Origin of the sequence: Halogeometricum pallidum JCM 14848, from assembly GCF_000337095.1 — an archaeon.
In the GTDB taxonomy this organism is placed as follows: domain Archaea; phylum Halobacteriota; class Halobacteria; order Halobacteriales; family Haloferacaceae; genus Halogeometricum; species Halogeometricum pallidum.
Genome location: NZ_AOIV01000010.1, coordinates 1 through 54724, shown reverse-complemented (window position 1 = coordinate 54724; position 54724 = coordinate 1). Strand labels below are relative to the sequence as shown.

Sequence of the window (54724 nt, the reverse complement as noted above, 5' to 3'; positions counted from 1 at the left end):
TACGTCACCGAGATAAGCGAGTACCTCGGGGTGAGTCCGAAAGCGGTCATCGACCACCTGCGGAAACTGGAGGAAGCCGGTCTCATCGAGAGCCGAACCGACGACCAGCGCCGCAAGTACTTCCACATCACACGCAACCTGCGTTTGGAGGTGAACGTCTCCCCGTACGGATTCGGGGCGAAGAGCGCCTACCCCGCGAGTCCGAATCTCGATATGAGCGGCCGCTGTCCGCATCTCTCCTTCGACATCCCGCGCGAGGAGGCCCAAGACCTCGACGAACTCGCGCAGGAACTCGGGCATCTCGGGGACTTAGAGAACGAACTCTCCCTCGCGCAGCGCTGGGTGCACGGCCGCATCACGAGCGTCCTGGACCGCCTGACCGACCGCATCGGCGCCGACGCCGACAGCCGCTTTCACGCGGAGACGCTCGCGGCCGTCGCCCGCGGCGAGCAGACCATCGAGGGCGTCGCCCGCGAACTCAACGCCTCCTACGAAGCCGTCGACGAGGCGGTGCACCGACTCGCCGAACGCGGACTCCTCGTCCGCGAGGAGGGCGAGGGCTGGGTCGTCGCCGGCAGCACCGTGGCGTAGCGGCGGGACCGAAAGCGTCGGGTCGCGTTCCGGTCAGATTTCTCGCGTCAGACCGTCGCGCAGGTCGCGGCCGAAGTAGTGGCCGACGACGGAGGCCAGGAGGCCCGCGCCCGCCCCGACGCCCGCGATTGCCAGTCCGTACCGCGCCACGAGGTCGATGGCGAACGGCGCGAAGAGGGAGAACATCGTACTCAGAACCAGCAGAAGCGCCGACACGACTGCGCCGGCTACTCCGACTTCGAGGTACCGACGGCGTCCGGAGAGGAGACCGACCGCGAAGCCGACGGCGAGCAGACCGAGGAACCGGCCGAAGAGGCCGACCACCGGGATGCCGCCGCCGAGGACCGCGCCGGCGAACGACGCGACGAGGATACCGAGGAAGGCCTTCGGGGCGAACAGGGCGGAATCGGAACCGCCGGCCGACCCGGCGGCGTTCGGCGAACGCTCGGCGCCGGGTCGCCCCTGGACGCCGGCGTCGGCGTCCGACTGGACGTCGACGGTGGAGGGGTCTCGCTCGTCGGTCCGTTGCATGTGCGTCGGTGGGCGCGCCGAGGGCATGGCTCTTGCGCCGCCCGCGGCCGGGCGCTCGAGCGACCCGGGTCGACCGGGCCGAAAGGGAGATTTCAAGTCCGGGCCGGCGGTACCTCGCGGTATGAACCCAGGGGACCGCGTCCGCGTCGACCGCGCGGGCGTCACGAACGAGGGCGTCCTGATGCCGTCGTCGACGTCGGAGCATCTCGTCGTCAAACTCGACGGCGGCTACAACGTCGGCGTCGACCGCGCGGACGCCGAGGTGGACGTACTGGAGACCGACGTGTACGACGTGGAGGACGCCCAGTCGGAGTCGAGCACCTCCGAGATAGCGTTCGACGACGACCTGCCAACCGTCTCGCTCATCTCGACGGGCGGGACCATCGCCTCCACCGTCGACTACCGTACGGGCGCGGTGACCGCGCAGTTCGACGCCGAGGACGTGCTTCGGGCCGTCCCGGACCTCGCGGGTCGGGCGAACTACCGCGGGCGCGTCGTCGCCAACATTCTCTCCGAGAACATGACGCCCGAGGTGTGGCGCGACCTCGCGTCCGCCATCGAGGACGAGATAGCGGCCGGCACGGACGGAATCGTCGTCATGCACGGCACCGACACGATGCAGTTCACCGCGGCGGCGATGTCGTTCGTGCTCGACACGCCCGTCCCCGTCGTGTTCACGGGCAGTCAGCGCTCGGCGGACCGCCCCTCCTCGGACAACGTGATGAACGCCGTCTGCGCCGTCGAGGCCGCGACGGCCGACTGCGCGGAGGTGATGGTGTGCATGCACGCCTCCGAGTCCGACGATGTCTGCGCGCTCCACCGGGGCACGCGCGTGCGGAAGAACCACACCTCCCGCCGGGACGCCTTCGAGACGGTCGGCGCGAAACCGCTGGGCGAGGTGGACTACGAGTCCGAGACGGTGACGTTCCGCCGCGACCACGCCGACCGCGGCGAGACCGACTTCTCCGCCGCCCCGGACCTGAACGAGAACGTCGACCTCCTGAAGTTCACGCCCGGCATGGACGTCGACGCCTACGCCGAGTTCCTCCGCGGGCGGGACCTCGACGGCCTCGTCGTCGAGGGGACCGGTCTCGGCCACGTCCACACGGAGTTCATCCCGGTCCTCGAAGAACTGGTCGAGTCGGGTACCGTCGTGGCGATGACGACGCAGTGCATCGAGGGCCGCGTCTGCGACCGGGTGTACGACACCGGCCGTGACCTCCTCGAAGCGGGCGTCGTCGAGGCGGGCGACACCCTGCCCGGCACCGCGAAGGTGAAACTCATGTGGGCGCTGGCGAATCTCGAGGACCCGGCCGGCGCGATGGGTCGAGACCTCGCGGGCGAACTGCAGGAGCGGTCGGTCCCCTGGGAGTAGGGTTTCGATTTCTTCGACTCTCTTCGCTTCCCGTCGACTCTTTTCCGGTCCGTTCTCCCCTTGCCACTGCGGCACAACGTTTAGCCGCCGCCGGCCCGAACGGCGGCCGTGAACGCCGAAGCAAGCGAACCGAAGCCGACGACGGGGTTCGACGGGTGACCGACGGGGTCCGGATCAGGGAGGCCCGACTCGACGACGCCGCGGCGGTCGCCGACTTCACCAGCGACACCTGGAGCGATCACGGCCGCGAGGACTACCTCCCGCGAGTGTTCGAGGAGTGGGTTCGGGCGAACGACGAGCGGCGACGGACGTTCGTCGCGTGCGACGGGAGCGACGCCGCCGTCGGCCTCAGCCAGGTCGTCATGCTCACCGACGACGAGGCGTGGGGACAGGGACTGCGCGTCGCTCCGCGGGTTCGCGACCGGAACGTCGGGTCGAAACTGAGCCGGGCGGGGTTCGAGTGGGCCCGCGAGCGCGGCGCGACCGTCGTCCGGGGGATGGTGTTCAGTTGGAACGTGATGGGGCTGGGTCACGCCCGCGCCAACGGCTTCGACCCCGCGGCCGAGTTCCGGTTCGTCCACCCCGAACCGGACGCCGGCGCCGCCCCCGACCTCCCGGTCCACGACGACCCGGCGGCCGCGTGGCGCTACTGGACCGACAGCGACGCCCGGTCGCGCCTCCGCGGCCTGGCGATGTCGCCGGTCGAGTCGTGGGCGCTCTCGGAACTCACCCGCGGGACGCTCCGGGAGGCGGCGAGCGCGGACGGCCTGTTCGTCGTCGACGACGGCGGGACCGGCGGGATAGCGTTCAGGGCGCGGGAGTACGAGACGGACGGGGAGTCGGCCGGGCGGGTGGCGATCTACGGCGTCGGCGAGTGGGACGACCGCGCCGCCTGTCGGTCGCTCCTCGACGCCGTCGCCCGCGACGCGGGGGCGCGGGGCGTCGACACGACCCGCCTGCTAGTCCCCGAGACGCCCCGCCACGTCAGCGACGTCGCGGAGGCGCGCACCGAAATCGCCGACGGTCCGGACTTCGTGATGGCGGCGGACCTGACCGACGAGTCGCTGGTGAACCCCGAGTAGCGGGCGGGGCGTCGGGACGGCTGTCGGTAGTTCGCCGACGGCGGAAGACCGACCGTCGACGCGGGAGGGCGGACCGTCCGGCTTCAGAACTCCGCCGTCTCCTCGATAGCGGCCGCGATCCGCGGCGGCTGGGGGGGGTAGTAATCCTCCATCGAGAGCAGTGGGACGGGGACGTCGAAGCCGGTCACCCGCCGAATCGGCGCTTCGAGGTAGAGGAGGGCGTCCTCCGCCACGGTCGCGGCGACCTCGGCGCCGAACCCGCCCGACTTCGCCGCCTCGTGGACCACCACGCAGCGGCCGGTCTTCCTCACCGACGCGAGCAGCGTCTCGCGGTCGAGCGGCGAGATCGACCGGAGGTCGACTACCTCGGCGTCGACGCCCAGTTCGTCGACGGCTTCCAGCGTCGGGTGCATCATCGCTCCCCACGAGACGACGGTCACGTCGGCGCCCTCCCGTCGAACGGCGGCCTCGCCCAGCGGAACGGCGTGTTCGCCGTCGGGGACCTCCTCGCGGAACGACCGGTACACCCGCTTCGGTTCCATGAAGAGGACGGGGTCGGGGTCGCGGATGGCCGATGTGAGCAACCCCTTGGCGTCGGCGGGCGTCGAGGGGATCGCGACCTTCAGTCCCGGGACGTGGGCGTACGCCGCTTCGAGGCTCTCGGAGTGGTGTTCGAGCGCCCGGACGCCCGCCCCGTACGGCGTCCGCACGACCATCGGCGCGGTGAGCCGTCCGCGGGTTCGCCAGCGGATGCGGCTCGCGTTCGAGACGAGCTGGTCGAACGCCGGCGGGAGGAAACCGGAGAACTGGATCTCCACGACCGGGCGGTAGCCGTGGGTCGCGAGGCCGACGGCCGCCCCGACGATGGCGATCTCCGACAGCGGCGTGTCGCGCACCCGTTCCTCGCCGAACGCCTCCAGCAGACCGTCGGTCGCCCGGAAGACGCCGCCCGAACGGGCGACGTCCTCGCCGAAGACGAGCGTCCGGTCGTCCGCCGCCATCTCGGTGTGGAGCGCGTCGTTGACCGCCTGAACGATGGTTTCGCGGGGCATCGTCATCCGCGCTCCCGCTGGTGGACGTACTCGTCCATCTCCGGATGGTCGTCAAGGAAGTCGCGGTACCACTCCATCTGTCGGGCCAGTTCGGGCGTCAGTTCCTCGTAGAGGTGGACGAAAATCTCGTCGACGTCGCGGAGGGGGTAGTCGTCTGCGGCCGCGACCGCCTCGTCGAACATCGCGTCGACCTCCTCGCGGACGGCCACTTCGTCGACGCCGTCGAGCAGGTCGCGGTGTCCGAGGAAGGTGCGGTAGCGGTCGAGCGGGTCACGCGCCGCCCACGACTCGACTTCCTCCTCCTCTCGGTACCGCGTGGGGTCGTCGCTGGTCGTGTGCGCCCCGCGGCGGTAGGTGACGCTCTCGACGAGGACGGGGCGCCCCTCGCGGGCGCGCGCCCGAGCCGTCGACACCGCGTTGTAGACGGCGAGAACGTCGTTGCCGTCGACCCGAATGCCGTCGACGCCGTACGCGAGCGCCTTCTGGGCCACCGTGTCTGCGCCGGTCTGCTCCGCGAACGGGAGGGAGATGGCGTACTGGTTGTTCTGGCAGTAGAAGACGGCCGGCACCTCGAGGACGCCCGCGAAGTTGACCCCCTCGTGGAACGCCCCGGTCGACGTCGCCCCGTCGCCGAAGTAGCCGACGGCGACCGCGTCGTCCCCGGCCAGTTGCATACCCCACGCCTTCCCGGTGACCATCGGCATCTGCGACCCGATGGCGATGGCGACGCCGAAGACGTTCGCCCCCTCCATCCGCGAGGCGTCCTCGACGCCGCGCCAGTACAGCAGGAGGTCGCGCATCGACACGCCGTGCATGAGCAGCGCCGCGGCCTCCCGCCCAGCGGGGAAGATCCAGTCGTCGTCCGCGAGGGCGAAGGCGCTCCCGACGATGCTCGCCTCCTGTCCCCGGCCGGAGGCGTACGTTCCCAACTGTCCCCGGCGCTGGAGCTTCGTCGCCCGTTCGTCGAACGTCCGCTGGAGCACCAGCCACCGATAGAGGTCGCGGAACTGCGCGTCCGCCAGGTCGGGGACGCGCGCCTCGTCGACCGTTCCCTCCGCGGTCACGACCTGGTGGGTCTCGACCCGCAGGTCGGCCTGCGAGAGGTGCTCGACGCCCGCCGCGGCGTTCGTCCGCGGCGACGGCCGCGACGTTGGCTTACCGTCCATCTACGACCACTCTGGCTCTCGGTCCTCCGCGTACGCGCTGGTCGCTTCCTCGAAGTCCTCGCCCGTCATCGCCTCCGTCTGGAGGTCGAGGTAGCGCTCGAGGAAGGCGTCGAAGTCCTGATCGAAACAGGTCAGCATCGCCTGCTTCGAGAGGCGCGCCCCCTGCGAGTTGACCCGCGTGTAGCGGTCGACCAGTTCCTCGAACTCCTCGTGCATTCCGTCCTCCGAGACGAGGTGGTCGACGAGGCCGATCCGTTCGGCCTCCTCGCCGTCGACGTTCTCGCCGAGGATGACCATCCGCTTCGCCCGCCCGAGGCCGATGTACCGGGGGAGGCGGAACGTCCCGAGTCCGGGGATGATACTCTCGTTGATGGCCGGGAGGCCCAGATTCGCGTCGGGCGTGCAGGCGCGGATGTCACACGACAGCGCGAGCTGCAAGCCGCCGCCCAGCGCGTAGCCGTGAATCAGACAGAGGACGAGGGGCTCCATCGTCTCGAAGCGACGCAGCGCTCGCTCCCACGGGGGGTGGTAGCTCATGTCAATCTCGTCGGCCGAGAGGTCTTTCAGGTCGATGCCGGTACAGAACGCCCGGCCGGCACCCTCGATGGTGACCAATCGGAGGTTCTGGTCGCTGGCCAGCAACTGGGAGACGGCGTCCAGGTCGCGCACGGCGTCGTAGTGGAAGGCGTTCAGCCGTTCGGTCCGGTCGAGGGTGATTCGGGCGATTCTCCCCTCCTTCTCAACGGACAGGTGGTCGAATTCGACGTGCATGGCTGTGGTTCGACTGTTCCAAACGACACGTTTTACCATGAATGTGTTGGATGGTGGCACGAACCAAAACCGACGTCTCGTGTACGAGTCTGCACGCTGGTGTGAGAGACTGTCCGTGAGGAGAGGCGAAGACGTCCTCGAAAATGGAAACGCGGGGCCGCCTGGTAGACGGCGTCTCAGATGGGGGAGACGACGCGCCTACTCAGTCCGAGACGACGGCTTTCGTCTCGTTCTCGGTCATCGCGAGGACGTCGTCGAAGAAGTCCAGCGAGTCGTTGGGGCCGGGGTGGGCCTCCGGGTGGTACTGGCGGGTGATGACGTTCAGGTCGTCGTTCTCCAGTCCCTCGGCGGTGTCGTCGTTGACGTTGACCTGCGTGACGTTCAGGTCGCCGGGTTTGCCGACGGTGTAGCCGTGGTTCTGGGTGGTCATGACGACCTTGCCCGTGTTCAGGTCGCGGACGGGTTGGTTGACGCCGCGGTGGCCGAAGGCCATCTTCTCGGTGGTGCCGCCGAGGGCGCGCGCGATGACCTGCTGGCCGAGACAGATACCCGCGAGCGGAATCTCGCCGACGAACTCCTCGACGAGCGACTGGGCCTGCGTGAAGTTCGCGGGGTCGCCCGGGCCGTTCGAGATGAACAGCACGTCGGAGTCGAGCGCTTCTATCGTCTCGGCGTCGATGTCGTGCGGCAGGACGTGCACGTCTGCGCCGCGTTCGTTCAGCGAGTCGACGATGGACATCTTCGCGCCGCAGTCGACGAGAGCGACGTCCGTCTCGCCGCCTCCCTCGTACGTCTCGTGGTCGACGGTGCTGACCTGCGCGCCGATTTCGGTGTGCTCGCTCATGCCCTTGCAGTTTGCGAGTTCCTCCTTCGCGTCCTCGGGCGTCACGTCGTCGCCGACCGCGATGCCGCACTTCATCGCCCCCTCCTCGCGCACGGCGGTCACGAGGTCGCGGGTGTCGATGTGGTCGATGGCGGGCACGTCCTCCGAGTCGAACCACTCGACGACGTCGTCGGTGAACTCGCGGGCGATGGCGGCGCGCGGGTGGATGCGGTCGGATTCGAACCGCTCCTCTCGGACGCCGTAGTTTCCGATGAGGGGGTACGAGAAGGTGAGAACCTGCTCCTCGTAGGAGGGGTCCGTGAGACTCTCTTCGTATCCCGTGTACGCGGTCGTGAACACCAGTTCGCCACGTGTACGTCCCGAAGCACGTCCGCGCGCTTCGATGACGCGGCCGTCCTCCAGAGCCAGGTAGGCGTCCGACATTACGAGAAACACACGGAATCCGGGTCTATAAATGTTGCTTTCGAAGCTGAGTTACGAATTTCGTAATCGGTAAGTCCGTGCGGACGGCAGGGGAGACATGGACGAGTTGGACCGGCAGATTCTCGACATCCTCCGGCGGGACGCGCGGACCCCCTACACCGAGATAGCCGAACAGGTCGAAACGTCCGAAGGGACGGTCCGGAACCGGGTCGAACGCCTGACGAGCGACGGCGTCATCGAACGGTTCACCATCTCCACCCGCACGGGCAACATCAAGGCGATGATAGAGGTGTCGGTCAAAGTGGAAGTCGACACGACGAGGATATCGGAACTGATGGCCGAGTGGGAGGAGGTGGACTTCGTCTGGCAGGTGTCGGGCGAGGAGGACGTGGTGCTCGTCGTCGACGCCGCGGACACGCGCGCGGTGAACGAACTCATCACGAAGGCGCGCGAACTCGACGAGGTCAAGAGCACGAAGACGCGGCTGATTCTGGACGAACGCCTCGGTCGGAGTCCGTAGCGGTCCCCCCGGCGGTCGAGCGCTCGGGCGAAAAACGTCGAGTTCGACGCCGACGCCCCGCGACCGGCGGCCCGCACCAGTAGTGATTTGCGACTGCCCCCGTCACGGGGAGACATGACGGACGAACTGACGAACGGTGCCGACGGGGGCGTGCGCGTGGGCGTCCGGACCCGAAGCCTCTCGACCGACCGCCTGCGGTTCATCCGCCAACTGGGCGCGACCGACGTCTTCGTCGACCACGCCGACACCGAGGAGGAACCCGACGAGTTCAACGACCGGGAGGGGACCGACACCATCGCCGTCGGGCGCGATTCGATTCCGACGGCGGCGGAACTCGAAGCGGTCAAGGCGAGAATCGAGGGCGAGGGACTCCGGTTCACCGGCGTCCAGTCGCTCCCGTACTCGCTGTACGGAGACGTCATGTTCGACCGCGAGGGGGCCGACGACGCGCTCGACCGGATTACGACGCTCGTCCGGAACCTCGGGTCGGCCGGCGTCCCGATTCTCGGCTACCAGTGGAACCCCCGCGGGGTCGTCCCGATGCGGACCGCACCGGTCGAACTCCGCGGCGGGGCGGTCGGGACGGCGTTCGACCTCGACGAGATAGAGAATCCGGACGAACTCGCTCCCGGCCTCGACCGTGCCTACACGGAGGCGGAGTTCTGGGAGAACTACGAGCGGTTCCTCGAAACTGTCCTCCCGGTGGCCGAGGAGGCGGGCGTCCGCCTCGCCCTCCACCCGGTCGACCCGCCCGTGCTGGAGTCGCTCGGGGGTATTCCGCGACTGTTCAGGAACGTGGAGAACTTCGAGCGGGCGATGGAACTCGTCCCGAGCGACAACCACGGGCTGAAGCTCTGTCTCGGCTGCTTCTCGCAGATGGGCGAGGACGTGGAGGCGGTGCTCCGGCGGTTCGGCGAACGCGACCAGATCGTGTTCGTCCACTTCCGCGACGTCGCGGGAACCGTCCCGGCGTTCCACGAGACGTTCGTCGACGAGGGGAACTTCCACACACCCGACGTGGTCCGGACGCTCCGCGAGGTGGGCTACGAGGGCGTCGTCATCCCCGACCACGTCCCCGAGATGGTCGGCGACGACGACTGGCGCCATCGAGCGCGCGGGTTCACCGTCGGCTACCTACGGGGCGTCGTCGACAGCGTCCGGTCCGAGCGATAGGCGCTCGCTCGCGTTCGCACTTGTGCTCGCGCCCGCGTCGCCTGCCGCTCCCACCGCCTGGATTCGTCGCCTACTGCGGGCTGAACCCGCCGCCGTCCATCGCCCCCTTCGCGTGGTGGATGCGGGTGTACGCCCGGTCGAGTTCCTCCTCGAATCGGTTGAGATTCACTACGGCCTCCGTCTCCCCGCCCCGAATCGCGTCGGCGACGGCGGCGGGCGTGAGTTCGTCGGCGTCGACGAGCGTGTACGCCCGCCCGACCTCGAACGGGTAGTGCGCGTCGCTGCCGCCGGTCAGCGGTAGACCGAGTCGTTCCGCGAGTTCGCGCGTCTGCACCACGTGCTCGGGGTTCTTACCGTTCAGTTCGACGGCGTCGAAGTCGGCGTCGGTGTCCCGGAGGCTGCTGTTGCGGTAGGGGTGGGCGACGACGGCCGCACAGCCGCGGTCGTGCGCCTCCTCGACCACCTCGCTCGGCGTCAACTCGCCCGCCCGCGTCCGACTCGGCGGGTCGGGACCGACGACGAGGAGGTGACCCATCGTCGTCGACACCTCGATGCCCGGAATCGTCGGGAACCGCCGCTGGGAGGTGTAGGCGTAGTCGTGGTTCGTCACCGCGACGGCGTCCAGTCCGCGCAGGCGGGCCGCGAGGGTGGACAGCGAGAGGCCGACCGGGTCGAAACGCGTCGGCCGGCCGGGCGACCAGTGGAAGAAACGAGAGTGGGTGTGAAGGTCGACGGCGAACACATCCGTTCGAGGGGTCGGTACGACTTTGTTCTTCTGCCCCGGACCACCGGCCGTGACCGACCGAATCCTCGTGCTCAATCCGCGGAGCGGCGACGGCAGACGGAGCGACCGCGCGCGGACGATAGCCGAGGAGCGCGGCTACGACGTGCGGGAGAGCCACGGAAAGGACGAGGCGCTCGAACTCGCGCGCGAGGCGGCCCGCGAGGGAGCGTCCGTCGTCGCGGCCGCCGGCGGGGACGGGACGCTGAACGAAGTCGTCCGCGGCGTCGACAGGGAGGGACGACTCGGGGAGACGACGCTCGGCGTCGTCCCCTGCGGGACGGGCAACGACTTCGCCGACAACGTGGCCGTCCGCGGCGTCGAACACGCCTTCGACGTGCTGGAAAACGGACGCCGACGGCGGTTGGACCTCGGGAGCGTCCGCTGGACCGCCGAGGAGTCGGCCGACGCGCTGGGCGAGACGCCGGCGCGTCCGTTCTTGAACTCCTGCGCCTGCGGACTCACCGCCGAGGCGAGCGCGCGGACCTCCCCCGAGGCGAAGCGTCGACTCGGCGTCCTCGCCTACGTGCTCTCGACGCTCCAGCGGACGCGGACGTTCGAGGGGTTGCAGTTGGACGTCCGCGCCGGTCCGCGGAACGACCCCGTCTGGACCGGCGAGGCGCTGATGCTGCTGGTCGGCAACGGTCGGTGTTTCCCCGGCGAGGGGATGCGACAGGCGAACATGGAGGACGGTCTGCTGAACGTCGTCGTCGTCAGGAACCGCCCGGGGCTGAACTACCTCACCGATGGAGCGGTGGACAGATTCCTGCGCCGGGGGGCCTCGCACCTCACGCGTCAGAAGGTGGACCACCTCGAAATCGACGCCAGTGTCCCGCGGCAGTTCAGCCTCGACGGCGAGTTCGTCGAGGGGCGGCACCTGCGGGCCGACGCGCGCCCCGGCGCGATGCGGTTCGCGGTCGGCGAGGCGTACGACCCCTCTCCGGTCGACTCCACCCGACCCGGTCGGCCCGACGACGCCTGAGCCGCCGTCCGGGTCACCGCGCATCGAAGAGTCCTTGACCCACCTCGCCGTTGCCCACGGTATGAGCACGGACGAGGGGGCGAATCCCGCTGCGGACGCCGCTGAGGAGGCCGAACTCCACAAGAACGCCGCACAGGACGTCATCGCCGTCGACGCGGACGACAACGAGCAGGAACTGGTCAACCGACTCGACGCCCACACCGGGGACGGGACGAGACACCGCGCGTTCACCTGCCTCGTCTTCGACGGGGAGGGGCGCCTGCTCCTCGCACAGCGCGCGCCGAACAAGCGCCTGTGGGACACCTGCTGGGACGGCACCGTCGCCTCCCACCCGGTGCAGGGGCAGAGTCAGGTCGACGCGACGAAGCAGCGCCTCGAAGAGGAACTGGGCATCGCTCCCGACCAGTACGGCGACCTGCGCGTGACGGACAAATTCGAGTACAAGCGCTACTACGAGAACGCCGGGTTGGAGTGGGAAGTCTGCGCCGTCCTCAAGGTGACCTTGGAGGACGCGACGCTGGACCCCGACGAGGAGGAGATAGCCGGCCTGCTGTGGGTGGACTACGAACACCTCCACGAGCACCCGCAGTGGTACCGGCAACTCCGCCTGTGCCCGTGGTTCGAGATAGCCATGCGCCGTGACTTCGAAGACGAGTAGGGAGGAACTCCGCGTCGCCGCCGACGCCGAGGCGGCGGTTCTGCGGCACGCCCGCCGGGGCGCCGCCGCCGACCCGCCTCGAGAGGTGTGCGGCGTCCTCGCCGGCCGGCGTCGGTCCGACGAGTCCGGCCCGTCCGACTCCGACTCCGTCTCGAGGGCCGACCCCGTCCCCAACGTCGCCCCCGACCCGCGGACCGAGTATGAACTCGACCCGGCGGCGGCCGTCGAGACCATCGACGCCCTCGAAGCCGAGGGGTTGGACGTCGTCGGCTTCTACCACAGTCACCCCGAGAGCGACCCGCATCCGAGTCCAACCGACGAGGCGCGGGCGAGTTGGACCGGCTACGTCTACCTGCTCTGTCACCCCGACGGCCGCCTGAACGCCTACCGCTGGACCGGCGCGGCGTTCGAGGAACTCCGCGTCGTTCAGCGCGGGTGAGCCTGTGACGCGAGCCGAGAACGCAACCCCCTTGCGGCGCCGGTTCCTCTCCCGACCCGATGAGTGAGGACGTTCCGGACCCCGACGTGTACGACTCCCTAGAGGGACAGGTCGCCCTCGTGACGGGCGCGAACCGCGGTCTCGGCCGCGAGATAGCCGAGCGGTTGCACGACTTGGGAGCGACGGTGTTCGCCGCGACGCGGAGCATCACCCACGACGTGCCGGAGGAGTGGACCCACCTCCTCGTGGACGTAACGCAGGAGGGCGACGTCTCGCAGGCCGCGGACGACGTGTTCTCCGCCGCGGGCCGCCTCGATATCGTCGTCAACAACGCCGCCGTCTCCGGCGGCGAGGGAGACATCGTCGCGGAGTCGATGGACGATGTCGACCGCACGCTGTCGACGAACCTCCGCGGACCGATGCTCGTCTGCAAGCACGCCGTCCCCCTCCTGCTCCAAGACGAGGGCGGCCGCATCGTCAACGTCTCCTCCGGGATGGGGGCGTTGAACGAAGAGCAGTCGGGCGGGTCGCCCGCCTATCGCGTCTCGAAGTCGGGGCTGAACGGTCTCACGAAGTATCTCGACGGCGAGTACGGCGACGAGGGCCTCATCGCCAACTCCGTCTGTCCGGGATGGGTCCGCACCGACATGGGCGGCGAGGAGGCCGACCGCTCGGTCGAACGCGGCGCGGAGACGCCCGTGTGGCTCTCGCGCTTCGAGGCCGGGGCGCCGTCGGGCTACTTCTGGCGCGACAAAGAAGTCATCGACTGGTAGTCAGGTCACCCCGGCGCCGCGCGTCTCGTAGCGTTCGTACGCTCGGTCCGCGAGAATCCCCGCGAGGCGGTCGACCACCTCGTACACGTCCTCGAAGCCGACGTAGTACGGCGACGGGCAGATTCGGACGACGTTCGGCGGCCGGAAATCGACGACGACGCTGCGGTCTTTCAGCGCCTCGGAGATCCGGTAGGCCTCGGGGTGTTCGACGGCGACGTGGCCGCCGCGGCGCGACGCCTCCCGCGGCGTCCCCACCTCGCAGTCGGGGAGTCGGTCGTCGACGAGGCCGATGAGAAAGTCGGTGAGCGCCAGCGATTTCTCGCGGAGGGCGTCGATGCCGGCGTCCTCGGTCACGTCGAGGGCGCCGTCGAGGGGCGCGGCCGAGAGAATCGGCGGCGTCCCTATCTGGAACGCGCCGGCCGAGTCGGCAGGGGTGTACGTCCGCCGCATCTCGAACTGCGTCTCCTTCTCGTGGCCCCACCACCCGGCGAGGTCCGGCGTGACGCCGAAGTGCCGTTCGTTCACGTACAGGCCCGCGAGCGCGCCGGGTCCGGCGTTGAGATACTTGTAGTGACACCAGACGGCGAAGTCGACGCCGGCGGCCGAGAGGTCGTGCGGGACGACGCCGACGGAGTGCGCGAGGTCGAACCCGGCCAGCGCACCCGCGTCGTGGGCCGCCTCGGTGATGCGTTCGATATCGATCAGTTGGCCGCTCCGGTACAGCACCGAGGGGAGAAAGACCGTCCCCACGTCGTCGTCGAGTGCGGCGACGACGTCGGCCTCCTCGATAGTGCGACCGTCTCGGCTCTCGACCACGCGGAGGGCGTCGTCGGGGTCCCGACCCGCCGCCCGGAGTCGCGCGCGGATGGCGTAGTGGTCCGTCGGGAAATCGAGGTCGTTCACGACGATTTTCTCCCCGCGGTCGGGGTCGTGGAACGTCCCGATCAGCGTGTGGATGTTGACCGTCGTGGAGTTGCCGACGACCACCTCCTCGCCCGAGGCGCCGACGAGGGAGGCGAGTCGGTCGCCCAGTCGCTCGCCGTAGGTGAACCACTCGGGGTCGGCGTCCGTCCACCCGCGGACGGCGAGCGTCTTCCACTGCTCGACCGCCCGGTCGAGGGCCGCCACCGCGTCCGCGGAGCAGAGTCCCAGCGAGTTGCCGTCCATGTACGCCTCGCCCTCGGGCAGGAAAAACCGGTCCCGCAGGTCCGCCAAGGGGTCGGTCCGGTCGAGTTCGCGGGCGTCGGCGCGCGTCGGCGGGTCGTCGGCCGAGGCGGTCCGCCGGTCCGCGTCGGCGGAGTCGCGTGAGTCGTCCATGGCCCCCCGTTCGCCGCGCGGCGCAAAGACCTTCCCTCCCCTCTCGCCGCCGTCCGGCCGTTTTTTCTTCGCGCCCCGCGGCCCTCCGGTATGGAGCGCCACGCGCCCGAGCTAGACCCGCAGGTCCGAGACGCCGTGGAGACGTTCGAGCGAGCGGGGTTGCCGCCGTGGTACTCGCTGTCGGTCGAGAGCGCCCGGACCGTCGAGGACGAGGCGTTCGCGGCGACGGATCCGCCGGCCGTCGAACGGGTTCGGGAGTTCGCAGTACCGGGGCCGCGCGGGCCGATTCCGGTGCGGACGTACCATCCGGAACCGTCGGAGACGCGCGGCGTTCTCGTGTTCTACCACGGCGGCGGGTGGACCCTCGGCACCCTCGGTTCGGCGGACGGTATCTGCCGGCGCCTCGCCGACCGATCGGGCCGCCTCGTCGTCAGCGTGGACTACCGACTCGCCCCCGAACATCCGTTCCCGGAACCGCTGGATGACGCCGTCGCCGCCTACGAGTGGGCGCGCGAGCACGCCGGGTCGCTCGGGGGCGACGAGGGGGACGGCGAGGAGATGGATCCGGTGCCGACGCCGACGGGTCAACTCCTCCTCTACCCCATCCTCGCGCAGACGTTCGACACCGATTCCTACGAGGAGAACGCCGACGGGCCGTTGCTCTCGCGCGCCGACATGGCGTGGTTCCGCGACCACTACCTCCGGAGTCAGGTCGACCGGTACAGCCCGTTCGCCGCGCCGGCCCTGGCAGACGACGAACTCCTCGCGGCGACGCCGCCCGCGTGCGTCGTGACGGGGGGGTTCGACCCGCTCCGCGACGAGGGGACGCGGTACGCCGCGCGACTCCGTGACCTCGGCGTTGGCGTCGTCCACCAGCACTACCCCGCGATGGTCCACGGCTTCCTCAGCCTCGCCGCCGAGGTGGACGCCGCAGACGAGGCGTTCGACCGGGTCGCCGAGCGGTTGGGGGAGTTCTGAACGGACGGCTGCGCCCGCTCACGTTCGCTCGATGCGCCAGACGCTAAGCCACGCGAGCACCGCGCGGACGAACAGGTAGGCGACGAGCACCGCGGCGAGGGCCGTCGTCGGGGCCGACAGCAGCCGCGCGGTGCGGTACGGGAGGACGATGCGCGAGAAGCCAAGAATCACGAAGCTCAGGAGGATGAGTCCGAACGCGAGGCCGGAGAGCTTCACGAAGTCGGTCCGGTTCACTCACTCCTCCGCGCGCCGCGTTAACTCCTCGTACGCCGCCCACGACGGGTCGACGTCCGGGTGCGGCACCGTCTCGCCGTCGACGACGACGCCCGACCCCTCCCGCACCGTCCCCGCGACGCCGACGGGCGTCCCCTCGGATTCGAGCGCCGAGACGACGCGGTCGGTCGCGTCGGGATCGACGGCGAGCACGAGCGTCCCGCCCGTCGTCGCCGCCCAGGGGTCGATGCCGAGGTACTCGCACGTCTCGCGGACGCCCGGGCGGAGCGGAATCCCCTCTGTGGAGAGGTCGAGACGGACGCCCGCGCCGTCGGCGACTTCGTTGAACGCGCCGAACAGGCCGCACTCGGTGGCGTCGTGCATCGCGCGGACGCCGCCGACGGCCGCGGCGGTCATCGCGTCCCGGACGCAGGCGGCCTCGTCCAGTCGGGACTGCGCCTCCGAGAGCGCTTCGGGCGGGAGGTCGAACTGCTCGGGGAACAGCGTCGTGAGCAGGCCCGTCGCCTCGACGGCCGGCCCCTTCGTGACGAGGACGTCGTCGCCGACGCGAGCGCCGTCGGGGCGAATCACGTCAGCGGGGTCGCCGACGGCGAGGGCGGTTGCGCCGCCGACCCACGGGAACGAACACCCGGCGTAGCGGGCGGTGTGGCCGGTGACGACGCTGACGCCCAACTCCTCGGCCTCCTCGTGTATCGCGGTCCACAGTTCCGCGAACGCCTCGTCGGAGAACTCGGGCGGGAGCGTGAACGAGATGGCGAGATGCGACGGCGGGAGTCCGGAGACGGCAACGTCCGCGAGGACGAAATCGAGGGCGAATCGACCGGCGCGGGCGAGGCCGAGGTCCGGGAGAACGGAGACGGGGTCCGTGGCCATCGCGACGGCCGTGCCGTCGAGGTTCAGGAGGCCGAAGTCGACGCCGTGGGCCGGGCCGAGGGCGACGTCGTCGCGGTCGGCGCCGAGGTTCGAGAAGACGTGACGGTCGAAGAACGCTCGGTCCACCTTTCCGAGGTCGGTCATATCGGAGAGACAAGGTCGTGGGGTTTCAACGTGCCGTTAGAGGGCAGGAGCAGCCGTAAAATATACGGTACGATGTTTCCTCGGTTTGGACGATTCGATGCCCTTCGGACGCGGACCGGGCGCGTCGGACCCCCACGCTTCGGCGAACGGTCGGAGACGATGGCCCCGCACAGCGCTCATCGACGGCAACGCCCGACGACCCCCGCTCGCGAGAGGAGTGCCGTGAGCGACGAGCGGACCCTCCCGACGTTCGGGAGCGCCACCGGGGAGAGCAGCGACGAGGACTACCGAAAACTCATCGAACGCGCCGTCGACGCCGCGGTCGTCCTCCTCGAGGCCGACGGCGACGTGACCACTTGGAACGCGAGCGCTCGCCGACTCACCGGCTACGACCGGACGAGCGCTCGCGGAACCGACCTGGACGTGGTCCTCGACGCCGACGTCCGGGCGAGCACGCTCCTCGAAGAGGCCGACGCGTCGGGCCGAATCGAAGTCGAGTGCGTCGCCCGCGACGCCGGCGGCGAGGCGTACGACGCCCACGTCGCGGTCACGTCGCTGGAACCGGACGAGAGCGCCCCCGAGATTTCGATGTCGCCGAACGTCCCCGACGACGAGGGCTACGCCGTCGTCGTCCGCGACGTGACGGACTACCGGTCGGAGACGCGGTCGCTCGAACGGCGGAACGAGCGGCTGACGGCCTTCGCGAGCAGCGTCTCCCACGACCTCCGGAACCCGCTCAGCGCCGCCCTCGCGCAACTGGACATCGCCCGCGCGCGCTACCCGGGCGACCTGCACCCCCACCTCGACACCGCCTACCAGTCGCTCCTGCGCATGAACGACCGCATCGACGAGACGCTGACGCTCGCACGCGAGGGCGCCCGCGGCATCGAGCGGACGTCGGTTCCGCTCCGGGAGACGGCCGAACGGGCGTGGGAGATAGCCGGTCCCGAGGGCAGAGCGCTGACGTTCGACGACCCGCCGGAGACGGTGTCCGCCGACGAGGAGGGGCTCTGTCGGCTCTTCGAGAACCTCTTCGAGAACGCCAAGGCGTACGCCGGCGACGACGCGACGGTCGAAATCGGCGGCACCGACGAGGGGTTCTACGTCGCGGACGACGGCCCCGGCATCGCGCCGGACCGCCGCGACTCGGTGTTCGAGTACGGCGTCACCGGCAGCGCCGACGGGACCGGGTTCGGTCTGGCCATCGTCACCGCCGTCGTCGACGCGCACGATTGGCGGGTCGGCGTCGGCGAAAGCCGCTGGGGCGGCGCGCGTTTCGACGTCGTCTTCGACCGCGCGGCGCGTCGATAGCGCGGCCGCTCGGAGCGGAGAAAAGCGCCGGTCGCACGGGGCGCGACCGGTCGGCTCATGAAGGAGACGCGAACGAGGTAGTATCGCGTGTGGGGTCATCCAGTCCCGGAAGCGCGACCTCGGTTCCGCCTCGACAGAACGTATTCTTTCCGGGGTTAAGTAAGTCGCTAAGTCGCCTCGGTGGTGGTATATAGACTCACACACGCCTCCTGAGGACCAATCGGACCGCCGAATCCGTCCCGAGGACCTTAGCGCCGGTCGCCGGCCCGTCACTCGGGGTGCGACTCGAAGTGGTTGGTGAGTTCCCGTCGGACGCGAACGGGCTCTTCGTGTTGAATCCAGTGCGTCGCGTCGTCGAGGACGACGAGGTGGCTCCGGTCGCAGTACTCGACGCTCTCCAAGGCGAGCGAGCGGGTGAGGAAGGCGTCCTTCGCCCCCCACAGTACGAGCGTCGGCACCTCGACGCGTTCAGTCCGCGGGCGGGGGTTCGTTCGGGCGATGGCGCGGTACCAGTTGAGCATCGACCGGTACGCGTCGGGTCGGGACCAGGCCGCGCGATAGCAGTCGAAGTCGGCGGCGCTGAACGTCCCCGGTTGGCTGGTCCGGCGCATCATGTCGCAGACGCCGCGGTAGTCGCCGACGCTCGCCAACGCTTCGGGAATCCTCGGAAGCTGGAAGAACAGGACGTACCAGCTCTTGAGCCGCTGTTCCCAGTCGTTTCCGAGCGCCCGCCTGAACGCCGTCGGGTGGGGGACGTTCGCCGCCGAGAGCGTTCGAACGCGCTCGGGGTGATGGAGGCTCACCCACCACGCGACGAACGCGCCCCAGTCGTGGCCGACGAGGTGCGCCGCCGAGAGGTCGAGGGCGTCGAGGAGTCCGAGCACGTCGCCCGCGAGTTCGTCCGGGCGGTAGGCGGCGACGGCCTCGGGTTTCTCGCTCAGGTGGTAGCCGCGCTGGTCGGGGACGACGACGCGGTACCCCTCGGCGGCGAGGGGTTCGACGTACTCGTGCCAGCCGTACCAGAACTCGGGGAAGCCGTGGAGGAGCACGACCGGTTCGCCGTCCTCCGGGCCGGCGGTGACGACGTGCAGGTCCACGTCGCCGACGTCGACGAACGTCGACTCGCCCCGTAACTGTAGCACGTCCGGCGTGACGCCGCCGTCGGCGGCGGAGTCTATCGATGCCATGGGCGGGGTACGTCGCGCGCCGGGAAATACTCTGCCGCGGCCGGCCCACTCTCGCGCAGAAACTTCGAGCGGGACGGATCAGACGGCGGCGACCCACGCGCGGTAGTCGTCGTCGCGGCCGTACACCTCGCGGAAGGTCCGGTCGACGAACGCCGCGAGGCGGTTCGCGTCCGACCGAGCGGTGATGCGAAGGTTCGTCCCCTCGGACTCCTCGGGCGACTCCATCCCGTCGATGCGGAACTCGGGGAACTCCGAGAGCAGCGACTTCGCGCGTTCGAGTTCCTCGTCGGTCACGTCCACGTTGAACGTCCCGTCGGCGAACTGCACCCACGGCGCGGGCGCGTCCTCGCCGTCCGATTCGGGGTTCGGGTCGACCTCGACGGTGAAGAACGGACTCGCGCGCTCCCGGTGAGCGGCGACCGCATCGGCGAACAGTTTCCGTCGCTCCGTCGGGTCGTCGGCGTCGAATCTGGTCATAATCCCCCCTTCGTCCCGTCGATAGAAAAACGGAGTGAAACCCGTCACAGGAGCGTTACCACGGCGAACAGGGCGAGGGCGGAGACGGCGACGAGCGACACGGCCAGCACCGCCACCGGCGCGAGGCCGGCCTCGCGCATCGCGGCGACGCGGACGTCCAGTCCGAGTCCGGCGAACGCGAGGGCGAACAGAACGTCGCTCGTCGTTTCGAGAGCCGAGAGCATCCCCGGGGAGAGAAGCCCCGCGTTCGCGGCGAGAGCGACGAACGCGAACCCGGCGAGGAAGTTCGGCACGCCGTCGAGCAGCGATGCCACGCCTGATTTCGTGGAGCGGTCGGCGTAGCGGAACGCGTACCAGAGGGCGACGACGCCGAGCAGGGAGTTCCGCGCCAGTTTCGTCACCGTCGCCCACTGTCCGGCCGCGGCGGAGTGAGCGAACCCGGCGGCGGTGACCGGACCGGTGCTGTACATGCTCAGGCCGGCCCAGACGCCGAACTGACGCGGAGAGAGGTTCAGCAGGTCGCCGGCGACGGGGAACGCGAGGAGCGTCACCGCGTCGAAAAGCAGGATGGCGGCGACGACGTGCGTCAGCGACTCCCCGTCGGCGTCGATGGTGCCCGCGATGGCCGTCGCGGCGGAGACGCCGCAGACGCTCGCGCCCGCGGCGAGGAGCGACGCCGTCTTGCGTCGGAGGTCGAAGACCCGTCGGGCGAGCGACTCGACGAACGCGACGCCGAAGACGACGACGGCGACGGCGAGTCCGAGCACGACGGGACCGGTCGCGACGAGTTCGGCGAACGCGACGCGCGCGCCGAGCAGAACGATGCCGGCTTCGAGGAGGACGCCGCGGTACCGGACTCCCGCTGCCGCCCGGTCCGGGACGCCGACGACGTTGGCGAGGACGGCCCCGAACGCCACCGCGAGGAGGAGCGCGTTCAGTCCGGGCACCGCGCCGGCGACGAGGGAGGCGAGGCCGGCCAGCGCCGCGAGGAGGAGCAGGCCCGGAACGGCGGCGGCGGCCGAACCGGCGCGCCGGGCGACCGCTCCGTCGTTCACGGGCGGCGGGGGATCGGTTCGAGGTTCGTCCGCGCGGCGGGGACGGTCGGGCGCGTCGCGTCCAGCATTGTCCGTCCTCGTTCGCGTGGGACCCTCACTGTGTTGGTTCGAACTCCGCTCGGGGACCCTGGGAAACGCGAAAGGACGGACGCTTTCTTCAACGTTATACCGACGGCCCGGGATGGGTCGAATATGGGTAAGCACATCCTGCTGCTCGGCGCCCCCGGCGCCGGGAAGGGAACGCAGTCGAAGCGACTCGCCGACGAGTTCGACCTCGAACACGTGACCACCGGCGACGCCCTCCGGGCGAACAAGGGGATGGACATCAGCCACCTGGACTTCGAGTACGACACGCCCCGAGAGTACATGGACGCGGGCGAACTCGTCCCCGACGACGTGGTCAACGAGATAGTGAAGACCGCCCTGCAGGAGGCGGACGGGTACGTCCTCGACGGCTACCCGCGCAACCTCGACCAGGCGGAGTACCTCACGGAGATAACCGACCTCGACGCCGTCGTCTATCTCGACGTGAGCGAGGAGGAACTCGTTGACCGACTCACCGGCCGCCGGGTCTGCCCGGACTGCGGCGCGAACTACCACGTCGAGTTCGCCCCGCCCGAGGAGAAGGGCGTCTGCGACGAGTGCGGGTCGCCGCTCGTCCAACGGGAGGACGACACCGAGGAGACGGTTCGCGAACGGCTGAGCGTCTACCACGAGAACACCGAACCCGTCGTCGACCACTACCGCGACGAGGGCGTCCTCGCGGAGGTGAACGGCGAGCAGACCCCGGACGAGGTGTTCGAGGACGTGACGGCCGCCGTCGAGGACGCGTAGCGGTACGCGACGCGACCCCACACACGCCGGCACGGCCCCTCAGCGCGCCGGTCTCTCCGAGGCCGGGAACGGAGACGAAGAGTAAAAGCTTGATAACCGGTGAGTAACTACTCTCTCGGCAATGGCACGAATCGAAGCGAAGGTGCGGGACCTCGTCTCCTCCGACCCGGAGATGCGGAGCGCCGTCGAGACCGTCCTGGCGCGGTCCGACGACGGCGAGGTCAGGTGGGTCGACGTGAAGGGAGACATCACGAGCGGCCACTGGGGTCGGCTCATCGAGAAGGGCGTCCTCGTCGACGGCGACGAGGGCTTCGAACTCGCCGACGCCGAGGCGACGCGCGCCGGTCTGGAGGAGGCGTCGGCGACCGCCGCGTCCCCGGCCTCGTCCTCGTCTTCGACCGCCTCCTCGGTCGATCTCGACGACGAGGACTCCTCGTGGTCGATGTACGACAAGATGGCGGGCGTCGTCACGGTCGGTCTGTTCGCCGCCTACGGCTGGAAGCCCCTCCGCGACATCATCGGCTCCGCGATGGACGTCGTTCTCGGACCGCTGACGGAACTGCTCCCGTTCTACGCGGTCATCATGGTCATCGCGCTGGCGACAGGGCTGTACTCGACGCTCCTGCAGGCGAACCTCATGAACATGGAGAAGATGGGGGCCTACCAAGAGCGCATGAAGGACATCCAGAAGCGGCAGAAGGAGGCCCGCGAGGCGGGCGACGACGAAGCGCTCGACGCCATCCAAGAAGAGCAGATGGAGGCGATGGGCGACCAGTTGGGGATGTTCAAAGAGCAGTTCCGCCCGATGGTGTGGATCATGTTCATCACCATCCCGGCGTTCCTCTGGATGTACTGGGCCATCGGCGTCGGCGGCAACGCCGACCCGCACGTCACGATGGGGAACATCGTCCTGCCCCTCGTCGGGAGCGTCGAGTGGACCGAGGGCGTCCTCGGCCCGATGCAGGCGTGGATTATCTGGTACTTCCTCTGCTCGATGGGGTTCACCCAGATCATCCGCAAGAGCCTCAACATCGACATCTCGCCGTCGGCGTCGTAGTCGCGCGGGCGGGCGTCCCGCACCGCTCGATCCGTTCGACACGGAACGGCACACCCGTCGGCAAAGACAACCTCTTTTAGCGGGACCGTCCGAGAGTCTCTATGTTGCTCACCGTCTCCGGTCCGCCGGGCGCCGGAAAAAGTACGACCGCCGAAACGCTCGCCGAGGCGTTCGACCTCGACCATATCTCCGGCGGCGACATCTTTCGCCAACTCGCCGCCGAACGGGGGATGACGGCAGTCGAGTTCAACAAACTCGCCGAGGAGAACGGACAGATCGACCGCGATTTGGACCGCCGCCTCCGGTCTATCGCGTTGGAACGCGACGACGTACTGTTGGAGTCGCGACTCGCCGGGTGGTTGGCCGGCGACGCCGCCGACGTCCGCCTGTGGCTGGACGCACCGCTGGACGTCCGCGCCACCCGCATCGCCGAGCGAGAGGGAAAGTCGGTCGAACTCGCCCGCGAGGAGACGTACGCGCGCGCCCAGAGCGAAGCGCTGCGCTATCAGGAGTACTACAACATTGACATCACCGACCTCGGCATCTACGACGTGACGCTCAACACCGCCCGGTGGAGTCAAGAGGACGTCCCGGACATTCTGAAAGCCGCCGTCGACGCCTACGACCCCGACGACGACGAAGGGAAGTTCCCCGTCGAGGGCGTCGAGTACGACTTCTGACCCGTGACTGACCTCCGCGACCCCCCCGACGACCGCTCGCTTGAGGCGTTGCTGTCGTTCGGCGTCGTCAACCTCGACAAACCGCCCGGCCCCTCGGCGCACCAAGTCGCCGCGTGGGTGCGGGACATGACGGGCGTCGAACGGGCGGCCCACGCCGGCACGCTCGACCCCAAGGTGACGGGCTGTCTCCCGACGCTCCTCGGCGACGCCACCCGCATGGCGCAGGTGTTCCTCGAAGGCTCGAAGGAGTACGTCTCCGTGCTGGAACTGCACGGGTCCGCGCCCTCGGACCTCGAGGCCGTCGTCGCCGAGTTCGAAGGGGAGGTGTACCAGAAGCCGCCCAGAAAGAGCGCCGTCTCGCGCCGACTCCGCTCGCGGGAGGTGTACGACCTCGACGTGTTGGAGGTGGCGGACCGACAGGCGCTGCTCCGCATCCGCTGTGAGAGCGGGACCTATATCAGAAAGCTCTGTCACGACGTCGGCCTCGCGGCCGGCACGGGCGCGCACATGGGCCACCTCCGCCGCACCGCGACGGACCCCTTCGACGATTCGACGCTGAAGAGCCTGTACGACCTCTCGGACGCCCTCGCGTTCGCCGAGGAGGGCGACGAGAGCGTCCTGCGCGAGGTGGTCGCGCCGGCCGAACGCGCCCTCTCGCACCTGCCGCACGTCACTATCGCCTACTCCGCGGCCGAGCAGGTGGCCGAGGGCGCGCCGGTGTACGCGCCCGGCGTGTTCGAGACGGACGACGCCGACCGGGGGTCGCTCGTCGCCTGCGTCACGCCGGACGACGCCGCCGTCTGTCTCGGCCGCCTCGTTGGCGACCCCGAGGCCGATTCGGGCGAGGTCGTCTCGCTCGAACGCGTGCTGATCTGACTGCGTTTCTCCGCGACCCGACCGCTTTTGCCCGCCGACCGTGACGCCGAGATATGAATCTCGGAAGCGTCGAGTCCGAACCCGGAGCGGTCGTCCGCGGGTGGTTCGAGGCGACGGACCTCCCGACCGGCGGGACGGAACGCCTCCCCCTCGTGGTCGCCGAGGGCGAGTCCGAAGGGCCGACGCTGTGGCTCACCGGCGGCGTTCACGGCGACGAGGCGACGGGCGTCGCCGTCGCGCAGGACGCGATGCGCGGGGACCTCGCGGAGGGCCTCTCGGGCACCGTCGTCTGCGTGCCCGTCGTCAACCCCGCTGGTCTCCGCCGCAACGCGCGGCAGTCCTACTACGGCGACGACGACCCGAACCGCTACTTCCCGGACCCCGAGTCCGCGTCCTCGCGCCCGCCGGGCGTGCAGGAGCGAATCGACGAGCGACTGTACGAGGCGTTCGCCGAGTCGGCGGACGCCCTCGTCGACCTCCACACCGCCCAAATCGGGTCGATGCCGTTCGTCATCCGCGACCGGGTGCTGTACGGCGAACGCCGGGACGAATCGGCGGCCGAGGAACTGGCCGCCGAACTGGATCGCCTCGCGTCGGCGTGCGGCTTTCCGGTGCTCACGGAGTACCCCGCCGCGGAGTACGTCGAACAGGCCCTCCAGCGCTCGACGGCCGGCGCGGCGCTGAACGCCGCCGGCGTCCCCGCCGTCACCGTCGAACTCGGCGGCCACAGCGTCGTCGAGGAGGACGTTCGCGCAGCAGGCGTCGCGGGCGTCTACGGCGTCCTCGTCGAACTCGGCATGCTCGACGCGGCGGACGTCCCCGACGACGTCGACGACCCCGGCGCGGGCGTCCCGACCGCCCCCGTCGACTACCCGGTGCGCCGCGCGGTCCACCCGCGGACGGAGACGGCCGGCCTCGTCCGCCACCGCGTCGAACCGGGCGATGCCGTCGAGTCGGGCGACGCCGTCGCCGACGTGGTGACGCCGCAGGGCGAGCGCATCGATACGGTCGAGACGGAGCACGACGGTTACGTCGTCGCCCGGCGCGAGGGGTTGGTCGCCTACGAGGGCGACCCCGTCCTGAGCATGGCCGTCCGCGACGACGGGGACTTGGTCGTCCCGCGCGACGCGGACGCCGACTCCGGAGAGTGACCGTCGGCCGGTCCGCCGGCGTGCCATTCCGTACCGGCGTCGACTCGAAGCGAAGCACTTAACGGTCACACGCGCATTTCATCGAATACACCCTGGGACCGTGGGGTAGTGGTATCCTCTGCCGATGGGGTCGGTAGGACCTGAGTTCGACTCTCAGCGGTCCCACTCCACCTTTTTACTTCGTCGGGTTCGCTCTTCGAGCGAACCGCTCCTCGCAAAAAGCTGGACCAAAAAGGAGCCGCGCTCCGCTCACTTCGTTCGCTCCGCGCGGTGCGACATTCTTTGTCACCGCCGGCCGGTTTGAAGATGAGACTCAGCTATTTGTGGGCGTTCAACTCCTCTTTCGCTGCTCCCGCGCCACGTCCAACGACCAGAAGAACCCGAAGTACGCCGCCACGCCGGCGACCATGAACAGGTAGTAGGCCCACTGCGGTCCCTGCACGAACTCGAAGAACAGGGAGACGGCCACGACCCACCCGATGGCGAAGGTGAGGTCTGCGAGCATCCCCGACCCGTGCTCTCGGAGGGTGTCGACGGGACCCGACGAGGAGTTCACGACTCGGCCCCCTCGTTGTCGACGACGAGCACCGGCAGTCGGGTCCGGCGGAGCACCTTCTCGGCGACGCTGCCGAGGACGACGCGCGAGAGGCCCGAGCGTCCGTGCGACCCCATCACGACGAGGTCGATGTCGTTCTCCTCGACGAACTTCCGGATGGCGCGGGCGGGTTCGCCCGCGGTGATGTGCTCCTCGGCGGGGACGCCGCGTTCGCGGGCCGCGTCCGCGACGTAGCCGGTGGCCTTCTCGGCCGCCCCCTTCACCTCGGGCATCTCGTCGAGGTGACCGCTCCGGATGCGGTCGACCTGTTCGGCGCCGAGCGAGTAACTCGTCGCGTTCACGTCGATGACGTAGAGGGCGTGCACCGTCGCGCCGTACTTCTCGGCGAGGTCGACGGCCTGTTCGACCGCCTGCCGCGACGTGTCGCTGCCGTCCGTCGGAACCAGGATGTGTTCGTACATGGTCGAGTCGATTAGTCGTCCGCGGGAGTCCCCCCGCTCCCGTCGTTGCCCACCACGTCCTCCGCCGTCTGCTGCTGCCCCATGGGCTCGGGGCTGTGACACTGTCTGACCATCCGTTTGGTTTCGAGCGGCGGTTCGTCGGTGACCAACGAGACGCCGATGGTGACCGCGAACACGATGGGGACGGCCACGAGGGCGGACCCGATGGCGGGAAGCCACTGCGCGAGGACGGGCGAGAGGACGCCGTCGGCGCCCGCCGCGCCCGCGAACAGGCCGTAACTCGGCAGCACCTCGTTCACGATGGGGGTGAACCAGATGAGGAGGCCGGTGGTCATCCCGGCCAGCGCGCCCTGCCGGTTCGTGTTCTCCCACCAGAGTCCGAGAAAGAACATCGGGAACAGGACCGCTCCGGCGAGCGAGAACGCGTAGGAGACCAGCGCGGCGATGGGCGCCGCGGGGTCCAACGCCGCGAGCGTCGTGAACACGCCCAAGGAGACGATGCTAAGTCGGCCGACGAGCACCTGCTGTCGCTGGGTCGCGTCCTCGTTGATGATGTTGACGTAGATGTCGTGGGCGATGGCCGAGGACCCGGCGATGAACAGGCCGGCCGTAGTGGCGATGGCCGCGGCGATACCGCCGGCGGCGACGAGGCCGACGAACCACGTCGGGAGGTTCGCCAGTTGCGCCGCCAGCACGACGATGACGTCGCCCGCGGCGCTTGTCATGCCGGGGTCGCCGTACACCGCGCCGATGTTCTTCGCGTAGAGGTCCGTGCCGAACGCCGCGAACGCGGGCGCGCTCAGGTAGAGGAGCAGGATGAACCCGAGACCCCACACGGTCGACCAGCGGGCGGTCCGCTCGCTCTCGACGGTGTAGAACCGAACGAGCACGTGCGGGAGGCCGCAGGTACCGACGACCAAGGAGAACGCCGTGGCGATCCAGAGATAGTAGCTCTCGTTCACGAACGGTTCGCTGAACTCGCTGCCGAGTTGGCTTATCAGCGCTCCGTACTCGATCTGCGGGAGCACCGTGGAGTAGCCCTGCGTGAAGCCGACGGCGTACAGGCCCGCGAGGAAGGCGATGATGAGGATGACGTACTGGACGGCCATGTTCTTCGTCGCGCCGAGCATCCCCGACAGCGTCAGGTAGCCGACGGTGATGGCCATCATGGCGACGACCATCGACTGGTAGCCGCTGAGCCCCGGGATGCCGATGTCGCCGAAGATGTAGACGCCGACGAGACCCATACCGCGGGCCTGTCCGATGGCGTAGACGAACCCGATGAGGAACGTCGTCACCGCCGCGATGGCGCGGGCGCCGTCGGAGTTGAAGCGGTCGCCGACGAAGTCCGGTGCGGTGTACTTGCCGAACCGCCGCATCTGCGCCGCCATGAAGATGAGGAGGATGAAGTAGCCCGCCGACCAGCCGACGATGAACGCCAGCCCGTAGAACCCCGAGAGGGCGATGAGCGCGGCCATCCCGAGATACGACGCCGCGGACATCCAGTTGGCGCCGATTGCCATGCCGTTCTCCACGTTCCCGATGGACCGGCCGCCGACCCACATCCCCTCGGCGTCGGCCACCTTGAACGCGTAGCCGATGGCGAGAAACAGGAGGAGCATCGCCGTGACCATGATGGCCGGGACGAGTTTGAACGAGACATTGAGCCCTTCCGGCAGCAGTCCGCTCTGGAGGAGGAGACCCGTCATTCGGCCCGCCCCCCGTCGGTCGCCGCGCTCTCGGGACCACCGCTGGGTCCTTCCGCAGTCGTCCCGTGGGCGATGCCGTACTCCTCGTCGAGGGCGTCGCGCTTACGCGCGTACCAGAACGCGAGTATGAGCGCTCCGAGCGGCGCCCCGATAGCGACGAGGAAGTAGTGCAGCGGGAAGCCGACGACGGGCACCGTCCTCGTCATCAGGTCCGGCACGACCGCAGTCAGGGTCACCGGGCCGAAGACGACGAGTGCCCACGCGACGAATCCGGTCCAGATGATGCGCAGGTGGTCCCGCATGAAGGGCGTGCTCGGGCGCAGGAGGTTCACCTCCCTCTCGAGGTAGTCGACGTCTCGGTGGTCCCGACCCGCGGAGGCGGCGACGCCGCCGTCCGGTTCCACCGTCGGTTCGTCGGCGGGTTCGCGTGTACTGTCGTCTGACATAGTTGTAACTACGTGTCCGGCGGTCCGTCTCAGCGTGGAAGCCCGTTAGCCGTCTCCGACTCGACGCTCGTTCGGGTCCTCTCTTCGGCGGTCGGCGCGCGTCGCATCCGCTCCGCGCCGACCGTCGTCGCTCTGGCGGCGGAACGCGGAGGCGCGGGACCGAAGGCGGCGTCAATCGTCGGAACGGCCGGGATTTCACCCGTCGACCGTTCTCGACCGGACACGATTTCTCAAAACCCGCCCCACACTATAATAATTGTTCATCATTGGAAATAATTAGCAGTTCCCCAGAGACTATCACCCCCTACCTAATCGCCCGCCAGAGGCGCCGTGGATGTCGCGTGAGCGGACCGGATACGGGGGGAGGACGACGTTCGGTCCGGACCCGTCTCTCGCTCGAACGGCTACCGCTTCGCGCCGGGGTTCGTCACCGCGCCGTTCCACCTTTTCCTCGCTCACTCCGGGAGAACGGCGTTCTCCCGTGCTCCCGTTCGCCTTCGGCTCACGGGAACGCCGTTCGCTCGAAAAGCTGGACCAAAAGGTCGGGCGTCGGTTACCGCTTCGCGCCGGGGTTCGTCACCGCGCCGTTCGCGGCGGAGCCGAAGTCGTTGCCGTACTTCGCAAGCACGCCCGTGGTGTAGACCGGTTCGCGCGGTTCCCACTCCTCTCTACGCGCTTCGAGTTCCTCCTCGGAGAGGTCGACCGACAGTTCGCGGTTCTGGATGTCGACGGTCACCGTGTCGCCGTCTTCGAGCAGGGCGATGGGGCCGCCATCGGCCGCCTCGGGGGCGACGTGGCCGACCATCGGACCGCGCGTCGCGCCGGAGAACCGCCCGTCGGTCAGGAGGGCCACGTCGTCCTCGTGGCCCTGTCCGACGACGGCGGCGGTGACGCCGAGCATCTCGCGCATGCCGGGGCCGCCCTTCGGTCCCTCGTTGCGGATGGCGAGAACCTCGCCCGACTCGATGTGCCCCTCCTGAACGTAGCGCATCGTCTCCTCCTCGTTCTCGAAGACGCGCACGGGGCCGGAGTGGTGGAACTTATCGTCGCCGGTCACCTTCAGCACCGCGCCGTCGGGCGCGAGGTTGCCCGTGAGAATCTTGATGGCGCCCTCCTCCTGGTAGGGGTCGTCGACGGTGTAGATGAAGTCGCCGCCGACCTCCTCGTCGCTCGGCAGGTCGAGGCGCTCCAGTTCCTCGGCGACCGTTCGGCCCGTGACGGTCATCGCGTCGCCGTGGAACAACCCGGCGTCGAGGAGTCGTCGGATGACGACGGGGACACCGCCCTCCTCGTGCAGGTCGTTCATGACGCGCGTGCCGCCGGGTTGGAGGTTCGCTATCTTCGGCGTCCGGCGCGATATCTCGTCGAACTCCTCGATGGAGAGGTCGATGCCCGCCTCCGCCGCGAGGGCCAGCAGGTGGAGGACGGCGTTCGTCGACCCGCCGACGGCCACCTGCAGGGCGATGGCGTTCTCGAAGGACTCCTTCGAGAGGATGTCGGAGGGACGCAGGTCGTTCTCGACGGCTTCGAGGACGGCCTCGCCGGCGCGGCGGGCCACGTCGTATCGCTCCTCGGACTCGGCGGGTGCGGAAGCCGAACCGAGCGGCGCCAATCCGAGCGCCTCGGAGATGGAGGCCATCGTGTTCGCGGTGAACATCCCGCCGCAGGACCCGGCGCCGGGGCAGGCGTTGCGCTCCAGTTCGTCGAGTTCGTCGGCGCTCATGTCGCCCTCGGCGTAGGTGCCGACGCCCTCGAAGACGCTCTGGACGGTCACCTCGCGGCCCTGATGCTCGCCGGGCATGATGGACCCGCCGTAGAGGAACACGGAGGGGAGGTCCGTCCGGATGGCGGCCATCATCATGCCGGGGAGGTTCTTGTCGCACCCGGCGACGGTGACCAAGGCGTCCATCCGTTCGCCGAACGAGACGAGTTCGACGGAGTCGGCGATGACCTCCCTGGAGATGAGCGACGCCTTCATCCCTTCGGTCCCCATCGAGATGGCGTCCGAGATGGTGATGGTGCCGAACTCGATGGGCATCCCGCCCGCCGCGTCTACGCCCTCGATGGCGGCGTCGGCGACGTCGTCGAGGTGGGCGTTGCACGGCGTGATGTCCGCCGCGGGGTTGGCGACGCCGACCATCGGCGACCCGAGGTCCTCGTCGTCGAACCCCATCGCGCGGAACATCGCGCGGTGCGGGGCCTTGTCCGGCCCTTCCGTGACCTCCGTGCTGCGGAGGCGTTCGTCTTTCCCGCTGGAGAATCGCTCGTCGTCGTCTTCCTCGCGGGGTTTCTGACTGCTCATGTCTGGTGATATCCGGGCCGGAGCCTTAAAATACCGCAACGGGACAGAAATCGCAGGTTCGTCGTGTCACCGGGTCGCCGGGTCGTCGAATCGCCGCCCGCGCCGCCGTCTCACTCTCGCTGCGCCAACCCCGCCAGATGCGGCGCCTCGGGGACTAGAATCTCCTCGGCGCCGAGGCGGGCGGCGTTCTCGCTGCCGGGGAGGCAGAACACCGGCGTGTGGTCGGCGATGCCGGCCGTCGCGCGGGTGCCGACGACGCGCGTGCCTATCTCGTCGTAGGACAGTCGTCGGAACAGTTCGCCGAACCCGGGCAGCGTCTTGTGCATGAGGTCGGCGACGGCCTCGACGGTCACGTCGTCGGGCGTGACGCCGGTTCCCCCCGTCGTGACCACGATATCGACGTCGTCGCGGTCGACGAGGCGGTTCACCGTCGACTGGACGCCGTCGAAGGAGTCGTCGATGAGTTCGCGGACGGTAATCTGGTGGCCTTCCTCCTCGAAGGCGTCGCGGATGGCGTCGCCCGCGGGGTCGTCCTCTATCGACCGCGAGGTGGAGACGGTGACGACGCCGACGCCGAGGTCGGTCACGTCGTGGTCGTGATGGTGGTCGTGGTCGTGACCCTCGCCGTGGTCGTCTCCGGTTTCGCCTCTGCCGCCCTCGTTCCCTCGCTGGCCGTCGTGGTGTTCTCGGTGGTTGTGCGAGTCGCCGGCGCTTCCGATGCCGTCGTGTCCGTGTTCGCTCACGACTCGCGGTTCGCCCCCGCGGGACAAAGTTCTCGCGCCCTCAGTTGTCGGCCTCGATGCCGGACGGAGTGAGACGCCGGGCGTCGGTGGAGAGGGTCTCGAACCACGTCTCGGCCCACGCGCACGCGTCGGCGGTGTCGTTGACGATGATGCCGCGGACGCCCGTATCGCTGTAGACCACGACGCCGGCCTCCGTCTCGGTGAGCCACAGGCCGAAGGAGAACGGCACCTCCCCGCGCAGAATGGTCACCCGTTCGTCGCGGAGTTGGGCGAGCAGGGTCTCTCGGGTGCTGGTCGTGGCGACGAGGCTGTCGAGGACGTCGGCGTTGATGACCATCTCGACGCGGGCGTCGTTCGCCCGCGCGGCCTCGTAGAATCCGCGCAGATGCCCGGAGAGGGCGACGGGAGCGATGCCGCGGAGATGCGTCGCCGACTCCACGCTGTCGAACAAGCGCTGGACGACGCTGTCGGGCATCTCCGGCGTCGCCACGTGGACGTCGGCGCCGGTGAGAAAGTCCGAGTCGATGGGCGCGTCCGGTCCGAGATGCGAGAGCACGCCCGCCGCGGACTCCACTCCGCGCATCCGGTCGTGGAACGCCTCGACGGCGTCGAGCGCCGACCGACCGGCCAGCGTCGCCTCGTACCGCCCGTCGGCGCGTCGCACCAACCCCGCGTCGACGAGTTCGCGTACCGCCCGGTCGATGGTGGAGCGGGAACTGTCCACCGCCTCCGTCAGTTCGGGCTTGGTCAGCGGTCCTTGGACGAGTGCTCGAAGCATCGGTTCGCGGTTCGTGACCACGGCTTCGAGCGACTGTCCGAGACCTGCCATCGTCCGGATGTCGGGCAGGATTGTGATGAATATTGTGACTCCGTCACTAATCCTACCCAGCGGTGGGCGTTCCGGAATCCGGTGAAGGACGCCGAATCCAGCCGTCGTCTTCGAGTTCGTCGATTGTCTATGTAGAAGTCTGATGTTCGTCGAAACGCGGGCTTTTGCCGGTGCCGTGCGACGGCGTGAGTATGCAGGCTGTCCAATTCGCGGAACACGGCGACCGAGACGTCATCGAGTACGGCGATTTCCCGGACCCGGAGGCGGGGCGCGGCGAAGTCGTGGTCGACGTGAAGGCGGCGGCGTTGAACCACCTCGACATCTGGACGCGGCGGGGGATGCCCGGCATCGACCTGGAGATGCCGCACGTCCCCGGCAGCGACATGGCGGGCGTCGTCGAGGAAGTCGGCCCCGGCGTCACGCGCTTCGAACCCGGCGACAGAGTGGCGCTCATCGCGGGCGTCGCCGGCGAGAACACCGAGTTCTCGCGGAAGGGCGACCCGACGCTGTCGTACGACTTCCACATCATCGGCGAACACGTCCGCGGCGTCCACTCGGAGTACGCGGCCGTCCCCGCGGCGAACCTCGTGCCGGTCCCTGAGGGCGTCGATTGGGAGGTGGCCGGATCAGCGTCGCTGGTGTTCCAGACGGCGTGGCGGATGCTCGTCGACCGAGGCGAACTCCGCCCGGGCGAGTCCGTCCTCGTCCTCGGCGCGTCCGGCGGCGTCGGCCACGCGGCCGTCCAGATAGCCGACCACGCGGGCGCGGAGGTGTACGCGACGGCGTCGACCGAGGAGAAACTGGAGTACGCCCGCGAGTGCGGCGCGGACCACGTCATCAACTACGACGAGGACGACTTCGCCGAGGTCGTCGGCGAGAAGACCGGTCGGCGCGGCGTCGACATGGTGGTCGACCACGTCGGCGCGGACACCTACCAGGACTCCCTGAAGAGCCTCCGGAAGGGGGGTCGCGTCGTCACCTGCGGGGCGACGACGGGTCCGAACCCCGACGCGGGTCTGAACCGCATCTTCTGGAACCAGCTCTCGGTCATCGGGTCGACGATGGCGACGCCGGGGCAGGCCGACGAGGCCCTCCAGCACGTCTGGGACGGCACCTTCGAACCCCGAATCCGGGAGACGCTCCCGATGAGCGAGGCGGCGCGCGCCCACGAGATGATAGAGAACCGTGAGGGCTTTGGCAAGGTGGTGGTAATCCCCGATAGTGAGCTCTGAGGACGACGACTCTGGCGGATACGTCCACCGACCCGGGGGCACTCCCGGCGCCGACGCGAGTCGCGACGAACCCGAGGCGACCGGGTTCGGGACCAGAGGATGGGGCCTCGTCGCCGTCTTGGTGCTCTGCACGCTGGTCGTGCCGGGAATCATCTACCTCGACCCGTCGGTGTTCGCGGCCGTCGGCGTCCCCTACACCGTCGCCCTCCTCATCCTCCCCCTCCTGCCGGCCGGCATCCTCGGTCTGACGGCCGTCTGGTCGATGACCGGTGCGACCCGAGGCGGGCGAGAGGACTGACACGCGGCCGCGCCCCGCTTCGAATCCGTCGACTGCTATCCGTCGACCGCTCTGTTTGCGCGACCATATGTAGCTTGGCGACAAAGTTTATGTTCTATCCTGTGTGAGATTCACATGCACAGAATGTTCGAACAGTTTTCAAGCGGTTACTACCTGGGTCGTCTGTACGTCGAACCGTACGACGGTGACGTTCCCGCGATACACCGAACCGACCACACGCACGTCAACGAACGCCTGTACGCCGAGGCGGACCTCGTCCGCCTCGACGTGCCTCTCGTGATGAAACTCGACACCGGGCACTTCCCCGTCGTCGGCGACGAGGGCGTTCCCTCCGGCACGCTCGCCATCCCCCGCGACTTCGCGGGGTCGAACCTCCCGGACGACAGGGACGTGCTCCTCGCAAAGCCCGCGCGGGCGAACGAACTCCTGCGCTATGCGGGGTACGACGTCGACGACGACGCCGTGATGGCCTGAGTTCGCCGCGCGTGCGGCCCGCGAGGCGTCTCACCCTCTTTAATACCGTTTCCGGCGAGCCTCCGGCATGTACTCGCACTACTGCTGGGAACCGGTCGGCGCGGTCGGGTTCGAGGACTGCGCCGTCGCGTTCACGTCAGGGCTCCGCGCGGACGGACTGGTCGTCGCAGTCGACGAAGGGGGCGACGCCGCGCGGGTCAGATACCGAATCCGGACGGACGCCGAGTTCGGAACCGAGACCGTCCGGGTCGACCGACTCGACGTCGACGACGGGGACGACGCCGCCGTGTCCGAGTCGCTCTCGCTCGTCGCCGACCGGGGGTCGTGGACCGTCGACGGCGAACCGACCCCGGAACTCGACGGCTGCGTCGACGTTGACATCGCGGTGACGCCGCTGACGAACACGCTCCCGATTCGGCGCCTCGGGCTGGCCCCGGGCGAGTCGGAGACGATAGACGCCGTCTACCTCGACCCGCGGACCCTCGGCGTGTCGCGCGCGGAGCAACGGTACACCCGCCTCGCCCCCGACGAGGGGGCGGACGAGGACCGCTACCGGTACGAGAGCCTCGAAACCGGCTTCGCCGCGACGCTGACCGTGGACGCCGCGGGCGTCGTCCGCGACTACCCCGACCTGTTCCGTCGCGTCCGGAGTCCGCCCGCGGAGTAGCCACCGACCGCCGCGGGCCGTACAAGGCGCACGTTCAAGTGCGCCGCGTCCCCGCGTTCGTACCGATGCTGGACGAGTTGCTGGGGCGGGCGGAACTGAAGGCGCGCATCGAGGAGCTAGAGGAGGAAAAACGGCACCTCGAACGCCGCGCCGAGGCCGAGGAGGAGCGTCGCTCGGAGGCTGCCAGCGAGCGTCAGGATGCCGAAAAGGAGGTCAACCGCCTCGAAGACCGGGTCACGGAGTTGGAGGACAGAGTCCGCCGACTCGGCGGCGACGAGGAGTCCGAACTCGACTTCCGGGGGACCGAGGACCTCCGCGGCGAGCGTCTGACGGAGGTGCTGTCCCGCCTCGAATCGTTCGAAACCGGACCGGAGGGGGCGTTCTCGGCCGCCGTCTCCGACGACGTTCCCGACGACGCGGCCGAGGCGTTCGGCGACAGGGCCGCCCTCGTCCGCCGTGCCGGCCCCTGCGTCTGTCTCACCGACGACGCCGGACTCGTCTCTGTCGCCCTCGACGCCCCGACGCCGCCCGACCCGTTCGCGGAGTGGGGGAAGGAGTTCCGATTGGAGCGGTCGTGGTTCGTCCCCGCCGAACCCGTCCGCGTCGCACTCGTCCGCTCGGACCTGTTCGCCCTCGGCGTCTACGACGGCGACTCCCTGACGCTCGTCGACGACGTGGAATCCGACGTGATGAACGCCCACTCGAAGGGCGGGTTCTCGCAGGCGCGCTTCGAGCGACGGCGCGACGAGCAGGTGGACAACCACCTCGACCGGGCGAAGGAGATGCTCGCCGCCCACGAAGACGCCGCCGACGGACTCGTCGTCCTCGGCGAACGGACGGTGCTCGGGGAGTTTCGAGAACGGGCCGACCGGGTGGCGACGGTGGACGCCTCGGGTGACCCCGAAGAGTCGCTTCGCGAGGCGGTCAGGGAGTTTTGGACGACGCGGCTGTACCGTCTCTGAACCGGAAGTTCGACCGAATCGTCAGATTCCCGGCGGCACGCCGAGGGCCTGGAACGAACTGTAGCCGAAGTACGCGGCTACGTAGAGGATGATGAACGAGATTGTCCACGTGCCGACCGAGATGGCGATGGCCTGCCCGATGCCCTTCTCGTAGAGGATGTCGACGGTGATCACGTACGCGATGACGGCGAGTGCGGGTCCGAGCGCGACCGCGTAGCCGCCGACGCCCACGACGCCCGAGATGAAGTACGTCACGCCGAACCAGACGACCGACGTGATGGCGGCCGTGAGCAGCGAGTACGCGACGCTCGCCCCGTCGCTCAGGACGCTGGTGGTGACGTACGTCGCCGCGGCGACGATCAAGAAACTCAACACCGTACCGAGGAGGCTCGCGGTGATAGTCACCGGCATTCCGCTCCGAAGGACGGGCGTGCGCCCCTTATGTAGTTGGGCCGGGAGGGTCGGAGACGCGCCGACCGAAACACCCGAAATTAAGCCCCTCGTCGTCGTCGTCTCGGGATATGACCGCAGGAACAGACGGCGACCCCCGCCGGGTCGTCGTCCTCGCGCACGAGAAGTTCCCCGACCGGGCGAAGACGGCGACGGGCGTCCTCAAGTACGCCGACTACGACGTGGTCGCCGTCCTCGACCGAGACAACCCCGGCACCTCCGCGCGGGACCACCGCGCCGACCTGCCGGACGTGCCCGTCGTCGCCTCGATGGACGACGCGCCGGAGGCGGACGCCCTCCTCGTCGGCATCGCCCCCATCGGCGGCGGCTTCGACGAGTCCTGGCGCGACGACGTGCGGACCGCCATCGAGCGAGGGTGCGACCTCATCTCCGGTCTGCACTACTTCCTGAACGACGACGAGGAGTTCGCCGAGCTCGCCGCCGAACGCGGCGTCGAGATAAACGACGTGCGGAGACCGCACGAGGACCTCTCGGTGTCGCAGGGACGCGCGAGCGAGGTGGACGCCGACATCGTCCTCACCGTCGGCACCGACTGCTCGGTCGGCAAGATGACCGTCTCCTTGGAACTGCTGGAGGCGGCGCGGGAACGCGGCGTCGACGCCGGGTTCATCCCGACGGGCCAGACGGGCATCATGATATCCGGGTGGGGCAACCCCGTCGACCGCGTCGTCTCGGACTTCACCGCCGGCGCCGTCGAGGAGATGATACTCGAAGTCGGCGACGACTACGACGTGCTGTTCGTCGAGGGGCAGGGCAGCATCGTCCACCCCGCTTACTCCGCGGTCACCTGCGGCATCCTCCACGGCGCGATGCCCGACGCGATGGTGCTGTGTCACGCCGCGGGCCGCGAGGCCATTCACGGCTACGAGTCGTTCGAGATGCCGCCGATTCCGGAGTACGTCGACCTGTACGAGTCGCTGTCGGCGCCCGTCCGCGAGTCGGGCGTCGTCGCCGGCGCGCTGAACACCTTCCATCTCGACGACGACGGGGCGGCCCGCGAGGCCGTCGACGAGTACGCGGCCGAACTCGACGCGCCCGCCGCCGACGTCGTGCGCTTCGGCGCCGACGAGGTGCTGGACGCGGTGCTGGAGGACTGATCGTGTTGCTGACGACGGAGTTCGAGCGGGTCTCGTACCCGCTCGCCGAGGAGTTCACCATCTCGCGGAGCACGCAGACGGAGGCGGAGAACGTCGTCGTCCGAATCACCGACGACGGCGGCATGACCGGCGTCGGCGCGGCGGCCCCCTCCGCGCACTACGGCGAGACGGCCGACACCGTCGAGGCCGTCCTCCCGGAACTGCTGGACGCGGTGGAGTCCGTCGGCGACCCGCACGGCATCGCCCGCATCGAGCGGAAGATGCGCGAACGCGTCGCCGACAACCCGGCCGCCCGCGCGGGCGTCGAGATAGCCCTCCACGACCTCGCCTCGAAGCGACTGGGCGTCCCCCTCTACCGGCAGTGGGGGCTCGACCCCGCCGACGCGCCGCCCACGTCGTTCACCGTCGGACTCGACGAGACGGAGACGATGCGCGAGAAGACCGAGTCGGCGGTCGAAGCGGGCTATCCCGTCCTCAAGGTAAAACTCGGCACCGACCGCGACGAGGAGATAGTCGGGGCGGTGCGGGAGGCGGCGCCGGAGGCGACGATTCGCGTCGACGCCAACGAGGCGTGGACCCCTCGGGAGGCCGTCCGGATGTCGGAGACGCTCGCGGAGTACGACGTGGAGTTCGTCGAACAGCCCGTTCCGGCGACGGACCCCGAGGGGCTGAAGTTCGTCTACGAGCGCTCGGCGCTCCCGATAGCCGCCGACGAGTCCTGCGTCGCGCTGGCCGACGTGCCGCGCGTCGCCGACCGCGTCGACATCGTGAACCTGAAGCTGATGAAGTGCGGCGGCCTCGCGGAGGCGACGCGGATGATACACGCCGCCCGCGCGCACGGACTGGAGGTGATGCTCGGCTGTATGATCGAGTCGAACGCCGCCATCGCCGCCGCCTGCCACCTCGCCCCCCTCCTCGACTACGCGGACCTCGACGGAGCGCTCCTCCTCGAATCGGACGACTACGAGGGCGTCCCCATCGAGGACGGCCGGATACGCCTGCGCGAGTCGAACCGGAGCGGGACCGGCGCGCGTCGGGTCGACTGACTCTCCCCGCCGGCGCTCCGCTCTATTTTGCGTCGCTACTCCCAGTCTAAGTCCTCGCTCCGACTCGCCGAACGCAGGATGAACGGCCCGATGGAGAGCGTCCGCTTGGCGACGGTGGCCACCCGGAGCATGATGGAGAGGAGGACGGCGAACGGGAGCAGCGACACCGCCGCGGCGAAGGCGACGACGTAGGTGAGGTTGTGGACGCCGAACGTCATCCCGACGACGCTGTCGGGGTTGTCCAGAAAGAGGATGGCCGACGCCGAGATGGCGAGGGAGGGAATCGACGCGTACAGCATCGCCCGCGAGAGGTTGATGAGTTCCCACTGGAAGTACAGCGTCTTGAAATGTTCTCGGGCGGGGCCGAAGTAGGTGAGCGTGTTCACCACGTCGTCGAGGGCCGTGCGCGCGTCCTCGGTGAGGCTGTCGTAGAACTCGTGTTTGAGCCGCCGCGCCTCGTATATCTTCCAGGAGTAGTTGAAGTCCAAGGCGGCGAACAGCACGTCGAACGTCCCGAACTGCTCGTCTTCGAGTTCCTCGGAGACGGCGCTAGCGTGCGCGACGAGTCCCTCGACGTACGCCGACACCTCCGCTTCGGTGTCCCCGTTCTCGCCGGCGGCCTCGCGCAGGTCCTCCGCGCGGTTCTGGGCGGCCTCGACGAGGGCGCGGAGGAACGCCGAGGGCTCCGGCGGCGCGGCGGGCACCTCCAGGTCGTCCTCGACGTCGCTGCGGAACGCCATCGCCCCCTCCATGCGTTCCCGCTGGTCGCCTAACGGTCCGAGTTCCTGTGAGAGCACGAGGGAGTTGATGGAGACGACGAGCGTAACGCCGGTGATGGTCGCGGTGACGAACGCCTGAAACAGCGTCTCGATGGGGTCGGCCGCCTCGACCGCCGTCACCAACGGGGTGGGGTCGAGGACGCCGAACAGTATGACGGTGACGAACACGACCGAAAGCGGCAGGACGGCGATGAACCACCGGTTCGCGTCGAGGAGCAACCAGAGTTTGATGCGGTTCTCGCCCGCGCGTTCGCGCATCGTGTCGCTCGGTTCCTCGTCGCGGCGGTCCCCCTCGTCGCTCCGAGAATCCCCTCCCGCGTTGTCCTCGGACGAGGGATTCCCGCCGTCGGCCCTGACGGCCGCCGTCCCGGCGTCCCCGGTCGTCGCGGGGGACCGCTCGCCTGCGGGACCGCCCCGCTCGTTATCACCTGTTTCCGCCGCCGCCTCGTCGTCGGGCATCGCTCACCCCCCTCTTCCGGGAGACTACGTAAAGGCCTCGCGGTCGCTCGGGGGTTCCGAAGCGGTCGAGAGAAAGCGGGGTGGCTCTGCTCAGGCGTCGTCCTCGTTCTTCAGTTCCTCCAGTTCGGCCTCGACGTCCTCGTCGGAGACGTCCATCTCCTCGAGTTCCGCGTCGGCGTCGGCGTCGCTCGTCGCCTCGGCCTCCGTACTCTCGCCGCTCTCGGCGTCCGCCGACGACTTGCCCATCTCGCTCTTCAGCGTCTCCAGTTCGGTGTTGACCTCGGCGTTCGACCGACCGGAGTCCAGTTCGCGGTCGATGGCGTCCTTGTCGGACATCGCGTCGTCGAACGCCCCCGTGTCGACGAGTTCGTCCATCGCGGCGGACCGCGCCTCCATCTCGTCGGTCTGGTCCTCGGCGCGTTCGAGGGCGCGGGAGACGTCGCCCATCTCGTCGCCGACGCCGGACATCGCCTCGGAGACGCGCGAGGAGGCCTCCGCCGCCTCGTAGCGGGCCTTCATCGTCTCCTTTTTCGTGCGGAACTCCTCGATGCGGTTCTGGAGTTGGTTCTTCTTGTCGACGAGGTCGTCCTGCGTCTCCTGGAGGTTGGCTATCTGCGTCTCCAACTCCTCGATCTGGTTCATCTTCGCCTGTTTTTTCTCCAGGGCGCGCGTCGCCAGGTCGTCGCGGTCCTGTCTGACCGCCTCGCGGGCCTGCTCGTTGTGCTTCTCGACGTTCTCTTCGAGGCGACGCTTCTGTATCTCCAGTCGCTTCTTCTGCGTCGTCAGGTCTGCGATGCCCTGTTTGACCTGCTGGAGTTCGTCCCGCATCTTCTCGTAGGAGTAATCCAGCGTCTCCCGCGGGTCCTCCGACCGGTTGAGGATGGCGTTTATCTTCGATCGGATAACGTAGGAGGTGCGTGAGAGGATTCCCATGGCCCTACGTTGGTCACGCTGGCCTTAAAACCTCACGCGGCCAAGGAATCGCGTGAGCGAGACGATTCTCGTCCCCGGCGGCCGCGACGTACGCGGGACGCTGGAGACGGCCGACTCGAACGCGGACTCGACCGCCGCCGTCGTCGCGTGCCCGCCCCACCCCCAACAGGGCGGCCATCGGGGGGACGAACGCCTCGTCGCCGTCGCCGACGAACTCACGGACCGGGGGGTCGACTGCCTGCGGTTCGACTACGGCCCGTGGGACGAGGGGCGCGGCGAACGCGAGGACGCCGCCCGCGCCGTCGAGTGGGTCACGGAGCGGTACGACCGCGCGGGCCTGTTCGGGTTCAGTTTCGGCGGAGCGGTGGCGTTATTGACCGCGGCCGACGGCGCCGACGTGGAGGCCGTCTCCGCGCTCGCCCCCGCGAGCGGACTCCCGGACGGGTCGGACGCGGTGGCCGCCTTCGAGGAGATACCCGTCCCGGTGCAGGTGGTGTACGGGACGCGCGACGACGTCGCCGACGCGGCGGCCGTGGCCGACCGCGCCCGCGAGTTCGAACAGTCCGTCGTCGAACTCGAAGCGGACCACTTCTTCGTCGGTCAGGCGGGGAAGGTCGCCGACCGAGTCGCGGAGTTCCTCGTCCCGTGGGTCAGACCCGAGGCGTCGCCGTAACCGCGGCACGCAAACGGGAGAGTGGACGAGACAGTCGACGGCGCGAGAACGGAGAGAAATCGAGGGTTCGTCGTCCGCCCTCAGGTTACTCGCCGAGGCCGTCGTTCGGGAAGCACTCCCCGAGGTCGTGGATCAGGTCGATGGTCTCCGTCTTCGTCTTGGGGTCGATGTCGTCGATGGTTTCTCTCTCGTCGAGGGCGCGCTTCAGGAGGGGAAGGCTCAGCCGCTGGTCGACGTGGCAGACGGGGAGCGAGAGGTCGTCGAAGTCCTCCGGAGGGATGCCCGATGTCGAGAGGAGAAAGTAGTCGTCGATGTCGGCGAGGTCGTCCATCGGGAAGTCACTCCCCTCGTAGGGCATGTTGGGGCCTCGTTCGTCGCACCGCGGATCAACGGCACGTGCAGGGTGTAGTCGGGCATGCCGTTCGACGCTCGAACGGGGGAGTCAAATGCCTTCTTGCCGCGTCTCCGGACGGGTTTCGTACGCGCTTGTCGCACCCGACCAGGCGGACTGCGACGGCCGTCCGCCCGGTCCCCCACCGCCCGCCCCGAAGGCGGCTCTCGGTCGGCCCTATTAGTAAGGAAACTTACTTGTACTCGCGGCGCTTCGGCGGAGATACGAGTCCCGGCGGCCGGGGACGCCGAGAGCGCGGCCGACGAGCGATACCTATACTGATAGTTAGCGGTCAGCGGAGCCGCGATGTGGCTAGCGTGCGTCACCTTACACCGGCGGTGCCGTTCGTCAGTCGATGGATGACACAGAGGGGGTATCGCGCCGGGGGGTCCTTGCGGCCCTCGGCGCCGGGGGAATCGGAGCACTCGGGGGATGTACCGGGTCGACGCGGCGCGACGCTATCGTCGCCGCCGCGACGGAACCTGAATCGTCGGGCGCGGTGCCGTCCGGGGGGACGGCGACGGCCCGCGAAACGGAGATAGAAACGGAGACGTCGGCGATGACCGAACAGCCGTCGCCGTCGCTGGAGGGGAACGGACTCTCGAACGTCCGGGGGGCGGTGTACCTCCCCTACCGTGTCTTCAACCACTACCAGATGTGGGACCGCTACGCGCCGGCGGAAATCGAACGCGACCTGACGTTCGCGAGCAACCTCGGGCTGAACTCGCTCCGCGCGTTCGCCAGCTACACCGTCTGGCGGGAGAATCCCGCGGCGTTCCGCGACCGGTTCGACCACTTCCTCGGGGCCGCCGCCGACCGCGGCATCGCCGTGCTCCCGATGCTGTTCGAGAGCATCGGCGTCGACCCGACGCCGTCGAACGTCGCCCGCGACATCCCGATTCGGTCGCCCGGCGGCGCGGTGCTCCGAAACCGCGGACGCTGGGGCGAGACGGCGGAGTTCGTCCGGTGGTTCGCGGCGCGGTACGGCGACCACGAGGGCCTCCTCGCCCTCGAAGTGATGAACGAACCCGGGGAACTGGACCACCGCGTCGCGTTCGTGCGGGAGATGCTCCGCGTCGCGCGCGAGACGCACCCGACGGTGCCGCTCACCGTCGGCTGTAAGACGCTCGACCTCAACCGCCAGTACGCCGACGCGGTCGACGCGTTGCAGTTCCACCACAACCTCCCGCCGACGGCCGACCAGATGCGACAGAAACTCGGGGAAGCGTCGGACCTCTCCGCGGAGGTGGGCAAGCCCGTCTGGCTGACCGAGTGGCAGCGGACGCGGGCGGGGCCGCCGGACAAGATGCTGCCGAACTACGACTCGTTGGCCGACGTCGTCCGCGACAGCGACATCGACGGCGAGTTCTTCTGGCAGTTGATGCTCAACCCGGCGTACAACCTCAAGGTGCGGTCGATGGGCCGCATCAACGGCGTGTTCACCGAGGACGGCGGCGTCTACTCGCTGGAGGGCGCGCGCGCCCTCGCCGGGTTCGACGAGTGGGACGCGCCGCAGATTCGACCCGAGTGGACGGAGACCGCCGGGTCGGAGTGAACAGTACGGCCCAGCGCTGTCGAAATCCGCCGTCGCCGCTGGTTCGTCGACGCCGTACCGAACACCGAGCGCGTATCTCCAGAGGCTTGCACCGATATATCTGACCGATTCGAGGATTCGTCGTTCGGCAGCGAGCGGTCTTTTAGTGGTACAGAGCCAACCACCGGACATGGATCGATACGAGGCTACGTTCGAAATCGACTCGAAAACCGATTCGTACGCCGCACGACGAATTTTGGAGCAGGCGTACGACACGATTCGCGAGGAGTCCCGCAGTGTCCGGGAAGGCTCGGACGATGCAGACGTGTTACTGCGGGAGTTCAAAACGCTTCGAGACGCAGCGAAGCAACCGGCGACGGGGACGCTGACGGTCACCTACGAACGGTACGACGAATAAGGGCGAAGGGGCAGCTAAGCAGAGAACGCGGGATTCGGACTGGCGATGTAACGGCCGAAGGCGGTAACTGTCGCCTTCGTCTCGTCAGTTGTAGCCGCGCCACCGCCGCCCGCAGTTCTTACATTTGAAAAAGCGCGTCGGCGGTTCGTCGGCCGCGCCGGTCTGTTTTATGGTGTACCACGCCTCGCCGTGCCCGCACTCCTCGCAGGTCACGTCCGTAGCGGTGGGTTTGCCCTCGAAGTTCGCGCCCTCTTCGGTCTCGATGACGTCCGAGTCGTCCTGCGCTTCGGTCGAGACGAACTCCGCGGCGCGGTCGGCGTCCTGCTCCTGCGTGGCGCCGCAACTCGAACAGACCATCTCGCCGTCCCGGTTGTGCATCATCGAACCGCACTCCTCGCAGAACTGCATGGGTTCGCGTACCCGCTTCGGGCACTAATGTTGCACGCCTCGCCGCGCGGCGACCCGCTACCGTCGCTCGTCCGGGTCTGACCCGCGGACCACGGGGCAGTTTCGAACCCGGAACCGGTCGGCGTCGGCGACTTCGACTATCTCGGTCCCCCCGCGCGTGCACGCGAACGCCGGCGGGACCGCGAAGTGCGGGCAGGACTGACAGAACGACCGCTTGGGGACGACGTGTTCGAGGTCCCCCGACGCGCCCTCGACCGCCTCGGCTTCGGCGGCGACGCCGGCGGTGGCGGGGTGGTCGTCGACCAACTCCGTCCAGAGCGTCTCGGAGTCCACCGATTCGACGGCCATCGACTCGAACGGCGACGCCTCGGGCGCGCCGTTCTCCTCGGACTCCGTTCGCTCCGCGCGTCGCCGTCCGACGCGGTCGGCGAGGTCCGACAGGGGGTCGTCGTTCTCGTCGTTGGTGGCGTCTCCCATCAGTCAGTCCCCGCGCCCGCCTCGACCGGTTCGGCCGGTTCGCGGGGCGCGTCCGACTCGACCGACTCCGTCTGCTCGGTCGGGTCAGCCGACTCCGCCTCGGACGCCGTCGCGGCGGACGTCTCGTCGATGCGGTCGGACCACTCGAACGGCGTCTCTGCGGACTCGTCCGCGGTCTCTTCGAGGCGTTCCAGCGCGGGCGGCCGACCCGTCGTGAGCGTCGCCGACCCGAACGGCAGCAGACCGCTCCTCGCGCGGACGCCGTCGAACGTCTCGTCGCAGTGCGGACAGTGCGGCGCCTCCAGGAGGCCGAGGGCGACGGACTCGCCGCACGCCTCGCAGTCGGCGCGGACGACCCCCTCGCGGTTCGCCTCCCGCTTGAGTTCGGTCGCCGCCGTTCGCTCCGCGTCGGCGCGCGCGCTCTCCGAGGCCCGTCGTCGCAGGTCGACGACGGCGGCCGCCACCGCGTCGAGTTTCTCCTCGCTCTCCTCGGCGGCGTCGACGAGGTACTCCAACACCTCCTCGTAGTTCTCGAACCCGGCCTCCACGCGGGACTCCAGCGTCGACAGCGATTCCCCGAGGTCGGAGACGGCGTCGGTCGCTCGCGCGGCGGCCGCGTCGTCGGAGTCGGGGCGTTCGTCGTCCGCCGCCGCGCGCCGGTCCGCCTCGCGTTTGACCTGGACGACCCGTTCCCGCAGGTCGGTCACCTTCTCGTCGAGTTCGGTTTCGAGATGCGACACTCTGGTCCCGAGGTCGGCGAGTTCCGAAGCCGCGTTCTCGCCGGCGGCGTCGCTCCGGAGAGCGTCTCCGCCCGCTTCGAGCACGCGGTACGCCGCGAGGGCGCGTTCGACCACCTCGGTGCGGTCGACGTCCAGTTCCGCCGCTCTCCGGTCGACCCACCGCTCAAGTTCCTCCGTCTCCGGTCTCGTCTCCGCCCGTTCCCCTCCCATTGGTCCGAACGTTACGCTATTCTAACTTAAACGTTGCCGACATATTTGTTTTTGATCTGTCACTATTGGCGGCCACTCGGCTTTTCGGTGGGACTCCCATAGCGGGGTCGATGACAAACGAAGACGGAATCCGAACGCAGGAGTCGGTCCGCGAACTGTCGAGCGTCGACGGCGAGACGGCCGTTATCACGGGCGCGTCCAGCGGAATCGGCCGCGCCGTCGCCGAGACGTTCGTCGCGGACGGCGCGGACGTGGTCATCTGCTCGCGCACGCAGGAAGACGTCGAGTCGGTCGCCGAGGAACTGAACGAGGCCGACGTCCCCGGGTCGGTCCTCCCGGTGGAGTGCGACGTGACCGACCGCGATTCGGTCGAGGCCCTCGCCGAGGCGGCCGTCGAGGAGTTCGGAGAGGTCGACCTCCTCGTGAACAACGCGGGTGGCTCGGGGTCCGGAGGCCCGTTGCACGAGGTCGAGGGCGACGAGTGGGACGGGGTCGTCGACGTGAACCTCACCGGCGTCTACAACGTCACGACCGCGTTCTCGGACGCCCTCCGCGAGGACGGCGGCGCGGTGGTCAACACCGCCAGCATGGCCGGCCGCTACGGCGTCGCCGGCATGGGACCGTACAGCGCCGCGAAGGCGGGCGTCAGCGCCCTCACGCGGACGCTCGCCGACGAGTGGGCTGGCGACGACGTGCGCGTCAACGCGGTCGAACCCGGATTCGTCGCGACGCCGCCGGTCCGCGAGATGCTCGACGTCGAGATGCCCGAACGCGAGGGCGCCGACCGACGCATCGGGCAACCGGACGAGATAGCCGATACGATTCGCTTCCTCGCCAGCGACGCGGCCTCCTTCGTCACCGGACAGACCATCGCGCCGACCGGCCCGCCGAACACCTTCGAACCGCCCGAGGTCTGAGGACGCCTCGGCGGTCCGGCGCGGGCCCCTCAGCGAATCTTTCTCACGTCGCTTACGTCGAAGCCGCCGTCGTGAATCTGCGTCTCGAACCGGACGATATCCTCGGATTCGAGGCGAGAGAGGACGCCGCGGAACTCCTGGACGACGAGCGTCCGCGCGCGCTTCGAGCCGCCGGTGTCCCACTGGAACTGCAGGGTCCCGTCGACGGCGTCCATGAGGTGGCCGAGGTCGGTGCGTTCGAGCGTGTCGCGGCCGACGAGGGCGAGGATGAGACCGCCCCACCGCCGGGCCGCCTTGCTGACGCCGCGCATCACCATCGAGATGTCGTGGAACGACATCTCGTCGGAGACGGCCGCAACGAGGTCCGTGAGGGAGTCGATGACGACGAGGTTGCCGGCGGCGTGGTCGTTCAGGTAGTTGCCGAGGGCGGTGAGGACGGACACCCGGTTGTGTCGCTCCCCGAGGTCCTGCAGGGTCGTCGCCTCCCCGGCGTACCACTCGCGGGGGATGGGACTCGGCCGGAAGTACTCCGCTGAGAAGTCGTGAAACCGGATGCCCTCGGTGGCGGCGTCGACGAGGGACTCCTCGAACACGTACGACATCTCCCGCCGGAGGTTCGACTCGTCGGCGGTGAAAGAGAGGTAGTGAACCTCCGGCGGCGGCGTCGACTCGCCGTGCAAGTCGCCGTAGTAGAGGTCGAAGAGGTCGACGTCGACGTCGTGGACGGCGTTCATCGTCGCGCTGGTGAACATGAACTCGCGTGCGCCGGCGCCGGGTTCGCCGACGAGGAGGACGACCGAACCGGGCGGTGCGCCGCCGCCGACGATGCGGTCGAAGCGGGAGACGCCGAACGGGATGCTGTCCATATCCGCTACAGACACATTCAGGTCCGTTAACCGTTTCGCTGGCTCGTCTCAGCCCTCTCGGACACGTCGGCGCCGACGTTTCGACCGCCGACGACGCGCACGTCGCCGCCGACCCCCGCCGAATCGAGCGCCGCCGCCCCCGCCTCGCGCGCCTCGTCGGCGTGGGCGGCGTCGGTGACGGCGTAGACGGCCGGCCCCCACGAGGACTGCCCGGCGCCGTAGCAGGCGGGGGTGTCCTCCAACGCGGCGACGAGTTCGCCGACCGGAGGGCGGTAGACGCCGCCCTGCTCGTCGGCGTACCACGCGCCGTTGAGGCGACCGATTTCGGACACCGCTTCGCCGAAGCGTGCGGCGCTCCCGTCGGCGACGGCGGGGAGGAAACGGCGCGAGAGCACCCCTGAGATGCGGTCGGCCACGTCGGGGTCGGCGCGTTCGACCACGGCGCGCATCCCCTCGTCCTCCTCCTCGCCGCTCCGGCCCGGGTCGGCGTCGGGGACGACGAGGAGGAACCGCCACTCGTCGGGCACGGCGTGACGAACGGCGACGGCGGGGACGGTCCACTCCCCGTCGGCGGGCCGGTCGGTCGTAAAGCGTGCCGTCGGGTGGCCGGCGTCGACGAGGACGCCGCCCCGTTCGAACGTTCCCACGCCGATGCCCGACCGACCGCCGCGGCCGAGGCGGGGGGCGGCCGACCGGACCGACGGGTCCCTGTCGTGGGCGCGGGCGACCGCCGCGTAGACGGCCAGCGCGAACTGCGTGCCGCTGCCGAGGCCGACGTGCCGCGGGAGCGACGACTCAACCGCGACGGCGGCGCCGGGAACGCCGAGGAGGTCGACGGCGCGTTCGGCGTAGCGGCGCGCCTCGGGGTCCGCGCAGTCGACGCCGTCGGCCGGTTCGGCGGCGACGACGGTGCGGGGTTCGTCGAGTCCGACGCCGAGTCCGCCGTACAGTCGCTGGTGGGCGAGACTCAGGTTGAGAAAGCCGAAGTGCAGGCGGGCGCCGGTCGAGACGCGAACGCGACTCATCGGGCGAACTACCGGACCGCCGAGTATGTCGGTTTCGGCGGTGGCAAACGGAACCGGCGTCGGTGCCGGGGGTAAGCTATCTGGGTCGCTCGTCCGTCGCGGGTCTGGCGAACCCGGTCGGCCGCGAATCGAGGGCCGAAGCCGGAACGAGCGGGGTGGGTGGTGGGGTGCCTCGGTCTGCCTGTAGCGCCGCCGGGCCGCATGGGTGGGGTCGAGTCGCGGCCCGGGGCACGGGTTCGGCGCGCCGCGGGGTTCGGCGCGCCGTCGCGTTCGGAGTCGAGACGAGCGAGAGCGCGCGTTCGAGTTAGTCGCGCGCCGACCACCACGACTCGCTGTGGGTCGCGGGGTCGCCCGTCGCCGTCCGACTGCGGTGATGCGCGTTAGGGAGCGAATGTGACGACCGTCGCACCGTCGCGCGGGACAGGCCGACGGTGCGTCGCGTCGGAGCGCTCCTCGGTCACCGCGTCTTTCGCTTGGGAGGGTAGGTACTTCAACCGAGGCGACCCTGAACCCGGATTCAACCGCATATTGTCCCAAAGTTACGATTAACGGGATTTTAATTCGCGAGTCGTCTGACGCTCGGCGTTCGCGCGTCGTCTCGACCTCTCTCGGCCCCCGCCTCGTCCCGAGCGCCCTCCCGTCGGCCGACGCGGTAGTTCGGTCGCCCCCCGAGGCGCGCGCGTCCCGACGCGTTCATCCGAGCGTCCGAGGACGCCGCTGGCGGGCGCGAGGATTCGATAGAAGCGGGGAAGGAGGCGGCGGGGTCGGCCGACGCGGCCGAGACCGCCTCGGACCGAGTCGTCGAGTCGCGGATTCGAGATGCCGACGGGGGGTCGTCTTCGCGACGCCCTACGCGCCGACGAGTTCCTCGGCGACCACGTCGGCCGCGAGGAGGTCCGGGTCGACGGCGAGGTCGGCCTGCCCGCGCGCGTACTCCGGCAGGGAGTCGCGCGAGTAGGCGACCACGCGGATGTCCGGGTTCGCTTCGCGCGCCACGGGGATGACCGAGGCGTCGTCCATGTCCGTGAGGACGAGGGTGTCCGCGGTGTCGACGCCCGCGTCGGCGATGGTGTCGCGGGTCGCGACGCCGTCGACGCGAACCACGTCGATACCGAGGTCGGAGAGCGCATCGCCGAGGCCGTCTGTGTCTGGTCCTGTAATGAGCACGGTCATTCGTACTCGATGGTGGCCGGCGGCTTGTGTGTTACGTCGTAGACGACCCGCGCCACGTTGTCGTTCTGTCCCGTGATGCGCGACTGAATGCGCTGGAGCGTCTCCCACGACAGTTCCTGCGCCCGCGCGGTCATGCCGTCGCGCGACTCCACAGAGCGTACGGCGACGATCCAACCGTGGACGCGGTTGTCGCCCTTCACGCCGGTGCCCTTCCCGACGACGGCGGCGAACGCCTGCCAGGGGTCGTACTCCTCTAGCTCCTCTTCGACGACGTGGCACGCCTCGCGGGCCACTTCGACTTTCTCCCCCGTCACCTCGCCGACCACGCGGACGGCGAGTCCGGGGCCGGGGAACGGCATCCGCTCGGAGACGACGGATTCGAGGCCGAGGGCGCGCGCCACCTCGCGCACCTCGTCTTTGTACAGGTCGCGGACGGGTTCGACGATGCCCTCGAAGTCCACGACGTCCGGCAGGCCGCCGACGTTGTGGTGGGATTTGATGTTCCCCTCCGACTCGATGCGGTCGGGGTAGATGGTCCCCTGCACGAGGAAGTCGGCGTCGGTGTCCGTCGCCTCGCGTTCGAACTCGCGGATGAACTGCTCGCCGATGACCTTGCGCTTCTCTTCGGGGTCTATCACGCCTTCGAGTGCGCCGAGGAAGCGGTCCTGCGCTTCGACCACTCTGAGTGAGTCCATGTAGTCGAACGTCTCGCGGATGCCCGCCGTCTCGCCCTTCCGCATCAGACCGGTGTCGACGTAGACGGGGGTGAGTTGGTCGCCGATGGCGCGGTAGGCGAGGGCGGCGGCGACGGAGGAGTCCACGCCCCCCGAGAGGGCGATGATGGCGTGCGCGTCACCCACCTCCTCCGAAATCTCCTCGGTCGCCTCCTGGATGAAAGATTCGGCGTCGACCATTACGCCTGCACCTCCTGGTCCGCGGCGAGTTCACGGGCGTCCAGTTCGCCGAGGACGGCCTCCACGAACCCGACGAACGGCGGACTCGCGCGGTCGGGGCGCGAGCGGAACTCGGGGTGGAACTGCGTGCCGAGGAAGTACGGGTGGTCGGTCCGTTCGACGATCTCCATGCGGTTGTCCGCCCGCCCGGAGAACGTCAGCGCGCCGTCCTCGAGTTCGTCGATGAAGTCGGGCGCCACCTCGTAGCGGTGGCGGTGTCGCTCGGTGCAGACGGTGCCGCCGTAGACGTGCGCGGCCAGTGAGCCCTCGGCGATATCCGTCTCGTGCGCGCCGAGGCGCATCGTTCCGCCCATCTCCTCCGTCTCGTACTGTTCGGGCAGCAGGTCGATCACGGGGTAGGAGCTGTCGGGGTCCAGTTCGGCCGAGTGGGCGTCCTCGTGACCGAGGACGTTGCGCGCGTGTTCGACGACGGCCATCTGGAAGCCGAGACAGAGACCGAGGAAGGGGACGCCGTTCTCCCGGCAGTAGCGGATGGCCTCTATCTTCCCCGCGGTGCCGCGCGTCCCGAACCCGCCGGGGACGACGACGCCGTCGGCCTCTTTCAGTCGATTGGTGTGCTTGTCGAGCATCTCGTCGGAGTCGACCCAAAGGATGTTCACGTCCGTCCGCGTCTCGATGCCGGCGTGCTTCAGCGCCTCGTGGACCGACATGTAGGCGTCTTCGAGGTCGTACTTCCCGACGAGGGCAACGTCTATCTCCTGCTGTCGGTCGCGCGTGACGAGTTCGCGCCACCGCTGGGAGCGGTCGGCCCGCGGAAGCGCCTCCCCGTCGAGGTTCAGACGCTCCATCACGTACTCGTCGAGACCCTCCTCTTCGACCATCAGCGGGACGTGGTAGATATCCTCCACGTCGGGGTTCGAGAACACCGCCTCCGTGGGAACGTCGCAGAACAGTGCTATCTTGTCTTTCGTCTCCGGGTCGAGTTTGTCCGGACTGCGGCCGACGACGATGTCGGGTTGCAGGCCGATGCTCCGCAGTTCCTTCACGGAGTGCTGCGTCGGCTTCGTCTTCTGCTCGCCGTTCTTCGAGTAGGGGACGAGGGTGACGTGGGTGAACAGGATGTCGTCGTCGTCCTCCTCGTGGGCGAACTGGCGGAGCGATTCGAGGAACGGCATCCCCTCGATGTCGCCGACGGTGCCCCCGACTTCGATGATGCAGACGTCAGAACCCTCGGCCGCCTCGCGGACGCGCCGCTTGATATCGTCGGTGACGTGCGGGATTATCTGGACGGTCTTGCCGAGGTAGTCGCCGGCGCGTTCCTTCTGGATGACGTGCTGGTAGGTCTTGCCCGTCGTCACGTTGTGGTCGGAGGTCATGTCGACGCCGAGGAAGCGCTCGTAGTTCCCCAAATCGAGGTCGACCTCGCCGCCGTCTTTTAACACGTAAACCTCCCCGTGCTGGTAGGGGTTCATCGTCCCCGCGTCGACGTTCAGGTAGGGGTCTATCTTGACCGCCGTCACGTCGAACCCGGCGTTCGAGAGCAGTCGCCCCGTGCTCGCGGCGGTGATGCCCTTCCCCAGCCCCGACATCACACCTCCTGTCACGAAAATGAATTTCCGACCCAGCGACGGGTCGTACCCGGTTTCGGGTTCCTTCGGCATACCGACTGTGTGCCAGCACACTTCAAAACCGTTTCGGAGCGAGCGATCCTTTGCCAAAATTCACCACGTTTCAACGGGTTTAGAGGTGGTTCGGAAACTCCGCCTCGCGCGCCTCCGCGCCGAACGCGCAGAGCGTACGAACCGCCGTCGGGCGTCCCCGTCAGTCGTCGCCGCCTCGCCCGGATCGAGCGACCGAAGCTACTACCCGCGAGGCGCCGTACCGACCGACGACCGTGTACGACTACCACACGCACTCGACGTACTCCGACGGCGACTACCTCCGGTCGATGTTCGCCGCCGCGGAGGCGGCCGGACTCGACGGCGTGGGCGTGGCCGACCACTGCATGGTGCTGTCGACGGAGTGGGCCCGCCGGACGCGCCGCGAGTACGGGTTCAACTTCGACGCGACGTACGAACGCCGCCGCGAGGCCATCGACTCGCTCCGGGACCGGTTCGACCTCGAAATCTTCGACGCCGCCGAGGTGGACTACGAACCCGGCCACGAGGAGGAGATACGTTCGTTCCTCGCCGACGCCGACTTCGACTACGCCGTCGGAAGCGTCCACGCGCTGGACGGAGCGAACGTCCACGCCGTCGACCACTTCGCCGCCCTCCCCGAGTCGCGCCGCCGCGAACTGGTCGCTCGGTACTTCGAGAAACTCGTCTCGCTGGTCGAGTCCGAACTGTTCGAGATAGCCGCCCACCCGGACCTCGTCGAACGGAACTCCGCGCTCCGTGGCTACGCGACCCGAGAGCAGTACGAACGCGTCGCGGACGCCTTCGCCGACTCGCGGACGGTGCCCGAGGTGAACGCCGGGCGCGTCCGCCGCGACTACGGGCGGTTCCACCCGACGCCCGAGTTCTTCGAGGTGCTCGGAACGCGCGGCGTCTCGTTCGCACTCGGGTCGGACGCCCACGACGCCGACAGCGTCGGCCCCCTCGCCGACGAACTCCGCGCGTTCGCCGACGAGAACGGCCTCGACCCGGCGCGGCCGGACCGATAACTACTTGTCGTCCTCGCCGCCGGTCGTCCCCGAGGCGTCCCCGCGGCGCCGAATCGCCGGGGAGGTGTCGTCCGAGACCGCTCGCGGACTCGGCGACGAGTCACCGTCGCCCTCACCGGGGTCGGCCGACGACTCCTCGACGGGGTGGTCCTCCCCGTCCGCGTCGCCCGCCTCGGCGCCGAGGTCCGGGTCGTCCGCGGCGTCGACGTCGTCGTCTCCCTCCGTCACCGGGTCGGCCGTCGCCGCGGGCGTCTCGCGGTCCGGGCCGGTCTCGCGCGCGACGACTTCGCCGTCCGCTAAGTCGATGCGCTCGACGCCGGGCAGTTCGAGGACGAGGTCCGGACCGAACGCCGCGGCGGGGGTCTGATAGCCCGTCGGCGCCTCGCCGTCGAGCGTCTTCTCGACGCACTTCAGTGCCGCCTGCACGGTCAGTTCGTACGTCTCGGGCGTCCGGAGGCGCGAGACGAGGCGGTCGCGCGAGGAGCGGACCTCCCCCCAGATGCGCGCCTCGCCGGAGGTTCGCTGTTCCTCGTCGGGGCCCTCGACGTAGCGGTCGACGAGGCGGTTCAGCACGGACTTCGCCGCCTTCGAGTCTAACACGCCGCCGAGGTAGTTCGTCGCCGTGAGAGCGCGCCGCGCGCCCGCCGGGAGCGAGAGGTACACCTCGACGTTCGGGATGCCCGTCGTGAAGTGGGCCGTCGACACGTCGCCCCACGGGATGGTGACCGCGCGGTGGAGGCCGTCGCCGAAGTCGACGGCGCGGGTCTTGTGCGCGACCGGCACCCAGCGCAGTTCGCCGTCCTGCCGCACGGCGCCGCCGCCGGTCATGTCGCCGAGCGCCGTCTTCAGCGTCCCCGGCGAGATGCCGCTGTCGGATTCGAGGGCGAGAGAGAGATGCGTCGCGTCGGGCAGGCGGGCCTTCAGGTGCGCCGCGAGGCAGTCGGTGGGAACCACGTCGAAGCCGACGCCGGGCAGTAGCGTCACGCCGGCGTCCTCGGCCTCGTCGCTCCGGCGCTTGATTCGCTCGAAGACGGGGAGTTCGCCCGTGATGTCGAGGTAGTGCGTGTCCGTCTCGAGGCAGGCCTCGACCAACGGGTCGGCCGTCCGGTCGAACGGACCGGCGCAGTTGAGCATGAGGTCGATGCCGTCGAGTTGGTTCGCCGCCAGCGACACCTCGAAGGTGCGGTAGGGGAGGTCGAGTTCGTCCGCGAGGTCGCGGGTCTTGATCTCGTCGCGTCCGGCGAGGACCACGTCGTGTCCCCGCTCCGCCGCTTCCTCGGCGACGAGGCGACCGGTGTAGCCGTACGCGCCGTAGACGAGAAACCGAGAGTCGTCGGGCATGGTTCGCCGTTGTGTCGTCGGAGGGTTATTCGTACCGGCTCCATCCCCTGGGCGCGGGGAAAACCCCGGTTCGACTGCCGCGACCGGTGCCGTTGAGACCGCGGCGTTCGAGGACCCGAACATGGACATCCCCAGTCTCGGCTTCGGCACCTACCGGATGGAAGAGCGAGAGG

Annotated in this window: 60 protein-coding genes and 1 tRNA gene (1 of these 61 cut by a window edge); 29 read left to right on the top strand and 32 right to left on the bottom strand. The window is 69.1% G+C overall.

What is annotated here, in order from left to right; all coding sequences use genetic code 11:
* A protein-coding gene (locus C474_RS06115; RefSeq protein ID WP_008384959.1) for an ArsR/SmtB family transcription factor crosses the window boundary here: on the top strand, positions 1 to 591 show its 3' portion. It extends 81 nt beyond the left edge of the window; 591 of the gene's 672 nt are visible here — the last part of the coding sequence; the start codon falls outside the window, past its left edge; the stop codon is at positions 589 to 591.
* Between the two features lie 33 nt (positions 592 to 624).
* On the opposite strand, the gene C474_RS06110 is transcribed toward C474_RS06115, so the two are convergent.
* Positions 625 to 1122 (bottom strand): hypothetical protein, encoded by a 498-nt coding sequence (locus C474_RS06110; protein ID WP_008384956.1) that lies wholly within the window; start codon positions 1120 to 1122, stop codon positions 625 to 627.
* Between the two features lie 121 nt (positions 1123 to 1243).
* Between C474_RS06110 and gatD the strand changes: the two genes are divergently transcribed.
* Both gatD and C474_RS06100 read left to right on the top strand, forming a co-directional pair.
* The gene (gene gatD / locus C474_RS06105) at positions 1244 to 2497 is read left to right on the top strand and encodes a Glu-tRNA(Gln) amidotransferase subunit GatD (RefSeq protein ID WP_008384955.1); all 1254 of its coding nucleotides are present in this window, start codon (positions 1244 to 1246) and stop codon (positions 2495 to 2497) included.
* Positions 2498 to 2652: 155 nt separating this feature from the next.
* On the top strand, positions 2653 to 3579 hold the full coding sequence (locus tag C474_RS06100) for a GNAT family N-acetyltransferase (protein ID WP_008384953.1): 927 nt from the start codon (positions 2653 to 2655) through the stop codon (positions 3577 to 3579).
* Positions 3580 to 3662: 83 nt separating this feature from the next.
* Here C474_RS06100 and C474_RS06095 read toward each other — a convergent pair whose 3' ends face one another.
* The 4 genes from C474_RS06095 to carA form a co-directional block, all read right to left on the bottom strand.
* Positions 3663 to 4631, bottom strand: a complete 969-nt coding sequence (locus C474_RS06095; RefSeq protein ID WP_008384952.1) for an alpha-ketoacid dehydrogenase subunit beta — start codon at positions 4629 to 4631, stop codon at positions 3663 to 3665.
* A 2-nt stretch (positions 4632 to 4633) separates the two neighbouring features.
* Positions 4634 to 5797 (bottom strand): thiamine pyrophosphate-dependent dehydrogenase E1 component subunit alpha, encoded by a 1164-nt coding sequence (locus C474_RS06090; protein ID WP_008384951.1) that lies wholly within the window; start codon positions 5795 to 5797, stop codon positions 4634 to 4636.
* On the bottom strand, positions 5798 to 6568 hold the full coding sequence (locus tag C474_RS06085) for an enoyl-CoA hydratase/isomerase family protein (protein WP_008384948.1): 771 nt from the start codon (positions 6566 to 6568) through the stop codon (positions 5798 to 5800).
* A gap of 202 nt (positions 6569 to 6770) precedes the next feature.
* Entirely contained in the window at positions 6771 to 7835 is a 1065-nt protein-coding gene (carA, locus tag C474_RS06080; RefSeq protein WP_008384947.1) for a glutamine-hydrolyzing carbamoyl-phosphate synthase small subunit, read from the bottom strand.
* A 97-nt stretch (positions 7836 to 7932) separates the two neighbouring features.
* Between carA and C474_RS06075 the strand changes: the two genes are divergently transcribed.
* Together C474_RS06075 and C474_RS06070 are read left to right on the top strand one after the other, a co-directional pair.
* On the top strand, positions 7933 to 8355 hold the full coding sequence (locus tag C474_RS06075; protein WP_008384945.1) for an Lrp/AsnC family transcriptional regulator: 423 nt from the start codon (positions 7933 to 7935) through the stop codon (positions 8353 to 8355).
* Positions 8356 to 8469: 114 nt separating this feature from the next.
* A complete protein-coding gene (locus C474_RS06070; protein WP_008384943.1) occupies positions 8470 to 9528 on the top strand; it encodes a mannonate dehydratase in 1059 nt (352 codons plus the stop codon).
* 70 nt (positions 9529 to 9598) lie between these two features.
* On the opposite strand, the gene C474_RS06065 is transcribed toward C474_RS06070, so the two are convergent.
* Entirely contained in the window at positions 9599 to 10270 is a 672-nt protein-coding gene (locus C474_RS06065; protein ID WP_008384941.1) for a PHP-associated domain-containing protein, read from the bottom strand.
* Between the two features lie 52 nt (positions 10271 to 10322).
* Between C474_RS06065 and C474_RS06060 the strand changes: the two genes are divergently transcribed.
* The 4 genes from C474_RS06060 (at position 10323) to C474_RS06045 (ending at position 13161) form a co-directional block, all read left to right on the top strand.
* Positions 10323 to 11291, top strand: a complete 969-nt coding sequence (locus C474_RS06060) for a diacylglycerol/lipid kinase family protein (RefSeq protein WP_008384939.1) — start codon at positions 10323 to 10325, stop codon at positions 11289 to 11291.
* 61 nt (positions 11292 to 11352) lie between these two features.
* Positions 11353 to 11949: an NUDIX hydrolase gene (locus tag C474_RS06055; protein WP_008384936.1), complete on the top strand. Its 597-nt coding sequence runs from the start codon at positions 11353 to 11355 to the stop codon at positions 11947 to 11949.
* A complete protein-coding gene (locus C474_RS06050; protein ID WP_008384934.1) occupies positions 11930 to 12388 on the top strand; it encodes a desampylase in 459 nt (152 codons plus the stop codon). The genes C474_RS06055 and C474_RS06050 overlap by 20 nt, the downstream gene beginning before the upstream one ends.
* A gap of 59 nt (positions 12389 to 12447) precedes the next feature.
* The gene (locus tag C474_RS06045) at positions 12448 to 13161 is read left to right on the top strand and encodes an SDR family NAD(P)-dependent oxidoreductase (protein WP_008384932.1); all 714 of its coding nucleotides are present in this window, start codon (positions 12448 to 12450) and stop codon (positions 13159 to 13161) included.
* On the opposite strand, the gene kynU is transcribed toward C474_RS06045, so the two are convergent.
* Positions 13162 to 14478, bottom strand: coding sequence for a kynureninase (gene kynU, locus C474_RS06040; protein WP_008384931.1), 1317 nt, complete (start codon positions 14476 to 14478; stop codon positions 13162 to 13164).
* 90 nt (positions 14479 to 14568) lie between these two features.
* Between kynU and C474_RS06035 the strand changes: the two genes are divergently transcribed.
* Entirely contained in the window at positions 14569 to 15456 is an 888-nt protein-coding gene (locus C474_RS06035) for an alpha/beta hydrolase (protein ID WP_008384929.1), read from the top strand.
* A gap of 18 nt (positions 15457 to 15474) precedes the next feature.
* On the opposite strand, the gene C474_RS06030 is transcribed toward C474_RS06035, so the two are convergent.
* Together C474_RS06030 and C474_RS06025 are read right to left on the bottom strand one after the other, a co-directional pair.
* Positions 15475 to 15690, bottom strand: a complete 216-nt coding sequence (locus C474_RS06030; RefSeq protein WP_008384927.1) for a hypothetical protein — start codon at positions 15688 to 15690, stop codon at positions 15475 to 15477.
* The gene (locus C474_RS06025; RefSeq protein WP_008384925.1) at positions 15691 to 16707 is read right to left on the bottom strand and encodes an AIR synthase family protein; all 1017 of its coding nucleotides are present in this window, start codon (positions 16705 to 16707) and stop codon (positions 15691 to 15693) included. It abuts the gene before it with no gap.
* Between the two features lie 222 nt (positions 16708 to 16929).
* On the opposite strand from C474_RS06025, the gene C474_RS06020 reads away from it, so the two are divergent.
* On the top strand, positions 16930 to 18018 hold the full coding sequence (locus tag C474_RS06020; protein WP_008384924.1) for a PAS domain-containing sensor histidine kinase: 1089 nt from the start codon (positions 16930 to 16932) through the stop codon (positions 18016 to 18018).
* 269 nt (positions 18019 to 18287) lie between these two features.
* Here the strand turns inward: C474_RS06020 and C474_RS06015 are convergent, their stop codons facing one another.
* The 3 genes from C474_RS06015 to C474_RS06005 form a co-directional block, all read right to left on the bottom strand.
* Positions 18288 to 19205, bottom strand: coding sequence for an alpha/beta fold hydrolase (locus C474_RS06015; RefSeq protein ID WP_008384923.1), 918 nt, complete (start codon positions 19203 to 19205; stop codon positions 18288 to 18290).
* 78 nt (positions 19206 to 19283) lie between these two features.
* Entirely contained in the window at positions 19284 to 19682 is a 399-nt protein-coding gene (locus tag C474_RS06010; RefSeq protein WP_008384922.1) for a hypothetical protein, read from the bottom strand.
* 44 nt (positions 19683 to 19726) lie between these two features.
* Complete coding sequence (locus tag C474_RS06005; protein ID WP_008384921.1) at positions 19727 to 20737, bottom strand: YeiH family protein; 1011 nt, start codon at positions 20735 to 20737, stop codon at positions 19727 to 19729.
* A 192-nt stretch (positions 20738 to 20929) separates the two neighbouring features.
* Between C474_RS06005 and C474_RS06000 the strand changes: the two genes are divergently transcribed.
* The 6 genes from C474_RS06000 to C474_RS05975 all read left to right on the top strand — a co-directional run bounded on the left by C474_RS06000 (position 20930) and on the right by C474_RS05975 (position 25500).
* Positions 20930 to 21571 carry an adenylate kinase gene (locus tag C474_RS06000; protein ID WP_008384920.1) on the top strand — a complete coding sequence of 214 codons (642 nt, stop codon included), beginning with the start codon at positions 20930 to 20932 and terminating at the stop codon, positions 21569 to 21571.
* A 121-nt stretch (positions 21572 to 21692) separates the two neighbouring features.
* Positions 21693 to 22628, top strand: coding sequence for a DUF106 domain-containing protein (locus C474_RS05995; RefSeq protein WP_008384919.1), 936 nt, complete (start codon positions 21693 to 21695; stop codon positions 22626 to 22628).
* A gap of 101 nt (positions 22629 to 22729) precedes the next feature.
* Positions 22730 to 23308: a (d)CMP kinase gene (gene cmk, locus C474_RS05990; protein ID WP_008384918.1), complete on the top strand. Its 579-nt coding sequence runs from the start codon at positions 22730 to 22732 to the stop codon at positions 23306 to 23308.
* A gap of 3 nt (positions 23309 to 23311) precedes the next feature.
* Positions 23312 to 24184 (top strand): RNA-guided pseudouridylation complex pseudouridine synthase subunit Cbf5, encoded by an 873-nt coding sequence (locus C474_RS05985; RefSeq protein WP_008384917.1) that lies wholly within the window; start codon positions 23312 to 23314, stop codon positions 24182 to 24184.
* Positions 24185 to 24237: 53 nt separating this feature from the next.
* Complete coding sequence (locus C474_RS05980) at positions 24238 to 25335, top strand: succinylglutamate desuccinylase/aspartoacylase family protein (RefSeq protein ID WP_008384916.1); 1098 nt, start codon at positions 24238 to 24240, stop codon at positions 25333 to 25335.
* 94 nt (positions 25336 to 25429) lie between these two features.
* Positions 25430 to 25500, top strand: a tRNA-Pro gene (locus C474_RS05975).
* A 166-nt stretch (positions 25501 to 25666) separates the two neighbouring features.
* Here the strand turns inward: C474_RS05975 and C474_RS05970 are convergent.
* The 7 genes from C474_RS05970 to C474_RS05935 all read right to left on the bottom strand — a co-directional run bounded on the left by C474_RS05970 (position 25667) and on the right by C474_RS05935 (position 32381).
* A complete protein-coding gene (locus C474_RS05970; RefSeq protein WP_008384915.1) occupies positions 25667 to 25891 on the bottom strand; it encodes a hypothetical protein in 225 nt (74 codons plus the stop codon).
* Positions 25888 to 26352, bottom strand: coding sequence for a universal stress protein (locus tag C474_RS05965; protein WP_008384914.1), 465 nt, complete (start codon positions 26350 to 26352; stop codon positions 25888 to 25890). The genes C474_RS05970 and C474_RS05965 overlap by 4 nt, the downstream gene beginning before the upstream one ends.
* A gap of 11 nt (positions 26353 to 26363) precedes the next feature.
* Positions 26364 to 28061, bottom strand: a complete 1698-nt coding sequence (locus tag C474_RS05960) for a sodium:solute symporter family transporter (RefSeq protein WP_008384912.1) — start codon at positions 28059 to 28061, stop codon at positions 26364 to 26366.
* Positions 28058 to 28507 (bottom strand): DUF4212 domain-containing protein, encoded by a 450-nt coding sequence (locus C474_RS05955; RefSeq protein WP_008384910.1) that lies wholly within the window; start codon positions 28505 to 28507, stop codon positions 28058 to 28060. Before C474_RS05955 ends, C474_RS05960 begins: the two co-directional genes overlap by 4 nt.
* A gap of 553 nt (positions 28508 to 29060) precedes the next feature.
* Complete coding sequence (gene ilvD, locus C474_RS05945; protein WP_008384908.1) at positions 29061 to 30809, bottom strand: dihydroxy-acid dehydratase; 1749 nt, start codon at positions 30807 to 30809, stop codon at positions 29061 to 29063.
* A gap of 110 nt (positions 30810 to 30919) precedes the next feature.
* Positions 30920 to 31552: a MogA/MoaB family molybdenum cofactor biosynthesis protein gene (locus tag C474_RS05940; RefSeq protein WP_008384906.1), complete on the bottom strand. Its 633-nt coding sequence runs from the start codon at positions 31550 to 31552 to the stop codon at positions 30920 to 30922.
* A gap of 40 nt (positions 31553 to 31592) precedes the next feature.
* Positions 31593 to 32381, bottom strand: coding sequence for a helix-turn-helix transcriptional regulator (locus C474_RS05935; protein ID WP_008384905.1), 789 nt, complete (start codon positions 32379 to 32381; stop codon positions 31593 to 31595).
* A gap of 191 nt (positions 32382 to 32572) precedes the next feature.
* On the opposite strand from C474_RS05935, the gene C474_RS05930 reads away from it, so the two are divergent.
* The 5 genes from C474_RS05930 (at position 32573) to C474_RS05910 (ending at position 36014) form a co-directional block, all read left to right on the top strand.
* A complete protein-coding gene (locus C474_RS05930; protein WP_008384903.1) occupies positions 32573 to 33613 on the top strand; it encodes a zinc-binding dehydrogenase in 1041 nt (346 codons plus the stop codon).
* Positions 33603 to 33911: a hypothetical protein gene (locus C474_RS05925; protein ID WP_008384902.1), complete on the top strand. Its 309-nt coding sequence runs from the start codon at positions 33603 to 33605 to the stop codon at positions 33909 to 33911. The genes C474_RS05930 and C474_RS05925 overlap by 11 nt, the downstream gene beginning before the upstream one ends.
* A 123-nt stretch (positions 33912 to 34034) precedes the next feature.
* Positions 34035 to 34385, top strand: a complete 351-nt coding sequence (locus tag C474_RS05920; protein WP_049916758.1) for a DUF5802 family protein — start codon at positions 34035 to 34037, stop codon at positions 34383 to 34385.
* A 67-nt stretch (positions 34386 to 34452) separates the two neighbouring features.
* The gene (locus tag C474_RS05915) at positions 34453 to 35052 is read left to right on the top strand and encodes a putative glycolipid-binding domain-containing protein (RefSeq protein ID WP_008384897.1); all 600 of its coding nucleotides are present in this window, start codon (positions 34453 to 34455) and stop codon (positions 35050 to 35052) included.
* A gap of 65 nt (positions 35053 to 35117) precedes the next feature.
* Positions 35118 to 36014, top strand: coding sequence for a Vms1/Ankzf1 family peptidyl-tRNA hydrolase (locus tag C474_RS05910; protein ID WP_008384895.1), 897 nt, complete (start codon positions 35118 to 35120; stop codon positions 36012 to 36014).
* Positions 36015 to 36035: 21 nt separating this feature from the next.
* Here the strand turns inward: C474_RS05910 and C474_RS05905 are convergent, their stop codons facing one another.
* Positions 36036 to 36419: a hypothetical protein gene (locus C474_RS05905; protein WP_152421609.1), complete on the bottom strand. Its 384-nt coding sequence runs from the start codon at positions 36417 to 36419 to the stop codon at positions 36036 to 36038.
* Positions 36420 to 36535: 116 nt separating this feature from the next.
* Between C474_RS05905 and C474_RS05900 the strand changes: the two genes are divergently transcribed.
* Positions 36536 to 37582 (top strand): DUF1611 domain-containing protein, encoded by a 1047-nt coding sequence (locus tag C474_RS05900; protein ID WP_008384892.1) that lies wholly within the window; start codon positions 36536 to 36538, stop codon positions 37580 to 37582.
* A gap of 5 nt (positions 37583 to 37587) precedes the next feature.
* Positions 37588 to 38628 carry a dipeptide epimerase gene (locus tag C474_RS05895; RefSeq protein ID WP_049916757.1) on the top strand — a complete coding sequence of 347 codons (1041 nt, stop codon included), beginning with the start codon at positions 37588 to 37590 and terminating at the stop codon, positions 38626 to 38628.
* A 35-nt stretch (positions 38629 to 38663) separates the two neighbouring features.
* Here C474_RS05895 and C474_RS05890 read toward each other — a convergent pair whose 3' ends face one another.
* Both C474_RS05890 and C474_RS05885 read right to left on the bottom strand, forming a co-directional pair.
* Positions 38664 to 39866: a hypothetical protein gene (locus C474_RS05890; RefSeq protein ID WP_008384888.1), complete on the bottom strand. Its 1203-nt coding sequence runs from the start codon at positions 39864 to 39866 to the stop codon at positions 38664 to 38666.
* Between the two features lie 90 nt (positions 39867 to 39956).
* Positions 39957 to 40799 carry a PspA/IM30 family protein gene (locus C474_RS05885; RefSeq protein WP_008384886.1) on the bottom strand — a complete coding sequence of 281 codons (843 nt, stop codon included), beginning with the start codon at positions 40797 to 40799 and terminating at the stop codon, positions 39957 to 39959.
* A gap of 52 nt (positions 40800 to 40851) precedes the next feature.
* Here C474_RS05885 and C474_RS05880 point away from each other — a divergent pair, with 52 nt between their 5' ends.
* A complete protein-coding gene (locus C474_RS05880; protein ID WP_008384884.1) occupies positions 40852 to 41472 on the top strand; it encodes an alpha/beta hydrolase in 621 nt (206 codons plus the stop codon).
* Positions 41473 to 41557: 85 nt separating this feature from the next.
* On the opposite strand, the gene C474_RS05875 is transcribed toward C474_RS05880, so the two are convergent.
* Complete coding sequence (locus tag C474_RS05875; RefSeq protein WP_008384882.1) at positions 41558 to 41830, bottom strand: hypothetical protein; 273 nt, start codon at positions 41828 to 41830, stop codon at positions 41558 to 41560.
* A 388-nt stretch (positions 41831 to 42218) separates the two neighbouring features.
* Between C474_RS05875 and C474_RS05870 the strand changes: the two genes are divergently transcribed.
* Both C474_RS05870 and C474_RS05865 read left to right on the top strand, forming a co-directional pair.
* On the top strand, positions 42219 to 43418 hold the full coding sequence (locus tag C474_RS05870) for a glycoside hydrolase 5 family protein (protein WP_083861955.1): 1200 nt from the start codon (positions 42219 to 42221) through the stop codon (positions 43416 to 43418).
* Between the two features lie 169 nt (positions 43419 to 43587).
* Positions 43588 to 43815, top strand: coding sequence for a hypothetical protein (locus C474_RS05865; protein WP_008384879.1), 228 nt, complete (start codon positions 43588 to 43590; stop codon positions 43813 to 43815).
* Between the two features lie 84 nt (positions 43816 to 43899).
* Here C474_RS05865 and C474_RS05860 read toward each other — a convergent pair whose 3' ends face one another.
* From C474_RS05860 to C474_RS05850, 3 genes are read right to left on the bottom strand one after another with little or no spacing between them, the layout of a single operon-like run.
* Positions 43900 to 44223: a transcription factor S gene (locus C474_RS05860; protein ID WP_008384877.1), complete on the bottom strand. Its 324-nt coding sequence runs from the start codon at positions 44221 to 44223 to the stop codon at positions 43900 to 43902.
* A gap of 57 nt (positions 44224 to 44280) precedes the next feature.
* Positions 44281 to 44700: a hypothetical protein gene (locus tag C474_RS05855; RefSeq protein WP_008384875.1), complete on the bottom strand. Its 420-nt coding sequence runs from the start codon at positions 44698 to 44700 to the stop codon at positions 44281 to 44283.
* Positions 44700 to 45650: a hypothetical protein gene (locus C474_RS05850; protein WP_008384873.1), complete on the bottom strand. Its 951-nt coding sequence runs from the start codon at positions 45648 to 45650 to the stop codon at positions 44700 to 44702. The genes C474_RS05855 and C474_RS05850 overlap by 1 nt, the downstream gene beginning before the upstream one ends.
* Before the next feature lie 110 nt (positions 45651 to 45760).
* On the opposite strand from C474_RS05850, the gene C474_RS05845 reads away from it, so the two are divergent.
* The gene (locus C474_RS05845; RefSeq protein WP_008384871.1) at positions 45761 to 46567 is read left to right on the top strand and encodes an SDR family NAD(P)-dependent oxidoreductase; all 807 of its coding nucleotides are present in this window, start codon (positions 45761 to 45763) and stop codon (positions 46565 to 46567) included.
* Between the two features lie 29 nt (positions 46568 to 46596).
* Here the strand turns inward: C474_RS05845 and C474_RS05840 are convergent, their stop codons facing one another.
* The 5 genes from C474_RS05840 to pyrG form a co-directional block, all read right to left on the bottom strand.
* Positions 46597 to 47433 carry an RAD55 family ATPase gene (locus C474_RS05840; protein WP_008384870.1) on the bottom strand — a complete coding sequence of 279 codons (837 nt, stop codon included), beginning with the start codon at positions 47431 to 47433 and terminating at the stop codon, positions 46597 to 46599.
* 26 nt (positions 47434 to 47459) lie between these two features.
* Entirely contained in the window at positions 47460 to 48458 is a 999-nt protein-coding gene (locus C474_RS05835) for a beta-ribofuranosylaminobenzene 5'-phosphate synthase family protein (protein WP_008384869.1), read from the bottom strand.
* A gap of 849 nt (positions 48459 to 49307) precedes the next feature.
* Positions 49308 to 49631 (bottom strand): DUF7126 family protein, encoded by a 324-nt coding sequence (locus C474_RS05830; protein ID WP_008384868.1) that lies wholly within the window; start codon positions 49629 to 49631, stop codon positions 49308 to 49310.
* On the bottom strand, positions 49628 to 50545 hold the full coding sequence (gene guaA, locus C474_RS05825) for a glutamine-hydrolyzing GMP synthase (RefSeq protein ID WP_008384867.1): 918 nt from the start codon (positions 50543 to 50545) through the stop codon (positions 49628 to 49630). The genes C474_RS05830 and guaA overlap by 4 nt, the downstream gene beginning before the upstream one ends.
* A complete protein-coding gene (pyrG, locus tag C474_RS05820; protein ID WP_008384866.1) occupies positions 50545 to 52206 on the bottom strand; it encodes a glutamine hydrolyzing CTP synthase in 1662 nt (553 codons plus the stop codon). Before pyrG ends, guaA begins: the two co-directional genes overlap by 1 nt.
* A 233-nt stretch (positions 52207 to 52439) precedes the next feature.
* On the opposite strand from pyrG, the gene C474_RS05815 reads away from it, so the two are divergent.
* On the top strand, positions 52440 to 53210 hold the full coding sequence (locus C474_RS05815; protein WP_008384865.1) for a PHP domain-containing protein: 771 nt from the start codon (positions 52440 to 52442) through the stop codon (positions 53208 to 53210).
* On the opposite strand, the gene C474_RS05810 is transcribed toward C474_RS05815, so the two are convergent.
* The gene (locus C474_RS05810) at positions 53211 to 54551 is read right to left on the bottom strand and encodes a saccharopine dehydrogenase family protein (RefSeq protein WP_008384864.1); all 1341 of its coding nucleotides are present in this window, start codon (positions 54549 to 54551) and stop codon (positions 53211 to 53213) included. It abuts the gene before it with no gap.
* Positions 54552 to 54724: the final 173 nt, after the last annotated feature.

Excerpts from the sequence above, each read along its gene's own strand:
- C474_RS06055 (WP_008384936.1), top strand. The coding sequence starts at position 11,353 with ATGAGCACGGACGAGGGGGCGAATCCCGCTGCGGACGCCGCTGAGGAG.
- C474_RS05845 (WP_008384871.1), top strand. The coding sequence starts at position 45,761 with ATGACAAACGAAGACGGAATCCGAACGCAGGAGTCGGTCCGCGAACTG.
- ilvD (WP_008384908.1), bottom strand. The coding sequence starts at position 30,809 with ATGAGCAGTCAGAAACCCCGCGAGGAAGACGACGACGAGCGATTCTCC.
- C474_RS05810 (WP_008384864.1), bottom strand. The coding sequence starts at position 54,551 with ATGCCCGACGACTCTCGGTTTCTCGTCTACGGCGCGTACGGCTACACC.
- C474_RS06090 (WP_008384951.1), bottom strand. The coding sequence starts at position 5,797 with ATGGACGGTAAGCCAACGTCGCGGCCGTCGCCGCGGACGAACGCCGCG.
- C474_RS05995 (WP_008384919.1), top strand. The coding sequence starts at position 21,693 with ATGGCACGAATCGAAGCGAAGGTGCGGGACCTCGTCTCCTCCGACCCG.
- C474_RS06095 (WP_008384952.1), bottom strand. The coding sequence starts at position 4,631 with ATGCCCCGCGAAACCATCGTTCAGGCGGTCAACGACGCGCTCCACACC.
- carA (WP_008384947.1), bottom strand. The coding sequence starts at position 7,835 with ATGTCGGACGCCTACCTGGCTCTGGAGGACGGCCGCGTCATCGAAGCG.
- C474_RS05830 (WP_008384868.1), bottom strand. The coding sequence starts at position 49,631 with ATGACCGTGCTCATTACAGGACCAGACACAGACGGCCTCGGCGATGCG.
- C474_RS05980 (WP_008384916.1), top strand. The coding sequence starts at position 24,238 with ATGAATCTCGGAAGCGTCGAGTCCGAACCCGGAGCGGTCGTCCGCGGG.
- C474_RS05840 (WP_008384870.1), bottom strand. The coding sequence starts at position 47,433 with ATGGACAGCATCCCGTTCGGCGTCTCCCGCTTCGACCGCATCGTCGGC.
- guaA (WP_008384867.1), bottom strand. The coding sequence starts at position 50,545 with ATGGTCGACGCCGAATCTTTCATCCAGGAGGCGACCGAGGAGATTTCG.
- C474_RS05850 (WP_008384873.1), bottom strand. The coding sequence starts at position 45,650 with ATGGGAGGGGAACGGGCGGAGACGAGACCGGAGACGGAGGAACTTGAG.
- pyrG (WP_008384866.1), bottom strand. The coding sequence starts at position 52,206 with ATGCCGAAGGAACCCGAAACCGGGTACGACCCGTCGCTGGGTCGGAAA.
- C474_RS06000 (WP_008384920.1), top strand. The coding sequence starts at position 20,930 with ATGGGTAAGCACATCCTGCTGCTCGGCGCCCCCGGCGCCGGGAAGGGA.
- C474_RS05965 (WP_008384914.1), bottom strand. The coding sequence starts at position 26,352 with ATGTACGAACACATCCTGGTTCCGACGGACGGCAGCGACACGTCGCGG.
- C474_RS05935 (WP_008384905.1), bottom strand. The coding sequence starts at position 32,381 with ATGGCAGGTCTCGGACAGTCGCTCGAAGCCGTGGTCACGAACCGCGAA.
- C474_RS05835 (WP_008384869.1), bottom strand. The coding sequence starts at position 48,458 with ATGAGTCGCGTTCGCGTCTCGACCGGCGCCCGCCTGCACTTCGGCTTT.
- C474_RS06110 (WP_008384956.1), bottom strand. The coding sequence starts at position 1,122 with ATGCAACGGACCGACGAGCGAGACCCCTCCACCGTCGACGTCCAGTCG.
- C474_RS05865 (WP_008384879.1), top strand. The coding sequence starts at position 43,588 with ATGGATCGATACGAGGCTACGTTCGAAATCGACTCGAAAACCGATTCG.
- C474_RS05885 (WP_008384886.1), bottom strand. The coding sequence starts at position 40,799 with ATGGGAATCCTCTCACGCACCTCCTACGTTATCCGATCGAAGATAAAC.
- C474_RS05870 (WP_083861955.1), top strand. The coding sequence starts at position 42,219 with ATGGATGACACAGAGGGGGTATCGCGCCGGGGGGTCCTTGCGGCCCTC.
- C474_RS05855 (WP_008384875.1), bottom strand. The coding sequence starts at position 44,700 with ATGGGAGACGCCACCAACGACGAGAACGACGACCCCCTGTCGGACCTC.
- C474_RS06010 (WP_008384922.1), bottom strand. The coding sequence starts at position 19,682 with ATGACCAGATTCGACGCCGACGACCCGACGGAGCGACGGAAACTGTTC.
- gatD (WP_008384955.1), top strand. The coding sequence starts at position 1,244 with ATGAACCCAGGGGACCGCGTCCGCGTCGACCGCGCGGGCGTCACGAAC.
- C474_RS05930 (WP_008384903.1), top strand. The coding sequence starts at position 32,573 with ATGCAGGCTGTCCAATTCGCGGAACACGGCGACCGAGACGTCATCGAG.
- C474_RS05910 (WP_008384895.1), top strand. The coding sequence starts at position 35,118 with ATGCTGGACGAGTTGCTGGGGCGGGCGGAACTGAAGGCGCGCATCGAG.
- C474_RS06015 (WP_008384923.1), bottom strand. The coding sequence starts at position 19,205 with ATGGCATCGATAGACTCCGCCGCCGACGGCGGCGTCACGCCGGACGTG.
- C474_RS05915 (WP_008384897.1), top strand. The coding sequence starts at position 34,453 with ATGTACTCGCACTACTGCTGGGAACCGGTCGGCGCGGTCGGGTTCGAG.
- cmk (WP_008384918.1), top strand. The coding sequence starts at position 22,730 with ATGTTGCTCACCGTCTCCGGTCCGCCGGGCGCCGGAAAAAGTACGACC.
- C474_RS05920 (WP_049916758.1), top strand. The coding sequence starts at position 34,035 with ATGTTCGAACAGTTTTCAAGCGGTTACTACCTGGGTCGTCTGTACGTC.
- C474_RS06085 (WP_008384948.1), bottom strand. The coding sequence starts at position 6,568 with ATGCACGTCGAATTCGACCACCTGTCCGTTGAGAAGGAGGGGAGAATC.
- C474_RS05890 (WP_008384888.1), bottom strand. The coding sequence starts at position 39,866 with ATGCCCGACGACGAGGCGGCGGCGGAAACAGGTGATAACGAGCGGGGC.
- C474_RS05860 (WP_008384877.1), bottom strand. The coding sequence starts at position 44,223 with ATGCAGTTCTGCGAGGAGTGCGGTTCGATGATGCACAACCGGGACGGC.
- C474_RS05900 (WP_008384892.1), top strand. The coding sequence starts at position 36,536 with ATGACCGCAGGAACAGACGGCGACCCCCGCCGGGTCGTCGTCCTCGCG.
- C474_RS06035 (WP_008384929.1), top strand. The coding sequence starts at position 14,569 with ATGGAGCGCCACGCGCCCGAGCTAGACCCGCAGGTCCGAGACGCCGTG.
- C474_RS05875 (WP_008384882.1), bottom strand. The coding sequence starts at position 41,830 with ATGCCCTACGAGGGGAGTGACTTCCCGATGGACGACCTCGCCGACATC.
- C474_RS06075 (WP_008384945.1), top strand. The coding sequence starts at position 7,933 with ATGGACGAGTTGGACCGGCAGATTCTCGACATCCTCCGGCGGGACGCG.
- C474_RS06025 (WP_008384925.1), bottom strand. The coding sequence starts at position 16,707 with ATGACCGACCTCGGAAAGGTGGACCGAGCGTTCTTCGACCGTCACGTC.
- C474_RS05955 (WP_008384910.1), bottom strand. The coding sequence starts at position 28,507 with ATGTCAGACGACAGTACACGCGAACCCGCCGACGAACCGACGGTGGAA.
- kynU (WP_008384931.1), bottom strand. The coding sequence starts at position 14,478 with ATGGACGACTCACGCGACTCCGCCGACGCGGACCGGCGGACCGCCTCG.
- C474_RS06070 (WP_008384943.1), top strand. The coding sequence starts at position 8,470 with ATGACGGACGAACTGACGAACGGTGCCGACGGGGGCGTGCGCGTGGGC.
- C474_RS05960 (WP_008384912.1), bottom strand. The coding sequence starts at position 28,061 with ATGACGGGTCTCCTCCTCCAGAGCGGACTGCTGCCGGAAGGGCTCAAT.
- C474_RS06045 (WP_008384932.1), top strand. The coding sequence starts at position 12,448 with ATGAGTGAGGACGTTCCGGACCCCGACGTGTACGACTCCCTAGAGGGA.